Here is a 55,399-nt window from a genome sequence, read left to right on the forward strand (position 1 = left end):
GCGCGCCTGGCGCGAATCGCGCCGCGAATTCAGCCTGGAGGTTGCCGGCTACGCCGCGCTCTTCGGTTTTGCCTTTGCCCTGACCCGCTGGCTTTTTGGTTCGTGAGCGGGACTTAGCTCAACACCACGCTGCTGAGGCGGCGGCGGTAGGTCGCCACGACCGGGTCTTCCGGCGGAATCTGCCCGTCGGCGACCTTGGGTTTGGGCGCTTCCATGATGTCGAGGATGGCGATGTAGGTCTTGCGCGCGAGCTCCTCGTTCCAGGCCTTGTCGCGCATCAGGATTTCCAGCAACTCGTCAAGAGCGTCGGTCCAGCGTTGCTGCACCATCAGCCCGCGCGCCTTGTCAAAACGCGCCTCGAAATCGCGCTTGTTGGCCGCGATCCTGGCGTCCAGGCCGGCAGCGCCGCCCGCGCCCTGCGTGGCGGCAAAATCCATGGCGTCCATCCAGCGCTTGAGCGAGTCAAAACGCCGCACCACTGTGGTTTGAGCGATCACCGGCGCAAACGCCACCTTGGCGTCGTCCTCGCGGCCCATCTGCAGCAGCAGCTTCACGTAGTCAAAGCGCGCGTTGTCGTCGGCCGGGTTGGCGGCCACGGCGTGCTGCAGTTTTTCGAGCACGTCGGCCGGGTCGGTGCTTTCTTCCTCGAGCGCCAGTTCGGCTTCCTCGGGCTCGCCGGCCGGCGGCAGGTGCTTGTCCAGGAACTCCTTGACCTTGCCTTCGGGCAGGGCGCCGGCAAAGCCGTCCACCGGCTGGCCGTTCATCATCAGGATGCAGGTCGGGATGCTGCGTATGCCGAAGGCCGCGCCCAGCTGCTGCTCCTGGTCGGAGTCGATTTTCACGAGCTTGAAGCGCCCGGCGTACTCGGCCTCGACTTTTTCCAGGATAGGGCCCAGCGACTTGCAGGGGCCGCACCAGGGCGCCCAGAAATCGATCAGCACGGGAGTGGTCATGGAAGCGGCAACGACTTCCGCTTCGAAATTGGCAATGGTGACGTCTATCATGATTCAGTGAAAAGTGGGGCTGGAAAGAGAGGTTTCAACCGTCGCGGCGCGGGGTGGCGGCGGCCCGGCGGGGCCCGGGCGCAAGCCCAAACGATAGCATGCAGGCCCTAGCCCTTAAAATCAGGGGTTACGGGCGCGCAGCCTGCAAACCCCAAGACCCAGAAGGTCCCAATGACGACGACAAACAATCCGGCCGCCCCCCTGGTGGGCGTGGTGATGGGCTCCAGCAGCGACTGGGAGACCATGCAGCACGCGGTGCAGATCCTCACGCAGTTCGGCGTGGCGCATGAAGCGCGCGTGGTGTCGGCCCACCGCATGCCCGACGAGCTGTTCGCCTATGCCGAAGCCGCCGCGGGCCGCGGCCTGCAGGCCATCATCGCCGGCGCCGGCGGCGCGGCCCACCTGCCCGGCATGCTGGCCGCCAAGACCGTTGTGCCGGTGTTGGGCGTGCCGGTGGCCAGCAAGCACCTGCAAGGCGTCGACTCGCTGCACAGCATCGTGCAGATGCCCAAGGGCATTCCCGTCGCGACCTTCGCCATCGGCAATGCCGGCGCGGCCAATGCGGCCCTGTTCGCCGTCGCCATGCTGGCCCTGCACGACAAGGCGCTGGCCGCCCAACTGCAGGCCTTCCGCGCCGAGCAGACCGCCGCCGCCCACGCCATGACCCTGCCGCCCGCATGAGCCTTCCTTCCGGCCTCCCTGTTTTCCCCGGCACCGTTTCCGACTCCGGCCGGCCCGCCACGCTGGGCGTGATGGGCGGCGGCCAGCTGGGCCGCATGTTTGTGCATGCCGCGCAGCGCCTGGGTTATTTCACCGCCGTGCTGGATCCCGACGCGCAAAGCCCGGCCGGCCTGGTCAGCCACCACCACATCCAGACCGGTTACGCCGACGAGCAAGGCCTCAAGCAACTGGCCGCGCTGTGTGCCGCCATCACCACCGAATTTGAAAACGTGCCCGCGGGCGCGCTCCAGGCCCTGGCCGCCAGCCGGCCCGTGGCGCCGGGGGCGGCCGCCGTCGCCATCGCGCAAAACCGCATCGAGGAAAAATCCCACTTCACCGCCAGCGCCGCCGAGTCGGGCGCGCTGGCCGGCGTCAGCTGCGCGCCTTATGCGGTCATAGAAACCGAGGCGCAGCTCGCTGCCGTGCCGGCCGGCTTGCTGCCCGGGATTTTAAAAACCGCGCGCATGGGCTACGACGGCAAGGGCCAGGTCCGCGTCAAGAACGCGGCCGAACTCGCCGCCGCTTGGGCCGGCCTCAAGCAAGCGCCCTGCGTGCTCGAAAAAATGCTGCCACTCAAGGCCGAATGCTCGGTCATCGTGGCGCGCGGCTGGGACGGCCGCATCGTGAGCTTCGCGCCGCAGCGCAATGTGCATGTGGACGGTATCCTGGCCGTCACCCAGGCCTATGAGGGCAATATGCCGGCCACCCTGGCGCAACGCGCATTGGCCGCGACCCACGTCATCGCCAATCACGTCGGCTATGTGGGCGTGCTCTGCGTCGAATTTTTCCTGGTCGACGACGGCAGCGCCGACGGCGCGCTGGTGGTGAACGAGATGGCACCGCGACCGCACAACAGCGGCCACTACACGATGGATGCCTGCGATGTTTCGCAGTTCGACCTGCAGGTGCACGCCATGGCCGGCTTGCCGCTGCCGCAGCCGCGCCAGCATTCGCCGGCCGTCATGCTCAACCTGCTCGGCGACGTCTGGCTCGATGCCGATGGCCGTTCGCGCACGCCCGACTGGCAGGCCGCGCTGGCGCTGCCCGGCACGCATTTGCACCTTTACGGCAAGACCGAAGCGCGCGCCGGCCGCAAGATGGGCCACCTCAACATCACCGGCGCCGATATCGCCACGGTCAAGGCCACGGCGCGCCAGGCGGCCGCCATCCTGGGCTTGCCCGGGCTTGAAGACATCTGATCGACTTCCGATGATTTTGTCCGGCACCGATCCACAGGCCATTGCTGAGGCCGCCCACCGCATCCAGGCCGGCGAACTGGTCGGCTTCCCGACAGAAACGGTGTACGGCCTGGGTGCCGACGCGTCCAGCGACAGCGCCGTCGCCGGCATTTTTGCGGCCAAGGGCCGGCCGGCGGACCATCCGCTCATCGTGCATGTGGCCGACGCCGCGCATGTAGAGGCTTATGCGAGCGGCGTGCCGCCGTTTGCGGCGCGCCTGATGCAAGCCTTCTGGCCCGGGCCGCTCACGGTCATCCTGCCGCGCAAGCCCGGCGTCGCCGCGGCCGCCGCCGGCGGCCAGGATTCCATTGGCCTGCGCTGTCCCGCACACCCTGTCGCGCTGGCCTTCCTGAAGGCCTGCGACACCGGCGTGGCCGGCCCCAGCGCCAACCGCTTTGGCCGCGTCAGCCCCACCACCGCGCAGCATGTGCGCCAGGAGTTCGGCGACGGCCTGCTGGTGCTGGACGGCGGCCCCTGCGACGTCGGCATAGAGTCCAGCATCGTCGACTGCACGCGCGGCCGGCCCGTGCTGCTGCGCCCGGGCGTGCTCACGCGCGCGCAGCTCGAGGCAGCTTGCGGTGAGGCCGTACTTGGTAAGGATGAATTCGAGCAGCAGGCCCTGGGCGATGCGCCGCGCGCCTCCGGCACGCTGGAAGCGCATTACGCCCCCAATGCCAAGCTGCGCCTGATGGACGCCGGGGCCATACAAACCGCGCTGGACCTGCTGGGCGCCGACGCGGCCCACATCGCGGTGTATGCCCGCAGCATTGTGCGCATCAAGTCCGAAAAAGTGCTGTACCGCCGGATGCCCGACGACGCGCTGGCTACCGCGCAGCAGCTGTTCGCCGTGCTGCGCGACTTCGACGCCAAGGGCGTCAAGCTGATCTGGGTCGAGAACCCGCCCCGCGATGCCGAATGGGACGGCGTGCGCGACCGGCTGGGGCGCGCGGCCGCGAGTTGAAGCGAATCGGTCTTGCTCGAGCAACCATAGAAAGTCCGTGTCTTGAATCACCCAGTTTCGCAACCTTCTTTGAGCATCTTGACCGCGAGTGCCTCCCAAGCGGATCTGTGGCCAAAATTCTGGCGCATTACAGCCTTGCTGGCGATCTTCGCCGCGGTGGCCTTCATCAGCGTCGCGCCGCAGGTGTCCAATGACTTCTGGCTACAGGCAAAGGTGGGGGAGATCATTGCCCGGGATCACGTCATTCCGAAAACCATTTTGTTTCCCTTTACGGAAATACGCGATGCGCGTTTTAACGCGCATGAATGGTTGCCGTCGCTGATGTTCTACTGGCTGATCAATCTCATTGGCGAGGATGGGTTGCCCCTGGTCATGGGCGTTGCCGGGCTCGCGCTGTTTTTCCTCATGGCCTGGATTGCCTATCGACGCAGTGACAAAAACTTGCCGGTCGCCTTGCTATTGGGGTTTTTGGCTGTTGGAGTGGAAAACCAGCGCCATTTCCTGCGCCCTGAACTGGTTTCGCTATTCCTTCTTGGCTTTTATTGGCTCCTGCTGGAGGCGTGTCGCCGGAAGCCGCAGGTGCTGGCATGGATTGGCGCGTTGCTGGTGGTCGTTCTTTGGACCAATACCCATGGGTCCTTTATCTTTGCGCCGATTATCGCGGCGATCTATGCGGTGGGCCTGTGGGTGGACGGGCGCAGGGCGGTGGCCTTGGGGGATTTACGCCAGAAACAGCTTCCGAAAGCATTCGCAGTCTTCGCCATTGCCGCCCTGGTCGCGACCCTGGTCAACCCCGTCGGCCCGGAACTCCTGCGGTTTGTGGTGAATTTCGGCCACAGTGATACGAAGATGATGGTCAATGAATGGTTACCGACTTTTGCCGCAGGCTGGGAGGGGCTGCCCGGTGTATGGATTGGGGTTGGATGTGCTGTCGTTACCGGAGCGGTGATGTTGGTTCAATGGCGCAAGCTTAGTGCCGTGGATACGCTGATGTTCCTGATGTTCCTGATCCTGGCGCTCACGACCGTCCGGTTTCTCGTGTATGTGGGCATGGTCTCGGCATTTGTGCTTTCTGCACTGGTGCCCAGTGGGGATCAGGGCGCCAGGACACAGATTCGGGATTATGCGATTTGCACCGCCACGGCTGCCCTGGTGTTGGGCTTGGCCTCCCAATTCGGCAATGCCTTCGGCGCCTTTCCGCATAAGGCGTTGGGGATGATGAATCCCAGCTTCACCAGTTCCATGGTCAAGCAGTTGAATGCGCCCGACATGAGGGGCAACGTCATCAATTCCTATGACCTCGGGGCGGAACTGGTCTACCGGGCCTATCCGCGGCTTCGCCCCTCAATTGATTCACGCATCGACTCCTATGGAGCTGCCTATATGTTGCTGAACGCGCGCCTGTTTCGCGACGATGCGCTGCTCAGGGAATTCGTGAAAAATTACGATGTTCGCTATATGCTGCTCAACTGGCAGGATTTTCAGTCCCTTATAAAGCTGCCAAGCTGGGCCAGCGGGCGCTGGACCATCCGGGTCATGGATCAGCGAGCCATATTGCTGCAAAGAAGCGACCTGCCTGCGCCTTGACCCGGTATGCGCTCTGACAGACGGCCATTCCAGGACGACCATGCTCTCCATCCTCCTCACCATCTGGTTTCTCCACGTCGCGGCCATGATGAGTCCCGGCGCCAACGTGCTGCTGGTCTCGCAGCTCGCTGCCAGCGACCGTGCGCGCAGCGCGGTGTTCGCGGCCCTGGGTGTGACGGCGGGGGCGGCTATCTGGGCGCTCTGCGCGGTGCTGGGCGTCAATGCGGTCTTTCAGGTCTTTCCGGGGCTGCGCCTGGCGCTCCAGGTAGCCGGCGGCCTGTACCTGCTGTATGTGGCGAGCCGTCTCTGGCGCTCCGGCGGCGTGGCGCTGGGCAATAGCGGCCCCACGGTGTCTTCGCCGGCGGCTTTCCGGCTTGGCTTTTTGACCAACATCACCAACCCCAAGTCAGCGCTGTTTTTCGGCAGCGTTTTTGCCGCATCATTCCCGGCATCGCCCAGTCCGGCGCTGCAGGCAGCGGCGGTCGCCATGATCGTGGCCAATGCGCTGTGCTGGCATACCTTGCTGGCTTACCTGTTCTCGCGGGAGCGGGTGCGACTGGCCTATGCCCGCACGCGTGGGACGGCCGACCGTATCGCCTCGGTGGCTGTGGGCGCATTGGGCCTGGGGCTGTTGGCAGCCTCCTTGCGCGAGGCGCGGTCTTAAACGGTTTTTAAGGCAGCGCGAACTGCCTCTCGGGCTCAGGCTCGTCCGGCCCGCCCTGCGCTTCTTCATCGAGCCATTGCAAATAGGCCGCGGAACCCGCGGTGATCGGTATCTGCACAATCTCCGGTGTTTCGTAGCCGTGGTGCGCACTGATGAAGCGCTCCAGCGCCGCGTAGCGCGCCTGCGGCGTTTTGACCGACAGGCGAAACTCCGTTTCGTCGCAAAGCCTGCCCTGCCAGCGGTAAATGCTCTGGATGGGCTGGATCTGCACGCAGGCGGCCAATCGGGCTTCGACAATGGCTTGGGCCAGGCTTTGTGCTTCCTGCGCCGTGGCCGTTGTGGTCAGCACGAGGCAGTACGCCTTGTTACTGTTGGGGGAGGGGCTGGCTGCTTGCATGGTGAGGCTCCGGTTCAGCCTGCCGCGCCGGGCAGGCGGCTGCCCAAATTTCAGGCATTGTGGCGCAAGCCGCGCCGGATGGGGTTTTGGCCCTCAAGCCCCGGGGTCATCAACAGCTTTGTCCACACCCCCCAGGGATAACTTGCACGCTCCGGGGCCGAAAAATTCCCTAGCGGGCCGCTTCTTTCACGGTCCATTCCAGCAGCGCGTCCAGCGCCGGGCGCGCGGCGCCGGCGTTCGGGTGGTTGATGAGCCCCACCACGATATACCGCGTGCCGCTGTGGCCGTTGGCGTAACCCGCGATCGCGCTCACGTCGCGCAGCGAGCCGGTCTTCAGGAAGGCCAGCCCCGCCACGTTTTTGCCGCGCTCGCGCAGCGTGCCGTCCACACCCGCCACGGGCAGCGAATCGGCAAAGTCCGCGGCCAGCGGGCTTCTGGCGGCATGCAGCAGCAGGGCCGACAGGGCCGCCGCCGTCACGCGCTCCTGGCGGCTCAGGCCTGAGCCGTTGTCCATCAAGGGCGGCGCCGTGCCTGGCAGGTTTTTTTTCCACCAGGCGGCCAGCGCCGCATGCGCCGAATCGAGCGTGCCGCTTTTGGGCTGGCCCAGGCCGGCATGCAGGCCCAGCGTCAAAAAGACGTGTTGGGCCATCACGTTGTTCGAATATTTGTTGATGTCGCGCACCACTTCCAGCAGCGGCGGCGACTGGTGCTCAAACCGTATCGAGGCTTTTTCGCCCGAGAGCGTGCCGGTGCTGCGCAGCATGGCCAGTTCCTGCGGCGTGGCGTCGCGCGCGGTGCCGGTCAGCAGCCCGCCCAGCTGGCGCCATGAGCCCTCGATGGCGCGCGCGGCAAAGCTGGCCGGGTCGGCATAGGCGCTGGGCCAGACTTTTTCGCCGCAGGCCGATGAATAGGTGCCGAGGAATTCGATGTTGAGCGGGTTTTCGACGCTGGCGCGCAACTCGCTGCGCCAGTCGCCGCAGCGCGCCACGCGCACCAGGGGCACGCTGGCGCCCACCTGCACGCCCGCCAGCGGCGGCTCGTAGCGCACCAGCGCGCGGCCGCTGGGCAGGTCCGGCGTGAACGTCATCACGATGGACTTGAAGTTGATGAGCAGCGCGTCGGGCCGCGCGTTGTAGGGCCGCAGCGGCTCGCCGTCGAATTCGCCCGGGTCGGTGGCGGGCACGCTGAAGGCGCTGCGGTCCAGCACGATGTCGCCGCGAACCACCCGCGCGCCGCCGGCCTGCACCTGGGCCAGCAGGGCCTGCAGGCGCTCCACGACGAGTTTGGGGTCTCCTCCGCCCTGCACCACCAGGTTGCCGCTCAGCAGGCCGCCCGAGGTGCTGCCGTCCAATATCACCCGGGTCTTCCAGGTGAAATCGCGCCCCAGCGCGTCCAGCGCCGAGTAGGTGGTGACCAGCTTCATGACCGAAGCCGGGTTCATCGGCGTGTCTATGCGCCAGCTCAGGCGCGGCACCGGCTTGCCGCTGGCCGCTTCGACCACCAGCATGGACACCGCGTCGCGCGGCACCTTGGCGCGCGCCAGGGCTTTTTCGATCGGGGCGGGCAGGCGCGGGGCTTGCGCCAGGGCGGTACGGGGAATGCAGGGCAGGGCGGCGATCAGCGCGGCGGCCAGCAGGCCCCGCGCGAGGGCATGCGGCGCGCGCGGGCGCGGCGGGTCTTGGGTCATGCGGGGATTATCGCGGCAGCGCGCCGGCCATTGGCGGGGATAATCGAGGTGCACCTGCCCGCCAGCCCCTTTAATCAAGCGCTGCCGGCCCTCGATACACCCGACCGACCGCATGCCTCCATTCCTCAAATTCCTCGCCTTTGACACCAGCACCGACCGCATGTCGGTGGCCGTGACCGACGGCGCGCGGACCTGGCAGCACAGCGGACCGGGCGGCGCGCAGGCCTCGACCACGCTGATCCCGGCCGTCCTCGCGTTGCTGGCCGAAGCCGGGCTGGCGCTGGGCGAGCTGGACGCCATCGCCTTCGGGCGCGGCCCGGGCTCGTTTACCGGCCTGCGCACCGCCTGCGCCGTGGCCCAGGGCCTGGCCTTGGGCGCCAGGAACGGCGCCGGCATGCCGGTACTGCCCATAGACACGCTGATGGCGGTGGCCGAGGAAGCGCGCTCGCAGCAGGCCGGCGCCAAGCCGTCCACCATCACGGCGCTGCTCGACGCGCGCATGGACGAGATGTATGTGCAAAGCTTTGAATTCAGCGATGGCCAGTGCCGCGCGCTGGGCGAATGCGAGCTGCTGCGGCCCGAGGACTTTGTGCCCGATGCGGCGGCCGGGCTGCTGGCCGGCAATGTGTTTGCCGTCTACGCCGGGCGCCTGCCGGCCGCCATGCCCGCGCAGGCCGAGGCCCTGCCCACGGCCGCTGCCTTGCTGCGTCTGGCGCCCATGCTGGCCGCCGCCGGGCACTGCGTGAGCGCAGAGCTTGCCCTGCCGCTTTACGTTCGCGATAAAGTAGCGCTCACCACCGAGGAGCGCGAGCAGGTCAAGGCCGCCAAGCTCCTCGCTGAGGCCCCGCCCCTTTCACCATGAACGCCATCCTCAAACCCCTGGAAGCCCAGTTCGAAGCCATGACGCCCGCCTGGCTGGACGCGGTGCTGCGGGTGGAGCAAAGCGCCTACAGCCAGCCCTGGACCCAGGGCAACTTCCTCGATTCGCTCAATGCCGGCTACCAGGCGCAGCTGCTGACCGCCGGCAACGCCCCCGACGCCCGGCTGCTGGGCTACTTCGTGGCCATGAAGGGCGTGGACGAGGTGCACCTGCTCAACATCACTGTCGCACCTGAACACCAGCGCCAGGGCTGGGCCCGCATCATGCTCGACGGCTTGGCCATCTGGTCGCGCGCCCAGGGCGCGCAGTGGCTGTGGCTGGAAGTGCGTGTGAGCAATGCGCGCGCCAAGGCGGTGTACGAGAGCTACGGCTTTCGCCATGTCGGCACGCGCCGCAATTACTACCCGGCCGGCGCCTCCGCGCGCGAAGATGCCGTGGTCATGAGCCTGGCCCTATGAGCCTGGACCTCGACAAACGGCACCGCGCCATGCTGCGCGAGATGGGTGTGCGCGTGTGGCTGCCGCAGGCGGCGCCCGCGGCTGAAGCGGTGATGGACGCGGCTGTTGCCCGCGCCGGCGCAGTGGCAAGCCCCGCGGCAGCCCTGCCGCAAGCCACGCCGGCGGCGGCCCCCGTGGCGCGCGAAGCGCCGCCGCCGCTGCGCACCCCGCCCCCTCGCGCGCCGGTGGCCGCGCCGACCGCCGAAGCGCGTGAAGCCGCCGCACCCAATATCTCAGGCGCCTGGAGCATGGGCGCGGCCCAGGCTTTGTATGCCGAGGCCGCCCATGACCAGGGTGCGCGCTGGCTGGTGCTGGCCGAAACACCGGTGGCCGCGCTGCAACGCGAACCCTTCAACCCTTTCGAGGGCGATGCCGGCAAGCTGCTCGACAACATGCTGCGCGCCGCCCGCCTGCACAAGGCCGGCGTGGTGCTTCTCGCGCCGCTGGTGCGCGGCGCGGCGGCCGGTGTGGGTGCTGCCCTGCCCGAGGCGCTGCCGGCCCTGCTGGCCAGCGCGCAGCCCGACATCGTGCTGGTCATGGGCCGCTTGGCCGCGCAGGCCTTGCTGCAATCGAGTGAGCCCTTCGGCAGGTTGCGCGGCCAGGTGCACGCCCTGCACGGCGCACAGGCGGTGGTGACTTATGACGCCACCTATTTGCTGCGCAACCCCTCTGACAAGGCCAAGGCCTGGGATGACCTGTGCCTGGCCATGAGCTTGGTACTGTCCGGCTGATTTTTGTCAGGTTTTGGTGCTGCCGTCCCGGCTGGGCGCCAGCACCGAGGCGATCGCCGCCACCATCAGCAGCACCGCGGCCCAGTCCTGCCAGTGCAGCACCTCGCCCAGGCCCAGCGCGCCTGAAAACACCCCCAGGATGGGAATCATCATCACGCTCAGCGTCGAGGCCACGGGCGGCAGTGCGCGCGCCAGCGTGAACCAGGCCGCGTGGGCAAAACCGAAGATCAGCACCGCGTTGTAGACAATCGCCGCCCAGGCCGTGGGCGAAGGCGCTTTCCACTGCGGCAGCTCGAACGCCATGCCCAGCCCGCTCATCACCACGGCCGTCATGACCGTCATCCAGAACGAGATCGTCAAGGTTGCGGCCTCAATCGTGGTCTTGCGCAGCAGCTGCGTGCCCAGCGCCCACACGGCGGCCGCCACCAGCGCGCACAGCACGCCCAGCGGCCGGCCCGTCAGGTTGGTCAGCTCATACCAGAGCAGCAGGGCCACGCCCAGCGCCGCGGCGGCCACGCCCAGCCAGTTGCGCGGTTTGAGCTTGGCGCCGAAAAACCAGGCGCCCAGCAGCGCCGAAAAAATCGGCATGGTGTAACCCAGGATGGCGGCGCGCCCGCTGCTCAGGTTTTTCACCGCCAGGATGATGAGCGCATGCCAGACAAACATGTTCGCCGCCGCCAGCCAGAACAACTCGCGCCATTTGTCGCGCGGCACCAAAAACGGCACCTTGAGCAGCACCATGGCCAGGCCCAGCACCGGAATGCCCAGCCAGATCGAGATCGCGCGAAAGGTCAGCGGCGGGTAGTCCGCGACGCCCATCTTCATCACCGGCCAGTTCAGGCCCCAGACCAGGGTGAGCAGGACCAGGAGGACGAGTTGGCGTTGGGAGAGTTGCATGCAGGGTGGTCTGATGGTTTGCGCGATTGTCCCGTTTTGAGGCAAAACCTGCTGAAGAGCCACCTTCTTACAATATGGGGTATGACTTTCCTCGACATGCTGGGCGCCGCAGAACGCCAAAACAACTCCATGCTCTGCGTCGGCCTGGACCCGGAGCCGACCAAATTCCCCGGCAAGCTCAAGGGCGACGCCAACAAGATTTACGATTTCTGCGCCGCGATCGTCGACGCCACCGCCGACCTGGTAATTTCCTTCAAGCCGCAAATCGCCTACTTCGCGGCCCACCGCGCCGAAGGCCAGCTCGAACGCCTGATGGAGCACATGCGCCGCGTCGCACCCCAGGTGCCCATCATCCTGGATGCCAAACGCGGCGACATAGGCTCCACCGCCGAGCAGTACGCCAAGGAAGCGTTTGAGCGCTACGGCGCCGATGCGGTGACGCTTTCCCCCTTCATGGGTTTTGACTCGGTCGCGCCTTATCTGAAATACCAAGGCAAGGGCGCATTTTTGCTGTGCCGCACCTCCAACCCGGGTGGCGATGATTTGCAGAACCAGCGCTTTGCCTCCATTGAGGGCCAGCCGCTGCTGTATGAGCACGTGGCGCGCCTGGCGCAAGGGCCGTGGAACCTGAACGGCCAGCTCGGCCTGGTGGTGGGGGCGACTTACCCGGCGGAGATTGAGCGTGTGCGCGCTGTTGCGCCCACCTTGCCCTTGTTGATTCCCGGCGTAGGTGCGCAGGGGGGGGACGCCGTGGCCACGGTGCGTGCAGGCTGGAAACCCGGCGCTCCCATCATCGTCAACTCGTCACGCGCGATTATTTATGCGTCGTCCAATGACGATTTCGCTGAAGCCGCGCGGCGTGAGGCCTTGAAGACGCGCGACATGCTGCAGGCCGCACGCGGCTAGCGCGCTGATAGAGCATGGAAGATCCCCATCAGAACAAGCCTTTCTGGGATCCTTCCTACGCCAAACCTATCGCCTATACCTGTCTGCTGGCGCTGGCGGTGTTTGTTGGCCTCACCGTGGCCGTGAAATCCATTGCGCTTCCTGCGGAGACGAAGTTACAACGCGGTTGGCAGGTTTCAGGCAAATACATCGATGAGAGTTCCAAGCGCGCCCGGGTAAGCAGAATCGGGGAAGCGTATGTGATTTGCTCTGCCTCTGCTTATGGTTCAAGAGGGGGCTGCGACCCTGCCTACAAGGGGAAAGAGGTCGTCGCCGAAATTGTGAGCATACCTAGTTTCTATGGCGACGTGCTTGTCGTTGCCGAGATTCGCGAGGGTTACCGAACGATCTATTCAGTGTCGGATGCCGAGCTATTGAAGCGATGGGAGGAGCATTCTTCTTTCCTCACGAGAATCACGGCATTTTTTCTCATAGGCATCGCCGGAGCGTTCTTCTCGGTACTTGCCGAGCCCAAAGCACCTGGCAAAGCTCCAGGGTCCGGCAAGACCGGGGCAAGCACCCGTTAATCTGCCTATACGCCTGGTTGCTATTAAGCCAGGAGCAATGGTCTTCGCAGTCATTAGGCTAGAGCTATAAAACCCTGAAACTCACCGAAACCCGTACAGTCCCGCCGGGTTGTCGACAAGAACCTTCCGCCGGACAGCATCCGACGGCACCCAGGAAAACAGCAAGTCATAGAGGTCGACCTCGGAAGGCGGCGGATTGCGCCCCGGATGCGGCCAGTTGCTGGCCCACAGACAACGTTCTGGAAATTTTTCGGCCAGCGTGCGCGCGATCAGGCTCACATCGTCATAGCCGGGTGCGCCGATCTTCGAGGTCTCATACGGCGCCGACAGCTTGATCCACACATTGCCCGTGTCCAGTACACGCAGCAGCGACTGGAAGGCGGGATGCTCGGGCTTGACGGGTTCGAGGAACTTGCCGTTGTGGTCTATCACCAGCTTGCAGGGCAGGCGCTTGAGCATTTCTTCATGCTCAGGGAAATTGCGCCCGTCGAGTTGCAGGTTGACCATCCAGTCCATGGCGGCCAGGCGCGCCGCCATGGGCTCGAGCGAACTCCATTCCAGCACCGGGTTGATCATCATGTAGCGCACGCCGCAGATGCCGCCGTCGTGCAGGCGCCGCAGTTCGGCATCCGTCACCTCGGGTGCCACCAGCGCGATGCCGCGGCCGCCCTCGCCGAGCTGCGCCACGGCGTCCAGCGTGCAGCTGTTGTCAAAGCCGTAGGCCGAGGGCTGGACGATGACGGCGCGGCTCAGGCCCAGGGCCTTTTGCACTTCGCGGTAAGTGGCCACCGGCAAATGCGGCGGCACCCAGGCCACGTTGGGCACCATGGGGTATTTGTCTTCGTAGATATGTACGTGGCAGTCGCAGGCGCCGGTATAGGTTTTGTTCTGGGTGGCTTGCATGATGAAAGGAAGGGCTTTCGCAAAAAGAGGGGAAGTAAGGACGGTACTCAGGCCGGCTGCGGCGCCTGGGTTGCCTGCTGCCATCGGTGGGCCTGCGCCGCGTTCACCGCGCCCTGCGGCGCGCGCCCTTGCAGCAGTTCAGCCACCTGGGCCACGGTTTCCATGGCCTGGTGCTCCACCGCGGGCGGCGTGAGGCCGCCTATATGGGGCGAGGCGATCACGCGCGGGTGCGCGGCCACGCGCGGCGAGGGCATCTGGTCGGGCGCGCGGCCCACGTCGACGGCGCAGCCGGCAATCGTGCCGGCGTCCAGCGCGGCGATCAGCGCGTCATCATCGACCAGGTTGCCGCGCGAGGCGTTGATGAAAAACGCGCCGGGCTTCATGGCCGCGAAGGTGGCGGCGTTCATCAAATTCTCGGTGGCTTCCGTCGCGGCGGCCAGGCAGACCACGTAGTCGGAACGCTGCAGCAAGGGCAGCAGCTCGACCTGTTCAAGCTCCTTGCGGCCGGTCGGCGTATAGGGGTCGTGCACCACGATGCGCATGCCCAGCGCCAGCGCCACGTCGCAGAGGTAGCGGCTGATCTGCCCGTAACCGATCACGCCCAGCGTGGCGCCGCGCAGCTCGCGGCCCATGGCGGGCAGCACGGGCCGGCCCGCGTGGTAGTCGGCCGCGGCCCTGCTGATGTGGCGGCTCAAATCAATCATCACGCCGACAATCCATTCGCTGACCGAGGGGATAAAACCCGCGCTGGCCTGGGTGACCAGCACGCCGTGGCGGCTGGCGGCCGGCACGTCGATGTTGCGGATGTCGATGGCGCAGCGTACAAAGGCCAGCAGGCGCGGCAGGCCGGCGAACAGCGCCTCGTCGCCCACCGTCTGGCGGTAGGAAATGATGACCTCGCTGCCGGCGGCCAGCGCGGCCAGTTCGCTGGAGGAAAGGTCGGTGTCGCCCGGGTTGAAGCGCACCTCGGCGAAGGCCCGCAGCGCGGCGATCGCGCGGTCGCCGAAGTAGTGCCCGAGCTTGCTTTGGGGGTGGCTGACAAAAACCGTTGCCATTCAAAAACCTTGTGTTCAGTTCGTACCAAAAATCAGCGCCCGCGGGCCTGGTATCTCACGGCGGAATCGCGCGCCACCAGCGTGGGCTGGAAGATGTATTCCCGGGTCTCTATGGAAGGGTCGGCCAGCCGGCTCATCACGCGTTCGACCATGACCTGCGCCATCTCGGGCACCGGCAGGCGCACGCTGGTCATGGCCGGGTGCATCAGGGTGGAGAGGAACACGTTGTCGATGCCGATCACCGACACGTCTTCGGGCACGGCCAGGCCCGCGTCGCGAAAACCCGCCATCAGGCCGAAAGCCATCAGGTCGTTGACGCCTATCACGCCGGTGGGCCGCTCGGGCCCTTGGGCCAGCAGGCCGGCCTGGGCGCGGCCGACTTCGCTCATCATGGAGTCCCCGTACTCGTCGACCGGCGTGCCTTCGACGACGCGGGCGCTGCCTTCCAGCCCCGCGCTTTTGGCGGCTGCCATAAAGCCGGCGATTTTTTCGTTACGGCTCATGGTGCGGCCGGCCGGCGTGACAAACGCCAGGCGGTGGTGGCCCAGGTCTATCAGGTGCTGCGTGGCGATGCGCGCCGACTCGAAGCTGTCCACCGTGACGTGGTCGACGATGGAGCGCCTGTTCGGCGTGGCGCGCCTGTCGTAGCTCACCATCACCATGCCGCGTTCGGCCGCGGCCTCCACGTGCTGCTCGTCGATCAGCGAGGAGATGATGATCACGCCGCGCACGCCGTGGGCCAGCAGGTCGTCGAAGAAGCGCGTCTCCTTGTCCCTGTCGCGGTAGGTGTTGCCTATCATGATGCGAAAGCCGTAGCGCTCCTGCGCCAGGGTTTCGATCTCGCGCGCGATGAAGCCGTACATGGGGTTGGCCATGGACGGCACCAAGAGGCCTATCAGCGGCGTGTAGCCGGTCTTGAGCTGGCGCGCCGTGGAGTTGGGCCGGTACTTGAGCTCGGCGATCGCGGCTTCCACGCGTGCCAGCGTCTCGGCGGCCATGCGGTTGGCACGGCCGTTGAGCACGTTGGACACGGTACTGGTGGAAACCCCGGCCAGGCTGGCGACATCTCGGATCTTGCTCACGGCGTTTGTCTTTTCATCAAGGTTTGAAGGCGGTCACAGCCCCATGCGGGTCGGGAGCCACAGCGAAAATTGCGGCACCAGCACCAGCAGGATAAGCGTGACGAACAGCACCGCCAGGTATTTCATCATGGGCCGGGCCACGTCCTTGACGTGCGTGCCGGTGATGGCGCAGGTGGCGAACAAGCCCAACCCGACCGGCGGCGCGAACAAGCCCAATCCCATGGCAATCACCATGACGGTCCCAAAATGTAATGGATTGACGCCCAGCTGGGAGGCAATCGGCGTCAGCAGGGGGCCGAAAATGATCAGCGCGGGCGCGCCCTCCAGCACGGCGCCGAAGACGATCATGATGAGCACCGAAAGAATCACGAACATGGTGCTGCCGTAGGCATGCGCAAAACCGATCATGAAAGTCGACAGGTATTGCGGGATCTGCTGTATGGTCAGCGCAAACGACACGCTGGACGCTGCCGCCACGATAAAGAGGATGCCGCCGGCCATGGAGGCCGAGCGCACAAAGAGCTGCGCCACCGACCTCACCGTGAGCTCGCGAAACGCCATCCAGCCCACCACCAGCGCATAGACCACGGCAAAGGCCGAGACCTCGGTGGAGGTCGCCACGCCCGAGGTCACGCCCTTGCCGATCATGGCCACCATGATGAGCGCCACCATGGCGCCGCCCAGCAGGCGCAGCATCGGCGTGCGCACGTCAAAGGCCTCGTCGGGGTTGATGCGCGTGCCCACGTAAACCGTCACCGCCGCCAGCGACAGCGCCAGCACGGCCGCCGGCACCAGCCCGGCCATGAAGAGGCCGGCAATCGAGATGTTGGCGACAAAGCCCATGATGATCATGTTGATGCAGGGCGGGATGGTCTCAGCCATCACGGCGGTGCAAGCCAAGAGGCCCGCGGTCTCGTTCGGGTCCTGTTTGGTCTTGCGCACGGCCGGCATGATGATGCCGCCCACTGCCGCGATGTCGGCCAGCTTGGAGCCCGACACGCCCGAGAAGAAGGCGGTCGCCGTGATGGTGATCAGCCCCAGCCCGCCGCGCACCCGGCCGAACATGCGCAGCAGCAGTTCAATGAGGCGGGACGACATGCCGTTGGACTCCATCAGCAGCCCGGCCAGCACAAAAAAGGGAATCGCCAGCAGCACATAGTGGTCGGTGCCCGCCATCACCTGCTGCGAATACACCAGCATGGGCAGGGACGGGTCGGCCATGAAGAACACCAGGGAGGACAGGCCCAGCACAAAGGCAATCGGCACGCCCAGCAGCAGCCCGCCCAGGAAGCCGGCGGTCAGCAGCATCCAGGGTTTGACGGCCAGGCCGGGCAGCAGCATGTTCCAGCCCACCACCGCCGCCACCATGGCGATGCCGATTCCCAGCGTGGACCAGACCACGCGCGAAGGCCCGTTGACCGCGTTGGCGATGCCGAACAGGGTCATGAACAGGCTGCCGATCACGACGGGGAAGGTGTAGATCCATTGGGGCAGGCCTATGGGCGTGGTACTGGACCAGGAGTCCACCAGCAGGCCGACCGACGAGACGAAGAGGCTGGCCGAAACCCCCACGATGATCCAGCTCGCGAACTGGACCAGCGCCGGCTGCCAGCGCGCGGGCAACAGGCCGCGGAAGATGTCCACGCCCACATGCTGGCTGCGCGCCAGGACGGTTGCCGCGCCGAAAAACACCAGCACGATCATCAGCGCGCGCGCCACTTCCTCGGCCCAGTCAAAGGGCTCGTGCAGGAAGTAACGAAACACCACCGAGGCAAACACCACCAGCACGTCGACGGCCAGCACCGCGCCCGCGACGTACTCGGTCATGCGCATCAGCCAGGCCAGCCAGCGGCCCGGCGAATGGCCGACGCTGAAGCCGGGCGCCGAGGCCTGCGCCGGGTTGTGGGACGGGGCTGGGGGGCTGGCGGCCGCGGTACCGGGCAGGGCCGCCGACAGGCTGGCTTCCATGCTCAGCCCCGTGCCGCGCTGATGGCCGTGAACAGCGGCGCGGTTTCAGGGTATTGCTTGGCAAAGCCGGCCCAGAGTTTGGTTTCCATTTCCTTGCGCACCTGGTCGCGCTCGTTTTTGGCCATGGGCGTGAAAGTGATGCCGAGTTTCTTCAGGTCTTCTATGCCCTGCAGGCCTTTTTCGGTGCCGGTCTTGCGCAGCTGCACCGTCGAATCGGCGGCGGCCTTCATGAAGGCCGGGCGCAGCTCGGCCGGGATCCGCTCTATGCCGCGCTTGCCCATGATGCAGACCATGGGGCTGAACAGGTGCTCCGTCATCCAGCAATGCTTGACCACCTCGTTGAGCTTGCTGGCCAGCACCGTACCCGAATCGTGTTCAAAGCCGTCGACCACGCCGGTCTGCGCGGCCATGTAGAGCTCGCCGAAGGAAATCGGCGTGGGGATGGCGCCCATGATCTTGAAGGTCTCGATAAAGGCCGGCGTCGGCAGCACGCGCAGCTTGACGTTCTTGATGTCGGCCAGCGACTTGACCGGCTGCTTGGTGTAGACATTGCGGGCGCCGTAGTGCGCGCTCCAGGTGATGACCTGGCAGCCGGTGCTTTTTTGCAGCATCTCGTTGAGCTTGGCGCCCACGCCGCTGTCCAGCGCCTTGGCCACATGCTCGTAGCTGTCGAAGAGGTAGCCCAGGTCCAGCATGCCCAGCTGCGGCGTCACCGTGGCCCAGATGGACGAGCCGGTCAGCATCATGTCGATGGAGCCGACCTTGACCTGCTGCACCACGTCGCTTTCCTTGCCGAGCTGGTTGTTGGGAAAGTAGTCGATGCGTATCTTGTCGCCCACGGCCTTCTTGAGGTTGGCCTCCATGAGCTGCTGCCAGGCGAAGTGCGAGGAATTGAGGTCGGGCAGGTGCGCGGACGACAGGCGTAGCGCGACGGTGGACTGGGCCTTGGCCAGGCCGGAAAACCCCGTCGCCATGGCAACGGAGGCGGCAGAAGTGGCCTGGACAAAGCGGCGGCGTGAAAGTGAACCCATTTTTTGTCTCCTGATGTGTTTTACGGTGCGCTGGGGAATTTCGGCGTTCTTTGTAGAACGATTTACTGTATCGTTACACCAAATTAACCGTCAAGCCGGATGAGCGCGGTTTTGCTAGGTGTTTTCCTCCGTAAACCGGTGTTTGGGCGCAGCTTTGCCGCCGGCGGCAAAAGCGCCATGAAATCCCTGGAGACAGACCCGACGCCCCTTTTTGGTTCGTTCGGCAATCGCGGAAAACCCGGGTCTTGACGCGAGCGGGCAGCGGCGCAGAATGCATCAGCTGCCGAGCTTGTATGTACAAGTTACGAGCGGCAACCAGCGGGGCATATGGGCACGGTTCGTGCTCTCCTCTAAAGCCTCCCAGGGCCAGGGCGCAGCCGCCACAAGCGGCGCAGCGCATTCTTTTTGAACCGTCCAACAGAAGGAAACCATCTTGAACCACATGCTCCCCCTCATCAGCCGCCGCGTGCTCTGCGCCACGGCCGCGGCCGCCATGCTGGCCTGCGGCGCCGGTGCCGCGCTGGCCGCCACGCCCAAGGACACGCTGGTGCTGGCATTCGGCTTTGACGACATCATCACCATGGACCCGGCCGAAGCCTTCGAGCTGTCCGCCGGCGAAGTCATGGGCAACACCTACGACCGCCTGCTGCGCCTCGACGTGAACGACCCATCCAAGCTGGTGGGCGACGTGGCCAAGTCCTGGAATGTTTCGGCCGACGGCAAGACCTATACCTTCGAGATCAAGCCCGGCCTCAAATTCGCCTCGGGCAACCCGCTGACGGCCGAAGAGGTGGCCTACTCGCTGCAGCGCGCCGTGATGCTGGACAAATCGCCGGCCTTCATCCTCACGCAGTTCGGCTTTTCCAAGGCCAACGTCAAGGACAAGATCAAGGCCACCAGCCCGACCGTGCTGACCATGGAGACCGACAAAGCCTACGCGCCGACCTTCGTCTTCAACTGCCTGACGGCCAATGTGGCCGGCATTGTCGACATGAAGCTGGTGCAGTCCAAGGAGGTCAACGGCGACTGGGGTTATGCCTGGCTCAAGACCAACTACGCCGGCTCCGGCCCGCTCAAGCTGCGCGAGTGGCGCGCCAATGAAATCGTGGCGCTGGAGCGCAACGACAACTACTACGGCACCAAATCCAAACTCGCGCGCGTGATCTACCGCCACGTGAAGGAATCGGCCACGCAGCGCCTGCTGCTGGAAAAAGGCGATATCGACATCGCGCGCAACCTGAGCCCGCAGGACATCGCGGCGCTCTCGGCCAACAAGGACGTGAAGCTCACCTCCACACCCAAGGGCACGGTCTACTACATCAGCCTGAACCAGAAGAACCCCAACCTGGCCAAGCCCGAAGTGCGCGAGGCCATGAAATACCTGGTCGACTACGGCGCCATCGGCGACACGCTGATCAAAAACATCGGCGTTGTCAACCAGAACTTCCTGCCGCAGGGCCTGCTGGGCGCCAGCACCGAAAAGCCGTACAAACTCGACGTGGCCAAGGCGAAACAGCTGCTGGCCAAGGCCGGCCTGCCCAACGGCTTCAAGGTCACCATAGACATGCGCACCATACAGCCGGTGCAGGGCATCACCGAGGCCTTCCAGCAGACGGCCAAGCAGGCCGGCATAGACGTCGAGATCATTCCCGGCGACGGCAAGCAGACGCTGACCAAGTACCGCGCGCGCACCCACGACATGTACATAGGCCAGTGGGGCGCCGACTACTGGGACCCGCATTCGAACGCCGACACCTTCACGCGCAACCCCGACAACGCCGATGACGCCAAGGCCAAGCCCCTGGCATGGCGCAATGCCTGGGCGATTCCCGAGCTGACCAAGCAGTCGGACGCCGCCGTGCTGGAGCGCGACGCCGGCAAGCGCAAGAAGATGTACGAGGAGCTGCAGGCCGAGTTCCGCAAGACCAGCCCCTTCATCATGCTGTACCAGCAGACCGAGGTGGCGGCCTACCGCAGCAACGTCGACGGCCTGAAGCTGGGCCCGACCTTCGACAGCAACTACGTGTTCAACGTGTCCAAGCACTGACGGCTCCACCGACTTTGGCCATCCCCGATCCCACGGCCGCCGGCGTGGCGCCGCTCAGCGCGGTGAGCACGCGCACGGCCGGCCAACGCCTTGCACCCCACGCCAGGAGCTTTGGCAACTTCCTGGTGGTGATACTGCTCACCTACCTGGGCCTGCTCGCGGTGACCTTTTTCATAGGCCGGGTGATCCCGATAGACCCGGTGCTGGCCATCGTGGGCGACCGGGCGCCGGCCCATGTGATCGCGCGCGTGCGTGAAGAGCTGGGGCTGGACAGGCCGCTCTACCAGCAGTTCTACATCTACCTGGGCAAGGTGCTCAAGGGCGACTTCGGCACCTCGGTGCTGACCGCCAACCCGGTGATGACGGACATCAAGCGCGCTTTTCCGGCAACGCTGGAGCTGGCCAGCCTGGGCATCTTGATAGGCGCGGGCCTGGGCGTGCCGCTGGGCGTGTGGGCGGCGGTGCGGCGCGGCAAGCTGGTGGACCAAGTGGTGCGCGTGATAGGCCTGGTCGGTTATTCGGTGCCCATCTTCTGGCTGGGGCTGATGGCACTGGTGGTGTTTTATGCGCGCCTGGGCTGGGTCTCGGGGCCGGGCCGCATCGACGTCAGCTATGAATACACGCTCGCGCCCGTCACCGGCCTGTTGCTGCTGGACACCGCCATGGCCGGCGAGTGGGAGGCTTTTCGCAATGTGTTTTCGCACCTGATACTGCCGGCCTCGCTGCTCGGTTATTTCGCGCTGGCCTACATCAGCCGCATGACGCGTTCCTTCATGCTCAACGAACTCGCGCAGGAATACGTGATCGCCGCGCGCGCCAAGGGTTTGTCGGAGTCGCGCATCATCTGGCGCCACGCGCTGCGCAATGCCATGGTGCCGCTGGTGACGGTGATCGCGCTGTCCTATGCCGGCCTGCTCGAAGGCTCGGTGCTGACCGAGACCGTGTTCGCCTGGCCGGGCCTGGGCCTGTACATCACCAACTCGCTGCAGAACGCCGACATGAATGCGGTGCTGGGCGGCACCATCATCGTGGGCTCGATTTTTGTGGGGCTGAACCTGCTCTCCGACGTGCTCTACAAGCAGCTCGATCCAAGGACCCGCATTCGATGACTTCCAAAGTCGCATCCTTGCGCAGCTGGCTGGACACCGACAGGCCCGCCTCGCGCCGCCAGGCCTTTATGGGCCGGGTCTACCACGGCTGCCGTGATTTTTCGCGCAACCGGCTGGCCATGCTGGGCCTCTTTATCGTGCTGGGCCTGGTCGGGGTGGCGATCTTTGCCGAGCTGCTGGCGCCTTACTCGGCCTATACCGGCGACCTGCGGACCACACGCCTGCTGCCGCCCTCGTGGACGCACTGGTTCGGCACCGACGACCAGGGGCGCGACATCTTTTCGCGCATCATCATCGGCTCGCGCATCACGCTGATGGTGGTGATCCTGGTGGCGGTGCTGGCCGCGCCGCTGGGCCTGATCGTCGGCACCGTGGCCGGTTATGCCGGCGGCTGGGTCGATGCGGTGCTGATGCGCATCACCGACATATTTCTCGCGTTTCCGCGCCTCATCCTGGCACTGGCCTTTGTTGCGGCGCTGGGCCCCGGCATACAGAACGCGGTGATCGCGATTGCCATCACCTCCTGGCCGCCTTATGCGCGCATGGCGCGCGCCGAGACGCTGACGATTCGCCAGACCGACTACATCGCCGCCGTGCAGCTGCTGGGCGCCTCGCCCTGGCGCATCGTGCTGGGCCACATCATGCCGCTGTGCCTGTCCTCGGTGATCGTGCGCGTCACGCTGGACATGGCCGGCATCATCCTGACGGCCGCCGGCCTGGGCTTTCTGGGCCTGGGCGCGCAGCCGCCCATGCCGGAGTGGGGCGCGATGATCGCCAACGGCCGCCTGTATGTGCTGGACCAGTGGTGGGTGGCGGCTGCGCCCGGCGCCGCGATTTTTATCGTGAGCCTGGCTTTCAACCTGCTGGGCGACGGCTTGCGCGACGCGCTGGATCCCAAGGCGGCCAAATGACGGACGCCAACGTTCCTCTGCTGGTGGTTGACGATCTGTGCGTCAGCTTTCCGCGCCGCGGCGGCGGCATGACCGAGGCGGTGCGCGGCGTGTCTTTCAGCCTGGGCCGCGAGCGCCTGGGCATCGTCGGGGAATCAGGGTCGGGCAAGTCGCAGACCGGCCGCGCCATCATGGGGCTGACCGCACCGGAGGGCCGCATCAGCGCCAGGCGCCTGGAGTTTTCCGGCACGGACCTGCTTAACTGCGCGCCGGCGCAACGCCGCGCGCTGCGCGGCGGCCGCATCGCCATGGTGTTGCAGGACCCGAAGTTTTCGCTGAACCCGGTCATGACGATTGGCGCGCAGATCGTGGAGACGTTGCAGGCCCACACCCGCGTGTCGCCCGCGGAAGCCAAAAAACGCGCGCTCGCCGCGCTGGAGTCGGTGCGCATTGACGACCCGGCGCGCGTCTTCAGGCTCTACCCGCATGAGGTCTCGGGCGGCATGGGCCAGCGCGCGATGATCGCCATGATGCTGATCGCCGACCCCGACCTGCTGATCGCCGACGAGCCCACCTCGGCGCTGGACGTCACGGTGCAGCTGCAGGTGCTGTCCATACTCGACACCCTGGTGGCCGAGCGCGGCATGGGCCTGATATTGGTCTCGCACGACCTGCGGCTGGTGTCCACCTTCTGCGACCGCATCCTTGTGATGTATGCCGGCCGTGTGGTGGAGGAGCTCGCCGCCGGCGGCCTGGCCCAGGCCAAACATCCCTACACGCGCGGCCTGATGGCCTGCCTGCCCAGGCTGGGCGCGTCCACCCATCCGCTGGCCACGCTGGACCGGAAACCGGAGTGGGCGCTGTGAGCGCGGCGAGCAGAGCCAAAGCGCTGGGCTTGGAGGCCAGCGGCCTGCGCGTCGAATACGACGGTTTTGTCGCGGTGGTCGGCACCACCTTTACCGTGAACCCCGGCGAGAGCTTCGGCATCGTCGGTGAATCGGGTTCGGGCAAGTCCACGGTGCTGCGCGCCATCTGCGGGCTGGCGCCGCGCACGGCCGGCACGGTGCGGTTGCTGGGACAGGACAGCGCGCCCGGCAGCAAGGCCTTCAGGCGCCAGGTGCAGATGGTGTTCCAGGACCCTTATGGTTCGCTGCACCCGCGCCACACGGTGGACCGCATCCTGGCCGAGCCGCTGGCCATCCACGGCATCCTCGATGCGGAGGCGCGCATAGAGCGCGCGCTCGAGGAAGTCGGTTTGGGCACGGGCTTTCGTTTTCGCTATCCGCACCAGCTTTCGGGTGGGCAACGCCAGCGCATCGCGATCGCGCGGGCCTTGATCCTGGAGCCGCAAATCCTGCTGTTGGACGAGCCCACTTCGGCGCTGGACGCCTCGGTGCAGGCCGAGGTGCTCAACCTGCTCGAGGAGCTGCGGCGCCGGCGCGGCCTGACTTTCATCATGGTGAGCCATGACCTGGCCGTCGTCACCCATCTGTGTGAGCGGCTCATGGTGATGCAGCGCGGCCAGACGGTGGAGATGCTGCCTTCGGCCGACCTGGCGGCGCACAAGGTCACCAATGCCTACACACTGAGCCTGATGGAAGCTTCCACCGGTTTCAAGCGCCGCGCCGCGGCCGGGGTGGCCACCACGGCATAGTGGTGGCTATTCTTGACTGGCGCATCGGGCGTGCGCGTGTTTTAATTTCTTTTCACCCACGGAGGCCTCCGACATGATCAACTGGGAAGCCCATGCCTGCCTGCCGCTGCACCCGGCGGCCGACTTTTCGCCCATGGACGCCTTGCGCGCCGCCGGCGTCAACTATGTGTCCATCAACGTTGGCATGGACATGAACCCGGTGTCGCAAATCATGGCGGTGATCGCCGCCTTCCGCACCAGGATCGCGGCGAACCCGGATCGCTACCGACTGGTCTCCAGCGTGGAGGAGATCCGCGAAGCCGCCGCGGCGGGCGTACTCGCCATCGGCTTTGACCTCGAAGGCGCGATGCCCTTGCAGGAGCACACCGAGATGGTGGCGCTGTACCGCGAGCTCGGCGTGCGGCAAATCCACTTTGCCTACAACCGCAACAACAGCGTGGCCGACGGCTGCCATGACGAGGCGCGCGGCCTCACACCGCTGGGCCTGCGCATGGTGCGGGCCGTCAACAAGGCCGGCCTGCTCATGGACTGTTCGCACACCGGCCGGCGCTGCAGCCTGGACATCATGGCGGCTTCGTCAAAGCCGGTGATCTTCAGCCACGCCAACCCGCTGGCGCTGGTGGAGCACGGCCGCAATATCACTGACGAGCAGATACGCGCCTGCGCGGCCACCGGCGGCGTGGTTTGTATCTCGGGCGTGTCGGCCTTTCTCGGCACCCCCACGCCCGACGCAGGCGACATGGCGCGGCATGTGGCCTATGTGGCCGGCCTGGTGGGCGCGCAGCATGTGGGCATAGGCCTGGACATCAGCTTCCGCCAGGACGAGCTCAACGACAACCCGCCCGGCGACTACGACCCGGACTACTGGTGGCCCAAGGCTGCCGGTTATGACCGCAGCGTGCAGCGCATGACTTACACGCCGGTCGAAACCTGGCGGCTGTTGCCGGAGGCGCTGCGCCAGGTGGGCCTGGGCGCGGCCGAAATCGAGGGCGTGATGGGCGACAATATGATGCGTGTGGCCGGCATCGCCTGGCAGCACGCCTGAACATCCCGCAACCCACCGGCAGCTTCCCATGTCCTCCATCACGCTTCGTTTCCTGGCCGAACCCAGCACCGTCAACTTCGGCGGCAAAGTCCATGGCGGCACCGTCATGAAATGGATTGACGAGGCCGGTTATGCCTGCGCCACCAGCTGGGCCAAGCGCTACTGCGTGACCGTCTCGGTGGGCAGCATACGTTTTCAGCGCCCCATCATGATCGGCGACCTGGTCGAAGTCGAAGCCCGGCTGGCCTACACCGGCAAGACCAGCCTGAACATCTCGGTGGAAGTGCGCGCCGGCGACATGAAAGTCGGCCAGATGGCGGTGATCACCGAATGCCTGGTGGTATTTGTCGCGGTGGACCTGGACGGCAAGGCCCTGCCCGCCCAGGAATGGCGGCCCGAGACCCCCGGCGACGTCGCGCTGGCCCAGCGCGTCAAGGCGCACCTGGACGCCGCGCGCAGCATGCAGCTGTCCTGAGCCGCGCCTGTCTCGTTCCACTGATGCAAAGTAACTCCCTGACGAGCCGCGACCTGGCGGCCGCCCTGACCGTGGTCGTGCTGTGGGGCGTCAATTTTGTGGTCATGAAATTCGCGCTGCGCGACTTCACGCCGTTTCAGCTCGGCACGGCGCGGTATGTGTTTGCCGCGCTGCCCTTGGTGCTGCTGATACGCCCGCCCAAGATCGCGTGGAAGTGGATTGTGTTCTATGGCCTCTTCCAGGGTGTGGGGCAATTCGGCATCTTGTTTCTCGCACTCAAGGTCGGCATGACGGCGGCGCTGGCCTCGGTGCTGCAGCAGACCCAGGTGTTCTGGACGGCGCTGTTTGGTTTTGTGCTGTTGCATGAGCGCGCCAGCCGCCCGCTGCAGGCCGGCCTGGCGCTCGCGGCCCTGGGCCTGGCCTGCTTCGCGCTCAACTACGTGGGCACGGACGGCAGCAGCGCCACCACGCCGCTGGGTTTTGTGCTCACGCTTTGCGCGGCGGCCATGTGGGCCATGTCCAACATCGTGGCGCGCCGCGTGCAGCAGACTTACAAGGACTATTCGCCGCTGGCTTTTGTGGTGTGGAGCAGCCTGGTCGCGGTGCTGCCCTTTGCCGCGCTGTCCTGGGCTTTTGACCCCGAGCCCCTACGCTGGCATTGGCTGGAGGCACGCGCGTCGAGCTGGGCCGCCGTGGCTTACCTGGGCTGGGCCGCCACCATCCTGGGCTACGGCCTGTGGACCAACCTGCTCAAGCGCCACCCCGCGAACCGCGTTGCGCCTTTCAGCCTGGGTGTGCCCGTCGTCGGTCTGGCCACCGGCATGCTGGTGCTGGGCGAGGTCGTCACGGCCTGGCAATGGGCCGGTGTGGCTTTCGTGGTGGCCGCGCTGGCCTGTGTGATGCTGGGCGGGCTGGTGCTCAGGCCGCGCTCGCAGCAGGCTTGAGGTTGGCGGCCTGCGCCTCGCCAAACCAGGCTGCCAGCAGCTCCAGCGTGTAGCGCACCTTGGCCGGTTGCTCGCCGCGGCGCGGCGTGACGGCATACACCGGCACATCCGTCATGCGCCAGCCCGGAAGTATCGGCAGCAAACGGCCCTCGGCCAGCGCCGTGCGATCGTCCTCGCTCACCGCCATGCCTATGCCCCAGCCCGCGAGGTATAGCGCATGCAGCGCCGATACCTGCGATGCCTGCACGCGCGGCTCCAGCCGCAGGGTTTGCCGCTCCCCCTCCGGCCCCGTGAGTTCCAGCATGTCGACGCCGGCGGTTTGCGGCTTGCTCGCCAGCCAGTCGTGCTGCAGCAGGTCTCTTGGATGCGCGGGCCAGCCGCGTTCAGCCAGGTAGGCCGGGGAAGCGCAAAGCTGGCGCTTCATGACGCCGAGCTTGCGTGCCACCAGGGATGAGTCCGCCAACGAGCCGACGCGCAAAGCGATGTCTATGCGCTCTTCAACCAGGTCGATCAGCGTGTCGTCCAGCAGCAGGCACAGTGTGAGTTTGGGATGCCCGCGCAGCGGCGCCAGCGCTGCTGCCAGCAGGCTGCCAAAGCCGACAGGCGCTGTCAGGCGCAGTTCGCCCTCGGGTTCGTCGCGCAGGCGCACCAGGGCCTGCTCGGCCTCGCGCGCGGCGCCCACCATGGCCGCGCAACCGGCGTGGTAGCGCTCGCCGGCCTCGGTCAAGGTGATGCGCCGCGTCGAGCGATGCAGCAGCGCCAGGCCCAGCGCCTGCTCGAGCTGGCGCAAATGCTGGCTCACGGCCGAGGGCGTCATGCCCAGGCGGCGCGCCGCCGCAGTGAGTGAGCCCGCCGCCACCACCTCGGCAAAGACGGCCATGCGCTTGAGCTGGTCCAGGGATTTGTCACTCATTGATTAGTTGTACTTCACAGTGTTGTTGAATTTTGCCGTCTATTCAGCTGCTTGTGAAGCAACCAAACTAACAGCTTCTTTCAACCACAGGGCAATTTCCATCATGAACATCGCACTCATAGGCGCCACCGGTTTTGTAGGCGCACCGATTCTTTCCGAACTGCTGGGCCGCGGCCACAAGGTCACGGTGCTGGCCCGCAACCCCGGCAAAGTCGCGCCGCAAACCGGCCTCAAGGTCGTCGCCGCGGACGCGCTGGACGCCGGCCAGGTCGCCAGGGCCGTGGCCGGCCATGACGCTGTCATCAGCGCCTACAACCCCGGCTGGGGCGAACCGAAGATTTACGACCTGCACCTGCAGGCCAGCCAGGCCATCGTGACCGGCGTCAAGCAGGCCGGCGTGAAGCGCCTGCTGGTGGTGGGCGGCGCGGGCAGCCTGTATGTGGCGCCCGGCCTGCAACTGGTGGACACGCCGCAGTTCCCCGCCGAATACAAACAGGGCGCGCTGGCCGCGCGCGAAGCGCTCAACCAGCTCAAGCTCGAAACCTCGCTGGACTGGAGTTTTGTCTCGCCTCCCATTGGCTTGGCGCCCGGTGAGCGTACGGGCAAGTACCGTCTCGGCGCTGACGAACTGCTGTCCGGCCAGGGGGATAAGCCAGCCGGAATCTCGGTGGCCGACCTGGCCGTGGCGATTGTGGATGAGGTGGAGACGCCGCGGCACATACGGCGCCGGTTTACGGCGGCCAATTAACGCTGATTGGCCATGCAGCGGGGGGCTTGCCGGGTCTTGCTCCGGCTTGCGCGCCTGCTCCCTCTGCTGAGAGCTGCTGGCCGGGGGTTGCCCGGCGGCAACTCACTTTTCTTTTGCTTCGCCAAAAGAAAAGTAAGCAAAAGAAAAGGCGACCCTGGTGTCTGCGTCCCTTCGCTTCGCTACGGGCAACCTGCGGTGCTCGGTTCAGCCGGGGTCTCGCTAAACTCGCTACGTTTCACTTCGCTCAAACAACGCGATCCCTTATCCGCCTGAACCTGCGCTCCTCGGCGCATACACAAAGGGTGGGGAGAAAAAATACCAAGACAGAAAACCACAAGGACTCGCTATGGCGAGTCCTTGTTTGTATTTGTCTTCTTGGTATTTCGGTATTCGGTTCCCGATCCCGATTGCCCCGTCCTGGCTGGGCCGAGGAGCGCAGAGACAAGCGGATCAGGGCCGGCGTTGTCTGAGCCGAAGGCGAGTTTAGCCGGACCCCGCTTGGCTCGAGCACCGCAGGTTGCCCGTAGCGAAGCGTAGGGACCCAGACTGCGGGTCGCCTTTCTTTTGGGTACTTTTCTTTGGCGAAGCAAAGAAAAGTGCCTCGCCCGCCGGGGCGAGACCCGGCCAGCTGAACCAAGAAGAGGAAAGAGGAGGATGAAGAGGAAGAGCGCGCCCGCCGGAGCAAGACCCGGCTCAACCACCCTTCTCTTCTTTCGTCACCAACCAAATCCCATAACAAACCAGCACCAGGGCCAGGCCGTTTTTCCACTCGAGGAAACGCTCGTCGAGGAACACCGCCGACAGCATGGTCCCAAAAATCGGCACCATGAAATTAAAAACGGTGATCATGCTCACGCGGTTGTACTTCAGCAAAATCGTCCACAGGGAAAACGCGGCCGATGACAGCACTACCAGGTACACCATCAGCAAGGTGGACTTGAGGGTGAAGCCCGTCAGCGAACCACCGGTGGCAAAGCCGATCAGCAACAGGGCCAGGCCGCCTATGGCCAGTTGCCAGCCGGTCAGCACCACCGAGTCCACGCGCTGCGAGACTTTTTTGCCGTAGATGCTGGCGGCCGAGAGCACAAAGGCGGCGATCACGACAAAACCTTCACCGAGCAGCGTGAAGTCGAAGCTGAGCAGGCTTTCGCTGAAGTTCACCACCATCACGCCCGCAAAACCCACCAGGCAGCCCAGCACCTTGTTGAAGCTGAGCCTGTCGTTTTTGTAGATGTAGTGCGCCAGCAGCACGCTGAAAAAAGTGCCGGTCGCATTCATGATGGAGCTCTTCACGCCGGTGGCGTAGGCCAGGCCGATGTAGAAGAACACATACTGCAGGCTGGTCTGCGTGAGGCCGACGATGGCGACCTGGCCGAAGGTCCGGCGGTCCAGCTGGAGCACCGGCTTGCGGCCGATGAAGGCGAACACCAGCAGCACCAGGCCGGCAAAAAGAAAACGCCAGCCCGCGAACACCAGCTTGGAGGGAATGTCGTCGGCGGTGATATGGAACAGCACATAGCCGTTCTTGATCGCCGGGTAGGCGCTGCCCCAGAGCAGGCAGCACAGCGAGGCCAGCAGGAAAACGATTTTGCGCTGGGTGAAAAAGGTGGAGCTGTTCAAAACCGGAATCCGTTGAAAAAAAGAAAAGGCGCGGCCTGAGCGCTACAGGCGCCCAGGCATGGCAAACAAAAAAGCCTAGAGCAGGCGCGCGAGATAACGGCCGGTATGGCTGGCCGGGTTCGCCGCGATGTCTTCCGGCGTGCCCACGCCCACCACGGTGCCGCCGCCGGCTCCCCCCTCGGGGCCCATGTCGACCAGCCAGTCGGCCGTCTTGATGACGTCCAGGTTGTGCTCGATCACGACAATCGTGTTGCCCGCGTCGCGCAGCTGGTGCAGCACCTTGAGCAACAGGTCGATGTCGGCAAAATGCAGGCCCGTCGTCGGCTCGTCGAGGATGTACAGCGTGCGCCCGGTGTCGCGCTTGCTCAGTTCCAGCGCGAGCTTGACGCGCTGCGCCTCGCCGCCCGAGAGTGTGGTCGCGGCCTGGCCCAGCTTGATGTAGGACAGGCCCACGTCCAGCAAGGTCTGCAGCTTGCGCGCGATGGTGGGCACGGCCTTGAAGAACTCGGCCGCGACCTCGACCGTGAGGTCCAGGATCTGCGCGATGTTTTTGCCCTTGTACTGGACTTCCAGCGTCTCGCGGTTGTAGCGCATGCCTTTGCAGACGTCGCAGGGCACGTACACGTCGGGCAAAAAGTGCATCTCGACCTTGACCACGCCGTCGCCCTGGCAGGCTTCGCAGCGGCCACCGGCGACGTTGAAGGAAAAGCGCCCCGCGCCGTAGCCGCGTTCGCGGGCGGTGTTCATCTCGGCCATCAGCTCGCGTATCGGCGTGAAGAGGCCGGTATAGGTGGCCGGGTTGCTGCGCGGCGTGCGGCCTATCGGCGACTGGTCGACGTTGATGACCTTGTCGAAATGTTCTATGCCTTCGATGGACTCGTGCGCGGCGGGCTCTTCATGCGCGCGGTACAGCGTGCGGGCCACGGCGGCGTAAAGCGTGTCGTTGACCAGCGTGGACTTGCCCGAGCCGGAGACGCCGGTCACGCAGGTCAAGAGGCCCACCGGGAACTCGACGCTCACGCCCTTCAGGTTGTGGCCGGTCGCCTTGATGACGCGCAGCGCCTGCATGTCGCCCAGCGTGGCCTGGTGCACGGCTTCGCGCGCGGCGCGGCGTTCGGCGGCCGGGCTTTGCGGAAAGCGCGAGGCTTTTTTCTTCTCGGCGGCTTCCACCGCCTTCACCGTCGGCAGCCAGGGCGTGCGGCGTTTGGGCACGGCGATCTGCAGCGTCTGCGCCAGGTATTTGCCGGTCAGCGAGTCGGGGTTGTTCTTGACTTCGTCAAACGTGCCCTGGGCCATCACGCGACCGCCGTGGATGCCGGCGCCCGGCCCCATGTCGATGACGTGGTCGGCCGCGCGAATCATGTCCTCGTCGTGCTCGACCACCAGCACGCTGTTGCCGATGTCGCGCAAATGCTTGAGCGTGCCGATCAGCCTGTCGTTGTCGCGCTGGTGCAGGCCTATGCTGGGCTCGTCCAGCACATACATCACGCCGGTCAGGCCCGAGCCTATCTGCGAGGCCAGGCGTATGCGCTGCGATTCGCCGCCCGACAGCGTTTCGGCGCTGCGGTCCAGGCTCAGGTAGTTGAGGCCCACGTCGTTGAGGAATTTCAGGCGTAGGCCGATCTCGCGCACCACCTTGGCCGCGATCTCGGCCTTGGCGCCTTCCATCTTAAGGACGTTGAAGTACTCAAAACTCTCGCGCAGCGTCGCATGGCTGATCTCGTAGATGGCCTTGCGCCCGGGCTGGGCGCCGCCTTCGGGCGCGCTGACCAGGTAGACGTGGCGCGCCTCGGTGCGCAGCCGCGTGCCTTCGCATTCGGGGCAAGGCTGCACGCTGCGGTAGCGGGCCAGTTCCTCGCGCACGGCGGCGGAGTCGGTTTCGCGGTAGCGGCGCTCGAAGTTGGTGATCACGCCTTCGAAGGGGTGCTTCTTGCTGATCTTCTTGCCGGCGAAGTTGCCCGAGTCCATCACGTAGCTGAACTTGATTTCCTCGTCGCCCGAGCCGTGCAGCACGACCTGCTGCACGTTCTCGGGCAGCTCCTCAAAGGCCGTGTCGATGTTGAACTTGTAGTGCTTGGCCAGGCTCTCCAGCATGGCGAAGTAATAGCCGTTGCGCCTGTCCCAGCCCTTGACGGCGCCGCTGGCCAGGCTGAGCGAAGGGAAGGCCACCACGCGCGCCGGGTCGAAAAACTCCATGTGGCCCAGGCCGTCGCAGGTGGGGCAGGCGCCCACCGGCGAATTGAAGGAAAAGAGCCGCGGCTCCATCTCGCTGAGTGAGTAGTCGCAGACCGGGCAGGAGAACTTGGCGCTGAACAGGTGCTCCTTGCCGGTGTCCATCTCCAGCGCGAGGGCCTTGCCGTCGGCCAGGCGCAGCGCGGCCTCGAAGCTTTCGGCCAGGCGCTGCTGCAGGTCGGCCCGCACCTTGACGCGGTCTATCACCACGTCGATGTTGTGCTTCTCGGTTTTCTTGAGTTTGGGCAACTCGTCGAACTCGTAGGCCGTGCCGTCGACGCGAAAGCGCACATAACCCTGGGACTGCATTTCGGCGAACAGGTCCACGAACTCGCCCTTGCGGTCGCGCGCCACCGGCGCCAGGATCATCAGCTTGGTGTCTTCCGGCAGGGCCAGCACCGTGTCGACCATCTCGCTGACGCTTTGCGCCTGCAGCGGCAGGTCGTGGATGGGGCAGAACGGCGTGCCGGCGCGCGCGAACAAAAGGCGCAGGTAGTCGTGGATCTCGGTCACCGTGCCCACGGTGGAGCGCGGGTTGTGCGAGGTGGCCTTCTGCTCGATGGAGATCGCGGGCGACAGGCCCTCGATCATGTCCACGTCGGGCTTGTCCATCAACTGCAAAAACTGGCGCGCGTAGGTGGACAGGCTTTCAACGTAACGGCGCTGGCCTTCGGCGTACAGCGTGTCGAAGGCCAGGCTGGACTTGCCGGATCCGCTCAGCCCGGTGATGACCACCAGCTGGTTGCGCGGGATGTCCAGGTCGATGTTCTTGAGGTTGTGCGTGCGCGCGCCGCGGATGCTGATGCGCTGCGCCGCCAGGGCCTGGGCCAGGTAGCGGGCCGGGGGCTCAGCCACGTGACGGCCTTCTGCGGCCTGGGAGGCGAGGTATTTGCTGTCGTCGGGAGAGTTCAAGATGTGGCAGCCGCAAAACTCTCCATCATAGACCGAAGCACCGTTTCAAGCACAATAGCCGTTTGGGGACGGCCTGGCTTGCCGCGCCACGGCGGCCAAATTCCGGGTTTGTTCCCGATTTGGGCCGTCTTTTGTCCGGTTTTGAGCCTTTTTTGCCTGTTTATCCCTTGTCCGAGTCCTCCGCTCCCCCGTCTTACCCCATGACCGCCACCGAGCGCCGCGCCAGCGCCTCGCTGGCGTCGATTTTTGCGCTGCGCATGCTGGGCCTGTTCCTGGTGCTGCCGGTGTTCGCGCTGGAAGCGGCCAGATACCCGGGCGGCGACGACCCGGCGCGCGTTGGCCTGGCCATGGGCATTTACGGGCTGACCCAGGGCCTGCTGCAGATTCCCTTCGGCATCGCCTCGGACTGGTGGGGCCGCAAACCTGTGATTATTTCCGGCCTGGTGATATTTGCCCTGGGCAGCTTTATCGCGGCCTGGGCGCCCGACCTGGACTGGCTGGTCGCCGGCCGGGCGCTGCAGGGTGCGGGCGCGATTTCGGCGGCCGTCACCGCGCTGCTGGCCGACTCCACGCGCGACGAGGTGCGCACCAAGGCCATGGCGCTGGTGGGCAGCAGCATCGCACTGATGTTCGCGCTCTCGCTGCTCGTGGCGCCCCTGCTGGCGGCCTCCATCGGCCTGCACGGCCTGTTTTCCCTGACCGGCGCGCTGGCCTTGGGCGGCATCGCGGTGGTCCTGTGGTGGGTGCCGCCCGAGCCGTTGGAGCATGCGAACCGCCCGCGCGGCAGCGTGCTCGAAGTCCTCAGGGACCCAGCCCTGCTGCGGCTGGACTTCGGCGTTTTTGTGCTGCATGCGGTGCAGCTGGCCATGTGGGTGGCGATACCGGCGCTGCTGGTGGCAGCCGGCCTCGACAAGGCCCGCCACTGGCAGGTCTACCTGCCGGCGGTGCTGGCGTCCTTCCTGGTGATGGGCATGACGCTGTTCCCGCTGGAGCGGCGCGGCTACCTGCGCGCCGCCTTCCTGGGCGCTGTGGGCCTGGTTTTTGTGGTGCAGCTGGGCCTGCTGTGGGCGGTGTCCTCAAGCCCGGGGCCGCACGGCCTGGGCCTGCTGGCGGCCTTGCTGTTCCTGTTTTTCTGCGGTTTTAATGTGCTGGAAGCCACCCAGCCCAGCCTGGCCTCCCGCGTGGCGCCCGCCCATGCGCGCGGGGCGGCGCTGGGGGTGTACAACACCTTGCAGTCGCTGGGCTTTTTTGCCGGCGGCGCTATCGGCGGCTGGGTCACCAAAACCCATGGCGCGGCGGGGCTTTTTATGCTGTGCGGCGGCCTGATGCTGGCCTGGCTGCTGGTGGCCTGGCCCATGCGGGCGCCCGGGCGCCATGCGGCCGTTACGGCCACTGGCGAGGAAGCCTTGCCGGGCCGGCCAGTTAAACTGTGAGTTATTCATAAATAGCAGGGCCCCGCTCTGTAGATCAGCTCAGGAGAACCCCTCATGGCATCCGTCAATAAAGTCATCGTCGTCGGCAATTTGGGCCGCGACCCCGAAATGCGCAGCTTCCCGAGCGGCGACCAGGTCGCCAACGTCACCATCGCCACCACCGACCGGTGGAAAGACAAGCAGACCGGCGAAATGAAGGAAGCCACCGAATGGCACCGCGTGGTGTTCAACGGCCGCCTGGCCGAAATCGTCGGCCAGTACCTGCGCAAGGGCTCGCAGGTCTATGTGGAAGGTTCGCTGCGCACGCGCAAGTGGACCGACAAGGACGGCATCGAAAAATACACCACCGAAATCCGCGCCGACCAGATGCAGATGCTGGGCAGCCGCCAGGGCATGGGCGGCCCCGGTGGGGACGACGGCGGTGGCGGCGGCTACGAAGCCCCGCGCCAGTCGGCCCCAGCGCGCGCGCCGGCGGCAGCCGCGCCACGCCAGGCCCCGGCGGCCTCCAAGCAGGCCAGCGGTTTTGACGACATGGATGACGATATTCCGTTCTAACTACGGAAACCCGGTTTTTTGTGGGTAAAGGCCTGTGCTCCATAGGGAGCGCGGGCCTTTTTCTTTCCCAATACAAAGATTTGTGGCCTGCCGCGTACTTGATGACGGCACGATTTCAAGGGTATGCGTGAGTCCCTTTATTCGGATGCGCTGTCCAATACATAAACAGAAACGTCACCGTTGTCGTTCAACAAGAGCTTCTTCTCAAAAAGCCGGGCGTCCAGATGCTTGTATCTAATGCCCTCACTGTCTACGGCCTCTAGCGCCATCGTCAATACCGAGCCTTCAACGGAATAATTGAAAGCCCAGTCGCCCATGTCAGCCCTCCTTGAATGGAAATAAGTGCCAGTTCCATCCCCATTGAGTTTGATCACGACCTCCATGAACCCTTCGACACTTTTCTGATCAATCCACTTGCCATAGATTTCAGCCACCGAATTAACTTCGCTGGTGCTCGGCCAAAGCTCTCTCAATTCCTCCTGGCTCGGCGCCGTAATTAACTTGTTTGCGGCGGCTACGGTTTTTGACAAAATCGATGACATGGTTTTCTCTTGAGGTAATAAAACGGGTATCACTTCGGGTGCATCACTGCTGACGCTCAAAGCAAGCCGTATTGCTTGAAAAGAGCTTCCCAGGCCGCCGGATCAACGTCATCGCGATACTCCACGGCTAGCTCCACGAATGTCTTCGCCAATGGCTCGCCGTTTTCCTCGTCCGGTATAGGCGCGCCCAGTTCCAGCAGCGTCCTGGCATTGTCAACGCGACCTTCCGTCATCGCTCGCCACAACGGGAAAATCGAATCACCGTTGCAGAGCGTCGCTTGCCCCAAGGTGGCGCCCAATTGACGAAGCCTTTTCAAGGCTGGGGCTGTTTCGCTGTGGCCCGAAATATAGACTGCGACCAGGTCCAACGCTTCCACGCTGGACGCAATCCCGTTGATCAGGTGGTCAAGGAACACAAGATCGGTGTTCCCTGCGTCCACCCACAGAAACGCTTGCTCATACAGGGGCGCGAGGGGAGGGTCATTGCTGCGCCCATTGACGCTTTTGACCTCGGAAAACCAGTCTATTGCTTGCTGGTCGTTCATCCACAAAATCACATCCAGTGCAGCGTGCTCCACGGCAGTGCAGAGAACAGCTTCCCGATCCTGATCTTGGTACTGTGTCTTCAGGGTATCAACGTCGTTGTGCTTCGCGGACTCGACAACGACTTCATCACGCGACAGGCTTTCATAGAACCCTTCAGGCGCGATCAAAAGCGCACCCCGCTCCCTGAAAATCCGTGCGCCTAAGGAATTTTCACCTCTGTCGAACGAATGCCAAATCGGGCTACCACACTGGGTGACGGGATTCAGATTGCTCTTGCATCGCTCAACGACCCATCGGCAGGTTTCAATGGCCTCGAATTGTTCTGACGACAGGACAATATGCAATACAGTTTCGCCGTCGGTGTTGGTTTCATAGGGGTCGAATCCCAGAGCACAGAGCGCTTTCAACACCGGCAGGTTGCACCAATATGCCGCACGGATCGTGAGCGGCGCGGCATACTGCCCGATACGGCGATTTTCACGAATGACGCCCTGTTCGATCAAATGCAGTGCAATAGGCGATGCCTCCCGCAGCATCAAGCCTTCGAGAATCTCGTCGTCAAGCGTTACTCTGGTCACGTCAATCTGGGGGATCAGGGCTTCGGCACGCTTGAAGTTCCTGTTGGCGAGCGCCCGCTGGAAATCCGAAGTCGGGTCTGGCAGCGCAATGGACTGAAATTCTTTGAGGAAGGCTGCTTTCTTTTTGGTCTGTTTGCCAGCCGAATAGAGTTCGACCTCGTTGTAGTCGTCGGCCCCGACATGCAGTTTGACCATGTGCGCGCCGAGCTGGAAAAGGGCCGAAATAACGGGCCTGTATTCCGAGCGATCCCCGGCATAAAACTGCACACTCACCACATTCCGATAGCGCCGAAAGCGTTCCACGGAGAACTCATTGCACGCACCGGGCAGCGCCGCGCCCAGGCTTTGAAGCGCCTTGTCGAAATACGACTCCGTCGCGCCGAGTTGCGCAACGATTCTCTGGTCAAAGGATTCCGCATCCGTTTCTGCTTTAAACAGGATCTCTGCGCTGAAGTCTTGCATCCTTTAGTCTTTCATGGCTGGTTTCGACCGGGTGGCTGATGGAGCCACTCAGGCCCCGTCACTTCGAGTGCATCACTGCAGATGCCCGAGAATCCAGGGCAAATAGTCTTTGCAACGCCAAGACCCCAGGTCAGCCCCCATTTGTATATAGTGCCGGGCCTTCTCCAGATCTTTGGGCCATTGGTCTTTTTGACTTTTAAAGAGAATGGTTCTGACATTGATAAGCCGGATTGACTTTAATTATTTGGGCTGACTCACATTGAATGTGTATTTATTCGCGCAATACAAAATGATGTTTTTCGGATTGCTCAGGCAAAGATAAAAGTTCTTTGCATTACCTTGGGAGCTCTCACATGACTTCACGTCAATGGCGTCCCGGAGGGTGTTGAATTTTTTGCTGGCGTCAGCGAGTTCTTGCTTGGTGATGTATCCGTCGTTGAAGTTGACTTCGCCCTGAAGCATGGACTGGTCCAGGAAACGCCAAGTGTCTTTGACCGCTTTGTGGCAACTCAGTTCTTTGGCGTTCTCTTCGCCTTTTTCAAAAAGAGCCTTCGCCATTCCGGATGCCATGGCGGCGGTCTCTTCCGGGATTGTTTTTTCTTTTGCGCGCGGTTTGACATAAACCTCATCGCTAACTTTATGAAAAACGAAATCGATACCAATCACGGTGGCTTTCATGACCTGCTTATCGAGTTGGCTGATATTCACAACACCCAAATCAATTTCCAGCAGATGACCGTCGGTAATGTAGAAAACGGACGGACTCATGGAACGAATTTTCCCGTTCGCGGAATACGTTACCTGCGTCATGTGATTGCCGCTGAATTCCCATCGGTCGTCTTCGTCATCGGTGGGGTTGCCGTTGTACGAGACAATTTTCCAACTGCCCTTCAGAGAGCTTTCACTCACTTCGAGGGCGTATGCCTGGTTTGCCAATAGCACCAGTATTGCCAACGCAATTTTCAACATGATTTGTGTTCCTTAAAGCGATCACAAAAGCCCAGCAAGTCGCGCTTCAATCGTCTTCAGCATATTCACCGCATCCGCACCCTTGTTCTTGTGCTTGATGTGATATTCAAGCAGCATCTTGGCTTTCTCCAGACGGGTTTGATCGGGCAACCAATGCGCCATCAGAATTTTTGCTGCTTCGATATGACCTCCCTCCAGCGCCTTAAGCAGGGGATCAATACTTTCTTGATTTATCACAGATTCATAAAGTTGAATCGCATTGGGATTAGCGCCGCGACTGAGCAGCAAATTGACGAGGTCAACGCTCCCGCTATATGCAGCCTTGTGTAATAACGTTTCGTTGTAAGCGCCAATCGCGTTGACATTGCAACCAGCATTCAACAGCAGTTCAACCACGTCGGTATGCCCATCGCTTGCCGCGCGAAGTATTGGTGGTTCGGGCGTGGAGATATCAAGAGCCGCATACAGCGTATCCAGATCAACGCCCAACTTTGTCATAGCCCTGATCTTCGCCAGGTCATGCCCACGAATGGCCTTGTACAGATCACGCGGCAATTCACCCGTGTAGGCGTCGGCGGGTGGTGAAGAAACCATGCCCCGCGCCTTCAGGTAATCCACCGCACCCTTGATGTATCCAAGCTTCCAGTAGAGATTTCTCCCATCTTCCTGTTTGACGTTGAGGTCCAGCCCGATCGAATCGGCAAAGGCCAGGAACGCCGGAATTTCTTCCTGGCTGTGCGTTCGCAGGTCGAGCAATGCCGGTACGCCGTCGGCATTCAATGTGGACGGGTCCGCGCCATGCGCCATCAGCAGTTTGCAGGCGTCCTGGTGCCGGTAAACGATGGCGTAGTGCAGCGGCGTTTGCCCGGCAGCGTTTCGGCGCGTGAGGTCTGCTCCGCCCTTGACCAGCATCTCGATGACGTCAAGCGATTGGTTGTTGATGGCCAGATGCAGCGGCGTTCTCAGCCCTTCCTCTTTGAATCGCTTGGCAGGCGTCTGGACGTTCACGTCCGCGCCTGCAGCAATCAACAGCTTGACGATGGGCTTCTTGTCATTCAGCGCCGCCAGATGGATGGGGTACACACCGGGGCGTACTTCCTGGTTCGGGCTGATGCCTTTGGCCAGAAGCCTTTTGATCTCCGCCGATTTGCCTTTTTCCAGGGCCGTGAGGAACGCAAAGTCGTCATCGAACTCGGCCACGGCGGCCACAAACTCCGCCTCTTTGGCCTTGGTCTTGCCGATTCGAATGACTTTGGTGACATCGCCCGTGCGGCTGTCATCGATGCTGGCGCGCAGGTGCGTGGCGCCCAATTCAATCAGCTCGCTCAGCAGCGTCTGGCTGTCCAGGCCAAGCTCCATAAACCGCAATTCCAGTCGCCTGCCAAAGCGCTCCAGGCGCTCGACCTGAATCCGTTCACCTGCATGCGGCTGAACGCAGCGCAAACCCATGGCGATCAAGGCTTGGCTGGCGGCATCCCACGCATCACCGGATGCAAGCTGGAAGGCTTCCATCCAGCGCTGGCTGATATCGTCATTTTCAAAGCAGAGGGTGGCAATCGTTCTTACTTCTGACATGGGGTACTACTGACCTTCATCTTGCTGTGAAGCAGGGCATTTGAATTGCCTGCGGTTTATGGAGGCCGGTGGGATCGGGAACTGCGCGCCGGGTCTGGGGCAGTCGATCAAGTCCATCGAAGTTGCGCAGTGCTTGTCTACTTGATGCAAGCCGTGAAGTGGTTGTTGCCGTTGGACATGCACTGGTAGAAGGCGCGGTCCTTGCCCGTGGCGGACTGGCAGCTGGCCAGGTTGGTCTCTGCCTTGGCGCGACGCAGCCTGGCGGCATTGTTGTCGTAGTCCGCCTGGGTGATGTAGCCGGTTTTCAGGTTCTTGGCACTGACTTCCAGCGCCGTATCCGCCTGCTCCTGCGCATTCCTGACCGCGCTGCTGCAGTCCAGCGGCACCTCTTTGCTGTCTTTGGTTCCCAGGGCCTTTTCCATGCCCTTGGCAAAGTCCTGCACGTCTTTGGGAATCTTTTTGGTGCCGTCGGCGTTGTACTCGGTGGGGCGTACCTTGCCGTTGTTGTCACCGCCAAAGCTGCTGTTGCTGTGCAGTTTCAGCGCCTCACTGGGTTTATCGTTGGCGGGCGGCTGCTGGTCGTAGTGGGTTTTGCCCTGTGCGTCCACCCATTTGTAGACGCCCTGAGCGTGGCTCACAGAGGCAACGGACAGCACGGCCAGGCTGAGGCCGAGAAGTTTGGGACTGATCTGCAAGCGCATGGTGGGGCGAGCCGGGCAAACAAAAGACTTGGATGTTACGCAAGCGCGAGGAGGCGGTCTTGAATCAAAACGACATTTGCGGCGCGTATGGTGGAATTGGACGCAACAGGAATTGCGGCCCGTGGACAAGGTCCAGAGCCGTCAGCGCGCCTTCAGCGCCTGCCTCAAGCGGTAAGGCCAATAGGACTCCTGGGTTTCAATGGCGCGTTGCAGGTCCGTTGGATTCAAGCCCGAGTAGCGTTTGACTTCCCGACACAAGTGCGCCTGGTCGGAGAATCCCATGGCATGGGCGACGTCCACCAAAGACGGGCCTCCAAACGCGTTGGAGCCGTGTCCCCGCGTCAATGTTGACTCCATGCGCACCAGCCCACGGATCGCACGCATGGGAAGTCCCAATTGGCCCTTGATGAGCCGCTCCCGTTGGCGCGTGCTTTGCCCTGAAGCGGATGAACGCAGTGCTACCGCATCAACCCAGTCATTGAACAAGGACAGGCCATCCGGCGGCGTTGCCACCGGCCGCGGCGCACGCACAGGTGTCCAGCGAGGCGTTAAAAAGGCCTCAATGATTTGAATGCGTTCCAGATCATCGCCGGCCCGCAGGACGGAAATCGCCATCTGCTGCCAGTCTTTGCCGAGCACGGTTTGCAGGTTCCTGGCCTGGTCAAGCAAACCAGTCACATTCAAATGTGTCAGCGCGTGAAACGCATCCGGAAAAATAGTCAGTGAAAATCCAAGGGCCGGGCCGTGGCTTTGCCAAACCGTGGGTTGCGTGCGAGGGCCGCGCAAGACAACCCGTCTTGACGACGCGGGCCATTCACCATCGCCAAGAGGTATTGACGATCTTCCACCTTGAATCAACCAAACCATGCTGACCAGCGGAGACACCGGTAAATGACTGAAGCTTTGTTGGGGACTCAGTTGGGCGTCCAAGGTGTCGCGCACCACATAAGCGCACACGCAATCCGCGAGCAAGGGCGAAGGCAGGAATAGCGAGGTGCGCGTGCCGGGGTGTATTGCCCCGTCATCCACCTCAAGATGGTTTATTGCCATGTTTTGCCTTCAACAACGAGGCGATCAACCTCCCGGTGCCCTTTGCTTCCGGTGGGAATTTTAGCGGCTGTGCTCGATGCCGGCGCGCAAATGCGTGGCACCCGGTTCGATCGGCTTGTTCAGCACAAGCACATCGGTTGCCCTATCAACAGTCTTTTGACTAAGGCCCGCGCTCCGAGAGGAGGGCGGGCTTTTTCTTTTTTTTCTTAGTTGCTGCCCATGGCCTGGCGGACCAGCAGCGTGTCCGTGAACTGCTCGAAGGCCACGATCTTGCCGTTTTGCAGATGCCAGATGTGGGTGACGCGGGCCTGCAGGTCCTTTCCCGTGGCGCGATAAGTGCCGCGGTAGCTTCCCACCCCGACGATGTGCTCGCCGCCGTCGATCAGGCTTTGCAGCTCGAAGCGATAGCCGATCCAGTCCCTGCCCAGTACGGCAAAGACGTTCTCGGCCACCGCTTGCGGCCCGACCCAGGTGCCCGCGCAGGGAAACCCCGCCATCTCGGTCCAGCGCACCTGGGGCGACACATGGGCCATCATTGCGTCGATGTTTCCCTGCGCCGACGCGGCATAGTGCGCGCGGACGATGTCGATGTTCGACATCATGGCCTCAACCCCACTTCATCTCGCCCTTGGCGACTTTGGCGCCGATTTGCAGCGCCACGCCCATGCCGGCGTTCGGGTAGCGCCGGGTCATGGCCGCGATCAGGGCGGCGCTGTCGGCGGACTTGGCCAGCACTTCCTCGAAAGCCACGAGGTAGTCGCGTGTGTATTGGATCGCGCTTGCGTCCACCGCCGCCGTGACAGCCATGTGGCCGGGGACGACCACGGCGGGTTTGCGCGCGGCCATGGCGTCAAGTGCCTTCACCCATGCGGCGCGGGCCTCCGCGCCCTGCGTGTCGGCGGTCCACACGTGAACGCCGGAGAACAGCAGCACGCCGCCGAAGATGGCGTTCAGCGAAGGCACCCAGATATAGCGGCGATTCGCAAGACCGTCGACGTCGACGATCTCCAGGGCCTGGCCTTCCAGGGTCAGGGTCCGGCCGTCGAAGGCTTCGGGCATCACGATGTCGGCCAGGGCCTGCGGGCCGTTTTCCTTGAGCTGGGGGCCCCAGGTCGCCAGTTTCTTTTCCACATTGCCCTTGATGGCCGCTATCGTGGCCGGCGCGGCGATCACCTTGGCATCGGGAAATGCCGCCTTGATGGGCGCGAGGCTGAAGTAGTAGTCAGGGTCGCTCTGGCTGATGTAAATGGTCGTGAGCTTTTTGCCCGTGGCCTTGATGGCCTCGGCCAGCGCCTTGCCGTCGGGAAGCGTGAAGCCGCCATCGATCAAGACGGCCTCGCGATCGCCGGAGATGAGGACCGGGGCGCGGAAGAATCCATGCTCGCCGGCGGGAAAGTGTTTCCAGGTCAGATTGGTATTGGCAGCCATAGCGCTTTTCACTCCTAAGATGGCCGTCGCGACACCCGCGGCGGCTACGGTTTTGAGGGTTTCTCTTCGTGTTGTCATGGTTCGCTTTCTCACGGTTAACTAAAAAAAATTCGCTGGCACGAGCTTCAATTCAGGCCCGGCTCAGGCCGTTTCAAGCTCGCTGATCAGCGCACGGGGGTTGGAATAGAAGGCCGCGTGATTCACGATCCAGCGCTTCGCGCCCGATTCCGCAACCAGGGTCGGCACGCCGCGGGCGCCGAACTCCCGCATCAGGGCCTGTGCCCGGCCGGTGCGGGCTCGGTTCGCCGTGAGAAGTGCTTCATCGGGCTGCATGACCATGGTTGCCGCCTGCTCAAGGCCCAGCCCGCGCAGAACGTCCGCCAGTGTGGCCAAGGAGCTCACATCCTTGCCGTCCACATAACGCGCACTTTGTATGGCCTTGAGGGCTTCGAGCTCCCTGGCCGGCGCGGTCAATGACACGGCCGTCAGCGCCACCGTAGCGGGGCCGCTGTCGAAAAGCCGCTGGCGATCACCGAGAACCTGCTGCCGGTACTGCTCGCTGAAGCGCTGACCGGTCAGGCGCTCTATGCGCTGGTCGTTGGACCAGGCGTAGGCGGCGAACTCGCTGTCCATGGGTCTTGCGCCCGCGCCGGAGAACAAGCCGGTGGGCAGCAATTCGACGCTGACGTCGGGGATTTCCAGCAAGGCGGAGAGCACCGGCGTGGCGCCGTAGCACCAGCCGCACAGCGGGTCGAAGAGGTAATGCAGGGTCTTGGTCATGGTTTGTTGGCTCACTGGCTGTGATCGTAGGCACTATCAATTGACTGTTAAAGACATCTCTGATAAACACAATGTATGTTTAAAGCAAACAATCACGACGACAGCAGCCTTGGGGGGTTGGGAAACCTGAGGCGCCTGGCCTACTTCGCGGCGGTGGTGGAAACCGGCTCTTTCACCGCGGCGGCGGATCGGCTGGGCATCACCAAGGCCGTGGTCAGCCAGCAGGTAGCCCGGCTGGAGCGCGAGTTCCGCACCTCGCTGCTGGTGCGCACCACGCGCAAGGTGCAGCCCACCGCACTGGGCCAGGCCTTTTACCTGCGTTGCGCACTGATCCTGCGCGAGGCCGGGAATGCCTTCGACGACCTGGCTGAAACTTCGGCGGAGCCGTCGGGCATGCTGCGGCTCACCGCCCCCTTTGACTATGGCGTTGGTGTCGTGGTGCCGGCCATCGCCGCCTTTACCCGGCGCTACCCCGCGTGCAAGGTCGATGCGGTGCTGAGTGACCAGACCATGGACCTGATGTCCGGCAACTTCGAACTGGCGATCCGTGTCGGCTGGCTGGCTGAAACCAGCTTGCAGGCCCGAAAAATCGGCTCCTTCCGGCAACTGCTGGTGGCGCCGCCGGCCATGAAGGCACAGGTGGCGCGGCTCACGCGTCCGCAAGACATCGCCACGCTGCCTTTCGTCGCCAATACCGCCTTGCGTGAGCACCTCAGCTGGAATTTCTCGCTCAACGAGATAAAGCGCGAGGCCGTGACTGTGCAGGCCTCGATTTTTCTCGATGCCACACTGGCCGTGCGCGAAGCCGTATGCCAGGGTGCGGGGCTCTCGGTGCTGCCGGACTATGCGGTGGCCGGCGACCTTGCGGCCGGCCGTCTCATCGAGGTCCTGCCGCAATGGCAGCTGCCTTCAGGCGGCATCCACGCGGTGTTTCCGGCCGCGCGCTTTCGTCCCGCCAAGGTCCGCGCCTTTGTCGACCTGCTGGCGGACAGGGCGCAGCAAGGGCAGGCCGTCAGCGAGGTTCAGGAAGGCTGAGTTTCAACAGTGCCGGCCCGGCTTCCGCGTCTGGCCGCCTTCCAGCGCGATGAACAAGGCATGGACCTCGCTAATTTCGCCGTGGCCGCGCGCGCGCCTGGCAGCCGCTGCGGCCTGGCGCGCCAGCGCCGCGAAGCCGCGGGCCGCCACAAAGCCAGGAAGGCCGCGCCGCCCAAGGGCCGGGCCAGCAGGGCGCCGGCCAGGGCCGGGCGGCGGGGCTCCCAGTGCAGGCTCACGCCCCGCGTGCTTTCCGCGGGCTCGATCACCGCGTTCTCGTGGTCGCCAAGGCGCACGCGTTGGCCGGCAGCGATGAAGTGGTCGCCGGGGTCCTTGCCCCGCGTGAGCCAGAGCCGGCCGCGCAGCACCGTCAATTCACCGCCGCGCCGGGGCAGGCGCAGCGCCTGGCCTGGCAGCAGGCGCCGGGTTCCACCGCGAAACACGGCGTCTTTGGGTTTTGTCTTCATCATCAAGCTCTTGGGGTGTCGTCGCCGCCGTCAAAGCCCGGCGAGGGCGTGCAGCACGGGGTTGTCGATCTGGCCGGCGAGCAAGCCGGCCGCGGCCGTGCTCGCGCTGTCGCCCAGCGCGCCGCGGTGCAGGCAGGCGCGCACCGTGAGCTCGCGCATGCCACTGCGCGCGGCCAGGTCCTGCAGCTCGTTGATCCAGGCCGAGGCCTGGGGCATGGCATCGGCCACCGCGACGCCGCACAGCGCATCGAGCGCATAGCCCTTGCCCCACAGGTAGGCGTCGGGCAGGCGCACGCAGCGCGCCAGCGCGTCGACCAGGATTTCGGCCGCGCGCCGCGGTTCGCCACGCGCCATGGCCACCCGCCCCAATCCGCGGCCGGCAATGCCTTCCCAGCAAGGGTCGCCGATCTGGCAGCCGAGCGCAAAGGCATGCTCGAAACGGTTCGCGGCGGCCTCCACGTCGCCGCGCAGCAGGTCGACCTCGGCCCGCAGCGATTGCGGCCAGGGCACAAAAGCGGTCCAGCCCGGCTGGGCCAGGGCCACCGAGCGGTCCAGGGCGTCGGCGGCGGCGTCCAGCTCGCCGTGCAGCAGCAGCGCGCGCCCCAGCATGGACAGCGCATAGGCGAGCTGTTTGGGGTCGCCAGCCGCGGCGCCCAGCGCCTCGGCTTCGCGCAGCAAGCTGATGGCGGCCGCGTAGTGCGCGGTGTCGCTGAGCGCGCTGCCGTGCACGGTGGCGATGCGCGCCTGCTCCGCGCGGTCGCTGCCTGCCAGCGGCGCGGCGCGCTGCAGCCAGGCCAGCGTGCGCTCGTAGCGGCCGCGCAGGAATTCGACATAACCGAGCTCGCGGCAAGCCGCCGCGGCGAGCGCAGGTGAGGCATCCCGGCCCACCTCCAGGGCTTCGTGAAGCGCCGTGGCGCCTTCCTCGTCGCGGCCGCGGGCGGCATGCACCAGCGCGCCGCCCAGGGCCACGCGGGCACGCGCGCGCAGCGCCGTGTCGCCGGTGGCGTCGGCCTCGACGATGGCGCGGCGCAGGCATTGCAGGCCGGCGTCGAGCGCTCCGGCGCCTATGGCGGCCTCCCCGGCCTCCAGCTGCGCCAGTGCCGCGGCGCGCCTGGTGGCCGGCCGCGCGGTGGGCGTCGCGGTGGCAGTGCGCAGGGCGGCATCCAGTGTGGCGCCCGGCTGCACGCCGAGTTCGCGCTGGAACAATTCACGGCAGGCGGCGGCCTGGCGCGCCGCGCCCACACCGTCGCCGCAAGCGGCCAAGCTGCGCACCAGCAGCGCCTGGTAGTTTTCGTCCAGCGGGTTGTGGCGCACCAACCGGGCGGCCAGTGTGGCGGCTTCGGCCATGGCGCCTGCCGCCATGCGGGCCAGCGCGGCCTCACGCAGCACGGCCTCGGCGGCGGCCTGAAGGTGGCGGCGTTCCGTGGCGAGCCAGACCTCGAAGGCCGGGCTGCCTGAAAAATTCATGCCTTCGAGCAGCTCGCGGTCCAGGCCGGGCACGCACAAGGCTTGCGCCCAGCTTCCCGACAGCACGGCCCCGAGGTCGAGGTAGGTCGCGGGCGGCAGCGCAAGCGCCAGCAGGTCGCCGCGCAAATCCGCGCTGTCCAGCAGGCGCCGCAGTTCACTGAGGTTCCAGCGCAAGGCGGCCAGCGGGTCTTCGGCATCCTCGAACAGCAGCCCCGCCAGCTGCTTGCGGCTGACCGGCGACTCGCTGCGGACCAGGTAGGCCAGCAGGCCCCAGACCTTGTGGCCGCGCGGCGCCGGCAGGGGTTTGCCGTCCCGCTCCACCCGCGGCGGGCCGAGCAGGTGGATGGCAAGCCCCAAAGGCGGCATGTCGTTCGGGGCTTGCGGATCCACGGGCGGGCCTCAGGCTTCGGCGGTGGTGGGGTCTATGACGCCGGTGACCCGCGCGACGGAGTCCGCCGGGAAGCCGCCCCTGCGCGCATGTTCCCTCACGAGTTCCTCGCTGGCGGCGTTGTAGACGCAGTACATCTTGCCTCCCGTCAGGTAGCTTTGCACCCACTGCACCTCGGGGCCGAGTTCGCGCAGCACGCCGCACGATTTCTGGGAAATGGAGTGCAGCTCGGCTGGCTTGAGGGCGCCGAGTCCGGGGATGGCACGTTCGATCACGAATTTGGGCATAACAGTCTCCGTTGAGTGAATGGAGACCCGACGATAGGCAGTGTACGTGTGAGCCGGCGTGTGAGGGTAAAGCCCCGCATGAAGACATCGGCCTATCCGATCTGTGCCTGTTTTCTTACAAATCGGCCGGGGGAAATGCATTGTTCGTGGATAGCATCGAGGGTGTTTGCCACGCCTGCCCGGGCACGGCCGGCATCCAACACCTTTAAAAAAATGATGAACCGTCTCCCTTTGCTCTCTTTGCCGCGCGGCATCCTGCGCGGTTTCGCCCTTGCGCTGGGCGGGCTGTGCGCGGCCGCGACTGCCCTGGCCGGCGGCAACGTCGAGCCGATTACCGACATTCTCCCGGCCACGGGCAGCGCCGGGCTTGGCATGGTGATGCGCGTCGAGCGCTCGCCCTACAAGGACGCGGGCAGCCGCTACGACCTGCTGCCGCTCTACCTTTACGAAGGCGAGCGGCTGTTCCTGCATGCCAACCGCGGCGGCGTGAAGCTGCTCAACGGCGACGAGCGGCGGCTGGACCTTTTTGTGGAGCAGCGCCTGGAAGGCTTTCCCACCGAGCGCCTGCCGGCCAGCCTGGCCGGCATGTCGGCACGCGATTCCGCCATCGACCTGGGCCTGGCCTACCGCTGGCGCCAGCCCTGGGGCACGCTGCAAGCCGAGCTGGTGCACGACATCGGCAACACCTACAAGGGCAATGAATTTCGCCTGGGCTACACCTATGACTGGCGCTCCGGCCCCTGGATGCTGCGCCCCAGCCTGACGGTGGCGTTTCGCGATGCCAAGCTCAACAACTATTACTACGGGGTGCAGGCCGGCGAGGCCACGGCCAGCCGTCCCGCCTATGCACCGGGCGCGGGTGTGCAGACTTCCCTGGGGCTTTACGGTTCTTACGACCTGACGGAGCGCTGGCGCCTGCTGGCCGGCGTGTCGGCGACCTTCCTGGGCAACAAGGTCAAGGACAGCCCCATCGTGCAAAAAAGCGTGCTGCCCGCGGTGTATGTGGGCGCGGCCTACGACTTCGGCGGCCACAAGCGCGAATGGGCCGAGAACGACACGCCCACCTACTTCAAGGTGCTGTACGGCAAGTCCACCGAGGACGGCTGCCACCTGGCCAAAATCATCACGGCGCAGTGCCTGTCGACGGCCAAGACCAATGCCACCAGCATCACCGGCATCCAGGTCGGCAAGCCTTTCCTCAACAACATGAACGGCTGGCCGCTGGACTTCATCGGCTATGTGGGCCTGACGCAGCACAACGAGCGCGGCCTGCAGGCCAACGGCGTGCAGCTCGATCTGTTCATGAAGGCCGTGTACTCGGGCTTCCCCTGGAGCGGCCGCGTGAAGACCCGGCTGGGCCTGGGCGTGGGGGTGTCGATGGCGCAACGCGCCCCTTACATCGAGTCTTCCAGCCTGGCGGCCAACGGCAAGCCGGCCTCGCGCATGCTCAACTTCCTGGACCCGACCCTGGACGTGAGCCTGGGTGATTTGATCGGCTACCGGCCGCTCAAGGAAACCTATATCGGCTTCGGCGTGTCGCACCGCTCGGGCATTTTTGGCTCGTCGCGCCTGCTGGGCAACGTCAACGGCGGCTCCAACTACATCTACACCTACGTCGAAACGGCGCTGTGACGCGCCGCGCCAGCGTGGGGCGGCGTGGCCGCGGGCTGGTTCTGCACATTGCTGGCGGTGATCACGCCGCCGCCCAGGCAGACCTCGCCCTGGTAAAGCACGGCCGACTGCCCGGGCGTGACCGCCCACTGCGCATCGGCAAAGGCCAGCTCGCAGCTGTCGCTGGAGACCTGGCGCAGCTCGCAGGCCGCGTCGGCCTGCCGGTAGCGCGCCTTGGCGGCCATGGCGCCGGGCGCGGGCGCATGGCCGGCCACCCAGCTGCAGTCCTGCGCCGTCAGCACCGTCGATTGCAGCCAGGGATGATCATGGCCCTGCACCACCCACAGCGTGTTCGTCTCGAGGTCCTTGCGCGCCACAAACCAGGGTTCGTGCTCGCCCACGCCGCGCAGCCCGCGCGCCTGCGCGGCCTTGAGGTCGGCGCCCCTGGCTTTGACGCCGCCTATGCCCAGGCCCTGGCGCTGGCCCAGCGTGTAGAAGGACAGTCCCACATGTTCGCCGAGCACGCGGCCCTTGTCGTTTTTGATCTGGCCGGGCGCCTTGGCGATGTAGCGGTTCAGGAAATCGCGGAAGGGGCGCTCGCCGATAAAGCAGATGCCGGTCGAGTCTTTTTTCTTCGCATTGGGCAGGCCGATCTCGTCGGCGATGCGGCGAACCTCGGTCTTGTGCAGCTCGCCCACCGGGAACAGTGTCTTTGACAGCTGCGCCTGGTTCAGGCGGTGCAGGAAATAGCTCTGGTCCTTGGCCGGGTCCAGGCCCTTGAGCAGTTCGTGCAGGCCGGTGGCTTCATTCCTGCGGACTCTCGCATAGTGGCCGGTGGCGATTTTTTCGGCACCCAGGCGCATGGCGTGGTCCAGGAAGGCCTTGAACTTGATCTCGGCGTTGCACAGGATGTCGGGGTTGGGCGTGCGGCCGGCCTGGTATTCGCGCAGGAATTCGGCGAACACGCGGTCCTTGTAGTCGGCCGCGAAATTGACGTGTTCTATTTCTATGCCGATGACGTCGGCCACCGCGGCGGCGTCGACAAAATCGATGTTGGACGAGCAATACTCGCTGTCGTCGTCATCTTCCCAGTTCTTCATGAAGATGCCTATGACCTCGTGGCCCTGCTGTTTGAGCAGGTGCGCCGTCACCGCGGAGTCCACCCCGCCGCTCAGGCCGACGACGATGCGTTGCCGCTTGCCGCCGTGGCTGTGTGTGTTGATTTGCGGGTTGCCCATGGCCCCATTGTAAAAAGGCGAAGGCTTTTGCGCCGGCTTCGGGCCTTACGGCCCTGCCGGCCCTACGGCTGTAGGCCAAAGGCGGGCGCCCGCCAGGGGAAAATCACCGGGTTTGCTGAGCCATTCGGACTAATGTCGAGGGCCGCGGCGCGTCGCCGCGCATGTTTCCAGCACAATGGAAAGCCCTTTCTTGCAGGAGCTGCCACTTTGCAAAGACGTCAATTTCTTTCCCGCACCGGCCGGGCCGCCGCGGCTGCCGGCATGGCCGCCGGGCTGCCATGGCTTTTGTCGCTGGCCCAGGCCGCGGGCCTCAAACCCGTGGGCAAGGCCCAGGCCTTCGACTACGCGGCGCTCAAGGGCCAGGCGCGCGACCTGGCCGCCAAACCCTACCGGAGCCGGGCCGTGGCCTTGCCGTCCGGTATTGCGGACCTGAACTGGGACCAGCACCAGGCCATCCGCTTTCGGGACGACCATGCCTTGTGGGGCGATGACAAGCTGCGGTTTGTGGCCAAATTTTTCCACCTCGGCCTGTATTTCAAGACGCCGGTGCGCATGCACGAAGTGAGCAACGGCCAAGCCCAGGAACTGGCCTATGACCCGGCCATGTTCGACTACGGGAAAAGCGGCGTGCGGGGCGAGCAACTGCCCGCCGACCTCGGTTTTGCCGGCTTTCGCCTCAATTTCCACACCGACCCGGTGCGTGACGTGGCGGCCTTCCTGGGCGCCAGCTACTTTCGCGCGGTGGGCGGCGAATGGCAGTACGGCCAGTCGGCACGGGGCCTGGCCGTCGACACGGCGCAAACCTTCCCGGAGGAGTTTCCGGATTTCATCGGCTACTGGCTCGAAAAACCGGACCCAAACGCGGCCTCACTGACCGTCTACGCCCTGCTGGACTCGCCGAGCGTCAGCGGCGCCTACCGCTTTGTGATCACGCCGGGCGACACGCAGATCATGGACCTGGACGTGGCGCTGTACCCGCGCAAGACCATAGACCGCCTGGGCATCGCGCCGTGCACCAGCATGTTCCAGACCGGCGAAAACGACAGGCGCATGGGCTGGGACTGGCGCGGCGAAATCCACGACACCGACGGCCTGGCCATGCACAGCGGCACGGGCGAATGGCTGTGGCGCCCCTTGACCAACCCGGCGCAACTGCAGTTCAACGCCTTCCAGGACGACAACCCGCGCGGTTTCGGCCTGATGCAGCGCGACCGGAACTTTGACCACTACCAGGACGACGGCGTGTTCTACGAAAAGCGCCCCAGCCTGTGGGTCGAGCCCAAGGCGGGCTGGGGCGCGGGCGCGGTGCAGCTGGTGGAGATCCCGACCGTGGACGAAACCTTTGACAACATCGTGGCCTTCTGGAACCCCAAGGACAAGCCGCAGGCGGGGCAGGAACTGCTGTTTTCCTACAGGCTGCACTGGGGCGGCCAGCCGCCCGCCGCGCAAGGGCCGCTGGCGCGCTGCGTGGCCACACGCACCGGCCTGGGCGGCGTGGTCGGGCAAAAGCGCACCGCCTACTCACGGCGCTTTGCGGTTGATTTTGCGGGCGGCGACCTTGCCCTGCTGAAAGCCGGGGCCCCGGTCAAGGCCGTGATCACCGCCTCGCGCGGCACGCTTGAATTGACCTCGGCCCGGCCGCTGGACGCCATCAAGGGCTGGCGCGCCATGTTCGACCTGCGCCCCGAGGGCGAGAGCACGGCACCCATCAACCTGCGCATGCATTTGCAGGTCGACGGCCAGCCCTTGACGGAAACCTGGCTGTACCAGTGGGCGCCGCCGCCCGTGGCGCAGCGGATTTTTTACTGAGTCCCGCCCTGGCCCAGGGGTGCATGCACGCTGGCATCCGTGGTCACCAGCTCCAGCGGGTAGCGTTTGCCGGCCAGGTAGTCTTCCAGGCAGGTCAGCAGCAGGGGGCTGCGGTGCATGGGCACGCTGGCCCGGATCTCGTCGGCCGTCAGCCAGACGGTGCGCACAATGCCTTCGTCCAGCGCCTGGCCGGGCACGTGCTCGCCGAGCTCGCCGCAAAACGCGAAGCGCAAATAGGTGATGTCCAGCGGCTGGTCCTGGCCGGGCACGGCGCGCTCGAAGCGCGACAGGTAGACGCCGACGATGGCCGTCGGCTTGAAGTGCCAGGCGGCCTCCTCCAGCGTTTCGCGGGCGCAAGCCTGAACCGGGCTTTCGCCTGGGTCCAGGTGGCCGGCGGGGTTGTTGAGCTTGAGGCCGTCCCGGGTCTCCTCCTCCACCAGCAGGAACCTGGGGACGCCGTCGATTATTTTTTCTATGACCGCAGCGACCGTGACGCTGGGCTTCCATCGATTGTTCATGCTTTGATTATCCGTGGCGCGCGTGACAGTGCTTCCGGGTGTTTTTCCTCGCCAGCTTGTCGCTGTGCCGGCGCCGGCTGCACGGCGCCGAAGCCGCGGGCAAAACTCTCGCGCAGGTGCTCGACAAAGCACTGCACGGCCTTGGGCACCTGGGCCGACCAGGGCCTCAGGGCATAGATACGCTCGCCGAAGAAGCCCTGCACCTGCCAGTCGGGCAGCACATGGACCAGGGGCGCCTGCTGGCCGACACCCGGGGGCACGCTGAAGTCCGGCAGCAGCCCTATGCCCAGGCCGGCCACCAGCGCTTCGCGCAGCACCTCGCTGTTGTTGGCCTTGAGCGTGCCGCTGATGCTGACGCCGACCTGCTCGCGTGACTTGCGTTTGCCGTTGCGCATAAAGGTCCAGCTGGCCGTGTTGTGGTTGCCCAGGTAGAGCAGGCAGTCGTGGCCCGCGAGTTCCGCGGGCTGGGTGGGCACGCCGCGCCGCGCCAGGTAATCGGGGCTGGCCAGCAGGATGGAGCGCGTTTCGCACAGCACCCAGGCCACATGGGTGTCGGGCGGCGTGTTGGTGTGGCGTATCGCCAGGTCGAAGCCCTCGTTGGCCAGGTTCACGAAGCGGTCGGTCAGCTCGAGCTCAATGTGGATTTCGGGAAAGCGCTTGAGGAAGGCCGCCACGCAGGGCGCCAGGTGCTGGCGCCCCAGTGCCACCGGCGCCGTCACGCGTATCAGCCCGCGCGGCGTGCCCACCAGGTCTTTCACGGCCGAATAGCTTTCGCTGATGCGGGCAAAGGCCGGCTGCATGCCGTTGACCAGCTGCTGGCCGGCTTCGGTCAGGCCCACCGAGCGTGTGGTGCGCCGCACCAACATCACGCCGGCGGCGCGCTCCAACTCGCTGATGCGCATGCTGGCCGAAGCCTTGGAGACGCCCAGGCGGCGCGCCGTCTCGGTGAAGCTGCGGGTGGCCGCCAGCACCGTCAGCAGGTGCAGGTCGGCCACAAGAGGGGAGAGCTGGTCGGAAGACATGGTGCGGGCGCCGGGTCGCCCCAGTCCTTGATTGTTCAGGAATATGAACAATGTAATCACAAATGAGGGAGTTATCAATCCGGCCCTGCAGGCCTAGACTGCCAGCAGGCCGCCCCTTTCGGGCTCCCGCCGGCCGCCAGGCCACCTCCAGAGGATTTCCCCATGTCTTTATCACCCGCCGCCGCTCCCCAGGCCACCATTGGCCACTACCTCAACGGCCGCGTCGCCGCACCGACCTCGGGCCGCAGCCAGGAGGTCTTCAACCCCGCGACCGGCGCGGTGTCGGGCCACGTCGCGCTGGCCAGCACGGCCGAGGGCGACGCCGCCGTGGCGTCCGCGCAGGCGGCCTTCCCGGCCTGGGCCGACACGCCGCCGCTGCGCCGCGCGCGCGTGCTGTTCAAGTTCCTGGAGCTGCTCAACCAGAACAAGGACAAGCTGGCCCACATGATCACCGCCGAGCACGGCAAGGTCTTCACCGATGCGCAGGGCGAGGTTTCGCGCGGCATCGATATCGTGGAATTCGCCTGCGGCATCCCGCAACTGCTCAAGGGCGATTTCACCGACCAGGTCAGCACCGGCATCGACAACTGGACGCTGCGCCAGCCCCTGGGCGTGGTGGCCGGCATCACGCCTTTCAACTTCCCGGTGATGGTGCCAATGTGGATGTTCCCGGTGGCGATTGCCGCCGGCAACTGTTTTGTGCTCAAGCCCAGCCCCATAGACCCCAGCCCCAGCCTGTTCATGGCCGACCTGCTCAAGCAGGCGGGCCTGCCCGACGGCGTCTTCAACGTGGTACAGGGCGACAAGGAGGCGGTCGACGCGCTGCTGGTGCACCCGGACGTCAAGGCCGTGTCTTTTGTCGGCTCCACGCCGATTGCCAACTACATCTATGAAACCGGCGCCCGCCACGGCAAGCGCGTGCAGGCCCTGGGCGGCGCGAAGAACCACATGGTGGTCATGCCCGACGCCGACCTCGAGCAGGCAGTGGACGCGCTGGTAGGCGCGGGCTACGGCTCGGCCGGCGAGCGCTGCATGGCGATCTCGGTGGCGGTGCTGGTCGGCAATGTGGCCGACAAGCTGGTGCCCATGCTGGAGGCGCGCGCCAAAACGCTGGTGGTCAAGAACGGCGTGGAGCTCGACGCTGAGATGGGCCCCATCGTCACCGCGGCCGCGCACCAGCGCATCACCGGCTATATAGACACCGGCGTGAAGGAAGGCGCAAAGCTGCTGGTCGACGGCCGCGGCTTCAAGGGCGCGCAGGCCGGCGCCGGCTGCGACAAGGGCTTCTGGATGGGCGGCACGCTGTTCGACCACGTCACGCCCGGCATGCGCATCTACAAGGAAGAGATCTTCGGCCCGGTGCTGGGCTGCGTGCGCGTGAAGGATTTCGCCGAGGCGGTGGAGCTTATCAACGCCCATGAGTTCGGCAATGGTGTGAGCTGCTTTACCCGCGACGGCCATGTGGCGCGCGAATTCAGCCGCCGCATCCAGGTCGGCATGGTCGGCATCAATGTGCCCATTCCCGTGCCCATGGCCTGGCACGGCTTCGGCGGCTGGAAAAAGAGCCTCTTTGGCGAT

General features: G+C 64.8%; 53 protein-coding genes (2 of these 53 running past the window's edge). 26 read left to right on the forward strand and 27 right to left on the reverse strand.

What is annotated here, in order from left to right; all coding sequences use genetic code 11:
- On the forward strand, positions 1-106 hold the 3' end of the coding sequence (locus ACEN9P_RS12500; protein ID WP_495619422.1) for a hypothetical protein. 284 nt of this gene lie to the left of the window's left edge; 106 of the gene's 390 nt are visible here — the last part of the coding sequence; its start codon lies beyond the left edge, outside the window; the stop codon is at positions 104-106.
- 7 nt (positions 107-113) lie between these two features.
- Here the strand turns inward: ACEN9P_RS12500 and trxA are convergent, their stop codons facing one another.
- Positions 114-1,004 carry a thioredoxin gene (gene trxA, locus ACEN9P_RS12505; RefSeq protein WP_477662076.1) on the reverse strand — a complete coding sequence of 297 codons (891 nt, stop codon included), beginning with the start codon at positions 1,002-1,004 and terminating at the stop codon, positions 114-116.
- Positions 1,005-1,175: 171 nt separating this feature from the next.
- Between trxA and purE the strand changes: the two genes are divergently transcribed.
- The 5 genes from purE (at position 1,176) to ACEN9P_RS12530 (ending at position 6,174) form a co-directional block, all read left to right on the forward strand.
- Positions 1,176-1,685, forward strand: a complete 510-nt coding sequence (gene purE, locus ACEN9P_RS12510) for a 5-(carboxyamino)imidazole ribonucleotide mutase (protein ID WP_477662075.1) — start codon at positions 1,176-1,178, stop codon at positions 1,683-1,685.
- Positions 1,682-2,923 carry a 5-(carboxyamino)imidazole ribonucleotide synthase gene (locus ACEN9P_RS12515; RefSeq protein ID WP_495619423.1) on the forward strand — a complete coding sequence of 414 codons (1,242 nt, stop codon included), beginning with the start codon at positions 1,682-1,684 and terminating at the stop codon, positions 2,921-2,923. Before purE ends, ACEN9P_RS12515 begins: the two co-directional genes overlap by 4 nt.
- Positions 2,924-2,933: 10 nt before the next feature.
- Positions 2,934-3,923 (forward strand): L-threonylcarbamoyladenylate synthase, encoded by a 990-nt coding sequence (locus tag ACEN9P_RS12520; RefSeq protein ID WP_495619424.1) that lies wholly within the window; start codon positions 2,934-2,936, stop codon positions 3,921-3,923.
- Positions 3,924-4,001: 78 nt separating this feature from the next.
- Positions 4,002-5,510 (forward strand): hypothetical protein, encoded by a 1,509-nt coding sequence (locus ACEN9P_RS12525; protein ID WP_495619425.1) that lies wholly within the window; start codon positions 4,002-4,004, stop codon positions 5,508-5,510.
- A gap of 40 nt (positions 5,511-5,550) precedes the next feature.
- Entirely contained in the window at positions 5,551-6,174 is a 624-nt protein-coding gene (locus ACEN9P_RS12530; protein WP_477662071.1) for a LysE family translocator, read from the forward strand.
- A 7-nt stretch (positions 6,175-6,181) separates the two neighbouring features.
- Here the strand turns inward: ACEN9P_RS12530 and cutA are convergent, their stop codons facing one another.
- A complete protein-coding gene (gene cutA, locus ACEN9P_RS12535) occupies positions 6,182-6,571 on the reverse strand; it encodes a divalent-cation tolerance protein CutA (protein ID WP_495619426.1) in 390 nt (129 codons plus the stop codon).
- 169 nt (positions 6,572-6,740) lie between these two features.
- A complete protein-coding gene (dacB, locus tag ACEN9P_RS12540) occupies positions 6,741-8,258 on the reverse strand; it encodes a D-alanyl-D-alanine carboxypeptidase/D-alanyl-D-alanine endopeptidase (protein ID WP_477662069.1) in 1,518 nt (505 codons plus the stop codon).
- Between the two features lie 112 nt (positions 8,259-8,370).
- On the opposite strand from dacB, the gene tsaB reads away from it, so the two are divergent.
- The 3 genes from tsaB to ACEN9P_RS12555 are packed head-to-tail and all read left to right on the forward strand — an operon-like array spanning position 8,371 to position 10,366.
- A complete protein-coding gene (tsaB, locus tag ACEN9P_RS12545; RefSeq protein ID WP_477662068.1) occupies positions 8,371-9,120 on the forward strand; it encodes a tRNA (adenosine(37)-N6)-threonylcarbamoyltransferase complex dimerization subunit type 1 TsaB in 750 nt (249 codons plus the stop codon).
- Positions 9,117-9,596: a ribosomal protein S18-alanine N-acetyltransferase gene (rimI, locus tag ACEN9P_RS12550; protein ID WP_495619427.1), complete on the forward strand. Its 480-nt coding sequence runs from the start codon at positions 9,117-9,119 to the stop codon at positions 9,594-9,596. Before tsaB ends, rimI begins: the two co-directional genes overlap by 4 nt.
- Positions 9,593-10,366, forward strand: a complete 774-nt coding sequence (locus ACEN9P_RS12555; protein ID WP_495619428.1) for a uracil-DNA glycosylase family protein — start codon at positions 9,593-9,595, stop codon at positions 10,364-10,366. Before rimI ends, ACEN9P_RS12555 begins: the two co-directional genes overlap by 4 nt.
- A 6-nt stretch (positions 10,367-10,372) precedes the next feature.
- Here ACEN9P_RS12555 and ACEN9P_RS12560 read toward each other — a convergent pair whose 3' ends face one another.
- Positions 10,373-11,263 carry a DMT family transporter gene (locus ACEN9P_RS12560; RefSeq protein WP_477662935.1) on the reverse strand — a complete coding sequence of 297 codons (891 nt, stop codon included), beginning with the start codon at positions 11,261-11,263 and terminating at the stop codon, positions 10,373-10,375.
- A gap of 81 nt (positions 11,264-11,344) precedes the next feature.
- Between ACEN9P_RS12560 and pyrF the strand changes: the two genes are divergently transcribed.
- Entirely contained in the window at positions 11,345-12,169 is an 825-nt protein-coding gene (gene pyrF / locus ACEN9P_RS12565) for an orotidine-5'-phosphate decarboxylase (protein WP_477662934.1), read from the forward strand.
- Positions 12,170-12,183: 14 nt separating this feature from the next.
- A complete protein-coding gene (locus ACEN9P_RS12570) occupies positions 12,184-12,735 on the forward strand; it encodes a hypothetical protein (protein WP_495619429.1) in 552 nt (183 codons plus the stop codon).
- Between the two features lie 81 nt (positions 12,736-12,816).
- Here the strand turns inward: ACEN9P_RS12570 and ACEN9P_RS12575 are convergent, their stop codons facing one another.
- The 5 genes from ACEN9P_RS12575 to ACEN9P_RS12595 are packed head-to-tail and all read right to left on the reverse strand — an operon-like array spanning position 12,817 to position 18,774.
- On the reverse strand, positions 12,817-13,638 hold the full coding sequence (locus ACEN9P_RS12575) for an amidohydrolase family protein (RefSeq protein WP_495619430.1): 822 nt from the start codon (positions 13,636-13,638) through the stop codon (positions 12,817-12,819).
- 47 nt (positions 13,639-13,685) lie between these two features.
- The gene (locus ACEN9P_RS12580) at positions 13,686-14,693 is read right to left on the reverse strand and encodes an NAD(P)-dependent oxidoreductase (RefSeq protein ID WP_477662931.1); all 1,008 of its coding nucleotides are present in this window, start codon (positions 14,691-14,693) and stop codon (positions 13,686-13,688) included.
- A gap of 32 nt (positions 14,694-14,725) precedes the next feature.
- On the reverse strand, positions 14,726-15,775 hold the full coding sequence (locus ACEN9P_RS12585) for a LacI family DNA-binding transcriptional regulator (protein ID WP_495619431.1): 1,050 nt from the start codon (positions 15,773-15,775) through the stop codon (positions 14,726-14,728).
- Between the two features lie 33 nt (positions 15,776-15,808).
- Positions 15,809-17,743 carry a TRAP transporter large permease gene (locus tag ACEN9P_RS12590; RefSeq protein WP_495619432.1) on the reverse strand — a complete coding sequence of 645 codons (1,935 nt, stop codon included), beginning with the start codon at positions 17,741-17,743 and terminating at the stop codon, positions 15,809-15,811.
- 2 nt (positions 17,744-17,745) lie between these two features.
- Positions 17,746-18,774, reverse strand: coding sequence for a TRAP transporter substrate-binding protein (locus ACEN9P_RS12595; protein ID WP_495619433.1), 1,029 nt, complete (start codon positions 18,772-18,774; stop codon positions 17,746-17,748).
- 442 nt (positions 18,775-19,216) lie between these two features.
- Between ACEN9P_RS12595 and ACEN9P_RS12600 the strand changes: the two genes are divergently transcribed.
- The 8 genes from ACEN9P_RS12600 (at position 19,217) to ACEN9P_RS12635 (ending at position 26,938) form a co-directional block, all read left to right on the forward strand.
- Positions 19,217-20,821: an ABC transporter substrate-binding protein gene (locus ACEN9P_RS12600; RefSeq protein WP_495622173.1), complete on the forward strand. Its 1,605-nt coding sequence runs from the start codon at positions 19,217-19,219 to the stop codon at positions 20,819-20,821.
- 14 nt (positions 20,822-20,835) lie between these two features.
- Complete coding sequence (locus ACEN9P_RS12605; RefSeq protein WP_495619434.1) at positions 20,836-21,930, forward strand: ABC transporter permease; 1,095 nt, start codon at positions 20,836-20,838, stop codon at positions 21,928-21,930.
- The gene (gene nikC / locus ACEN9P_RS12610; protein ID WP_495619435.1) at positions 21,927-22,841 is read left to right on the forward strand and encodes a nickel transporter permease; all 915 of its coding nucleotides are present in this window, start codon (positions 21,927-21,929) and stop codon (positions 22,839-22,841) included. Before ACEN9P_RS12605 ends, nikC begins: the two co-directional genes overlap by 4 nt.
- Entirely contained in the window at positions 22,838-23,686 is an 849-nt protein-coding gene (locus ACEN9P_RS12615) for an ABC transporter ATP-binding protein (protein ID WP_477662925.1), read from the forward strand. The genes nikC and ACEN9P_RS12615 overlap by 4 nt, the downstream gene beginning before the upstream one ends.
- Before the next feature lie 29 nt (positions 23,687-23,715).
- On the forward strand, positions 23,716-24,474 hold the full coding sequence (locus ACEN9P_RS12620; RefSeq protein WP_477662941.1) for an ABC transporter ATP-binding protein: 759 nt from the start codon (positions 23,716-23,718) through the stop codon (positions 24,472-24,474).
- 73 nt (positions 24,475-24,547) lie between these two features.
- Complete coding sequence (locus ACEN9P_RS12625) at positions 24,548-25,519, forward strand: dipeptidase (protein WP_477662924.1); 972 nt, start codon at positions 24,548-24,550, stop codon at positions 25,517-25,519.
- 28 nt (positions 25,520-25,547) lie between these two features.
- Entirely contained in the window at positions 25,548-25,994 is a 447-nt protein-coding gene (locus ACEN9P_RS12630) for an acyl-CoA thioesterase (RefSeq protein ID WP_477662923.1), read from the forward strand.
- Positions 25,995-26,017: 23 nt separating this feature from the next.
- Positions 26,018-26,938 (forward strand): EamA family transporter, encoded by a 921-nt coding sequence (locus tag ACEN9P_RS12635; RefSeq protein WP_477662922.1) that lies wholly within the window; start codon positions 26,018-26,020, stop codon positions 26,936-26,938.
- On the opposite strand, the gene ACEN9P_RS12640 is transcribed toward ACEN9P_RS12635, so the two are convergent.
- Positions 26,913-27,851: a LysR family transcriptional regulator gene (locus ACEN9P_RS12640; RefSeq protein WP_477662921.1), complete on the reverse strand. Its 939-nt coding sequence runs from the start codon at positions 27,849-27,851 to the stop codon at positions 26,913-26,915. The genes ACEN9P_RS12635 and ACEN9P_RS12640 overlap by 26 nt on opposite strands.
- Before the next feature lie 103 nt (positions 27,852-27,954).
- On the opposite strand from ACEN9P_RS12640, the gene ACEN9P_RS12645 reads away from it, so the two are divergent.
- Positions 27,955-28,599, forward strand: a complete 645-nt coding sequence (locus ACEN9P_RS12645; protein WP_495619436.1) for an NAD(P)-dependent oxidoreductase — start codon at positions 27,955-27,957, stop codon at positions 28,597-28,599.
- Between the two features lie 693 nt (positions 28,600-29,292).
- Here the strand turns inward: ACEN9P_RS12645 and ACEN9P_RS12650 are convergent.
- Positions 29,293-30,219, reverse strand: coding sequence for a DMT family transporter (locus ACEN9P_RS12650; RefSeq protein WP_477662919.1), 927 nt, complete (start codon positions 30,217-30,219; stop codon positions 29,293-29,295).
- A 75-nt stretch (positions 30,220-30,294) separates the two neighbouring features.
- Entirely contained in the window at positions 30,295-33,363 is a 3,069-nt protein-coding gene (uvrA, locus tag ACEN9P_RS12655) for an excinuclease ABC subunit UvrA (protein ID WP_495619437.1), read from the reverse strand.
- A gap of 200 nt (positions 33,364-33,563) precedes the next feature.
- Between uvrA and ACEN9P_RS12660 the strand changes: the two genes are divergently transcribed.
- Positions 33,564-34,796 (forward strand): MFS transporter, encoded by a 1,233-nt coding sequence (locus ACEN9P_RS12660; RefSeq protein WP_495622174.1) that lies wholly within the window; start codon positions 33,564-33,566, stop codon positions 34,794-34,796.
- A gap of 54 nt (positions 34,797-34,850) precedes the next feature.
- A complete protein-coding gene (gene ssb / locus ACEN9P_RS12665; RefSeq protein WP_074580455.1) occupies positions 34,851-35,351 on the forward strand; it encodes a single-stranded DNA-binding protein in 501 nt (166 codons plus the stop codon).
- Between the two features lie 137 nt (positions 35,352-35,488).
- On the opposite strand, the gene ACEN9P_RS12670 is transcribed toward ssb, so the two are convergent.
- The 9 genes from ACEN9P_RS12670 to ACEN9P_RS12710 all read right to left on the reverse strand — a co-directional run bounded on the left by ACEN9P_RS12670 (position 35,489) and on the right by ACEN9P_RS12710 (position 43,982).
- The gene (locus tag ACEN9P_RS12670; protein WP_495619438.1) at positions 35,489-35,893 is read right to left on the reverse strand and encodes a hypothetical protein; all 405 of its coding nucleotides are present in this window, start codon (positions 35,891-35,893) and stop codon (positions 35,489-35,491) included.
- Positions 35,894-35,949: 56 nt separating this feature from the next.
- Positions 35,950-37,479 carry an ankyrin repeat domain-containing protein gene (locus ACEN9P_RS12675; protein ID WP_495619439.1) on the reverse strand — a complete coding sequence of 510 codons (1,530 nt, stop codon included), beginning with the start codon at positions 37,477-37,479 and terminating at the stop codon, positions 35,950-35,952.
- Between the two features lie 240 nt (positions 37,480-37,719).
- Entirely contained in the window at positions 37,720-38,448 is a 729-nt protein-coding gene (locus tag ACEN9P_RS12680; RefSeq protein WP_495619440.1) for a hypothetical protein, read from the reverse strand.
- 21 nt (positions 38,449-38,469) lie between these two features.
- The gene (locus tag ACEN9P_RS12685; RefSeq protein WP_495619441.1) at positions 38,470-40,023 is read right to left on the reverse strand and encodes an ankyrin repeat domain-containing protein; all 1,554 of its coding nucleotides are present in this window, start codon (positions 40,021-40,023) and stop codon (positions 38,470-38,472) included.
- A 137-nt stretch (positions 40,024-40,160) separates the two neighbouring features.
- Entirely contained in the window at positions 40,161-40,724 is a 564-nt protein-coding gene (locus tag ACEN9P_RS12690) for a DUF4124 domain-containing protein (protein ID WP_495619442.1), read from the reverse strand.
- A 141-nt stretch (positions 40,725-40,865) separates the two neighbouring features.
- Positions 40,866-41,774, reverse strand: coding sequence for a helix-turn-helix domain-containing protein (locus tag ACEN9P_RS12695; protein ID WP_495619443.1), 909 nt, complete (start codon positions 41,772-41,774; stop codon positions 40,866-40,868).
- Between the two features lie 206 nt (positions 41,775-41,980).
- Entirely contained in the window at positions 41,981-42,376 is a 396-nt protein-coding gene (locus ACEN9P_RS12700) for a nuclear transport factor 2 family protein (RefSeq protein ID WP_477662914.1), read from the reverse strand.
- A gap of 4 nt (positions 42,377-42,380) precedes the next feature.
- Positions 42,381-43,280, reverse strand: a complete 900-nt coding sequence (locus tag ACEN9P_RS12705) for an MBL fold metallo-hydrolase (protein ID WP_495619444.1) — start codon at positions 43,278-43,280, stop codon at positions 42,381-42,383.
- Positions 43,281-43,343: 63 nt separating this feature from the next.
- Positions 43,344-43,982 (reverse strand): DsbA family protein, encoded by a 639-nt coding sequence (locus ACEN9P_RS12710; RefSeq protein ID WP_495619445.1) that lies wholly within the window; start codon positions 43,980-43,982, stop codon positions 43,344-43,346.
- A 75-nt stretch (positions 43,983-44,057) separates the two neighbouring features.
- On the opposite strand from ACEN9P_RS12710, the gene ACEN9P_RS12715 reads away from it, so the two are divergent.
- Positions 44,058-45,017: a LysR family transcriptional regulator gene (locus ACEN9P_RS12715; RefSeq protein ID WP_477662911.1), complete on the forward strand. Its 960-nt coding sequence runs from the start codon at positions 44,058-44,060 to the stop codon at positions 45,015-45,017.
- Here the strand turns inward: ACEN9P_RS12715 and ACEN9P_RS12720 are convergent.
- The 3 genes from ACEN9P_RS12720 to ACEN9P_RS12730 are packed head-to-tail and all read right to left on the reverse strand — an operon-like array spanning position 45,005 to position 47,623.
- Positions 45,005-45,484, reverse strand: coding sequence for a DUF2917 domain-containing protein (locus ACEN9P_RS12720; protein ID WP_495619446.1), 480 nt, complete (start codon positions 45,482-45,484; stop codon positions 45,005-45,007). The genes ACEN9P_RS12715 and ACEN9P_RS12720 overlap by 13 nt on opposite strands.
- A gap of 27 nt (positions 45,485-45,511) precedes the next feature.
- On the reverse strand, positions 45,512-47,338 hold the full coding sequence (locus ACEN9P_RS12725; RefSeq protein ID WP_495619447.1) for an AfsR/SARP family transcriptional regulator: 1,827 nt from the start codon (positions 47,336-47,338) through the stop codon (positions 45,512-45,514).
- 9 nt (positions 47,339-47,347) lie between these two features.
- On the reverse strand, positions 47,348-47,623 hold the full coding sequence (locus ACEN9P_RS12730) for a DUF4242 domain-containing protein (RefSeq protein WP_477662908.1): 276 nt from the start codon (positions 47,621-47,623) through the stop codon (positions 47,348-47,350).
- A gap of 213 nt (positions 47,624-47,836) precedes the next feature.
- Between ACEN9P_RS12730 and ACEN9P_RS12735 the strand changes: the two genes are divergently transcribed.
- The gene (locus ACEN9P_RS12735; protein ID WP_495619448.1) at positions 47,837-49,255 is read left to right on the forward strand and encodes a MipA/OmpV family protein; all 1,419 of its coding nucleotides are present in this window, start codon (positions 47,837-47,839) and stop codon (positions 49,253-49,255) included.
- Here ACEN9P_RS12735 and mnmA read toward each other — a convergent pair.
- On the reverse strand, positions 49,234-50,472 hold the full coding sequence (mnmA, locus tag ACEN9P_RS12740; protein ID WP_495619449.1) for a tRNA 2-thiouridine(34) synthase MnmA: 1,239 nt from the start codon (positions 50,470-50,472) through the stop codon (positions 49,234-49,236). The genes ACEN9P_RS12735 and mnmA overlap by 22 nt on opposite strands.
- A gap of 207 nt (positions 50,473-50,679) precedes the next feature.
- Here mnmA and ACEN9P_RS12745 point away from each other — a divergent pair, with 207 nt between their 5' ends.
- Positions 50,680-52,281 carry an OpgD/OpgG family glucan biosynthesis protein gene (locus tag ACEN9P_RS12745; RefSeq protein ID WP_495619450.1) on the forward strand — a complete coding sequence of 534 codons (1,602 nt, stop codon included), beginning with the start codon at positions 50,680-50,682 and terminating at the stop codon, positions 52,279-52,281.
- On the opposite strand, the gene ACEN9P_RS12750 is transcribed toward ACEN9P_RS12745, so the two are convergent.
- Complete coding sequence (locus ACEN9P_RS12750) at positions 52,275-52,799, reverse strand: NUDIX hydrolase (protein ID WP_495619451.1); 525 nt, start codon at positions 52,797-52,799, stop codon at positions 52,275-52,277. The two genes, ACEN9P_RS12745 and ACEN9P_RS12750, sit on opposite strands and share 7 nt — an antisense overlap.
- Positions 52,796-53,821 (reverse strand): LysR family transcriptional regulator, encoded by a 1,026-nt coding sequence (locus ACEN9P_RS12755; protein ID WP_495619452.1) that lies wholly within the window; start codon positions 53,819-53,821, stop codon positions 52,796-52,798. Before ACEN9P_RS12755 ends, ACEN9P_RS12750 begins: the two co-directional genes overlap by 4 nt.
- 162 nt (positions 53,822-53,983) lie before the next feature.
- Between ACEN9P_RS12755 and ACEN9P_RS12760 the strand changes: the two genes are divergently transcribed.
- A protein-coding gene (locus ACEN9P_RS12760) for a CoA-acylating methylmalonate-semialdehyde dehydrogenase (protein ID WP_495619453.1) crosses the window boundary here: on the forward strand, positions 53,984-55,399 show its 5' portion. Its footprint extends 117 nt past the window's final position; 1,416 of the gene's 1,533 nt are visible here — the first part of the coding sequence; the start codon lies at positions 53,984-53,986; the stop codon falls past the right edge of the window.

The organism is Polaromonas sp. Polasp52 (assembly GCF_059491565.1).

Excerpts from the sequence above, each read along its gene's own strand:
- ACEN9P_RS12600 (WP_495622173.1), top strand. The coding sequence starts at position 19,217 with ATGCTCCCCCTCATCAGCCGCCGCGTGCTCTGCGCCACGGCCGCGGCC.
- ACEN9P_RS12690 (WP_495619442.1), bottom strand. The coding sequence starts at position 40,724 with ATGCGCTTGCAGATCAGTCCCAAACTTCTCGGCCTCAGCCTGGCCGTG.
- ACEN9P_RS12680 (WP_495619440.1), bottom strand. The coding sequence starts at position 38,448 with ATGTTGAAAATTGCGTTGGCAATACTGGTGCTATTGGCAAACCAGGCA.
- ACEN9P_RS12515 (WP_495619423.1), top strand. The coding sequence starts at position 1,682 with ATGAGCCTTCCTTCCGGCCTCCCTGTTTTCCCCGGCACCGTTTCCGAC.
- rimI (WP_495619427.1), top strand. The coding sequence starts at position 9,117 with ATGAACGCCATCCTCAAACCCCTGGAAGCCCAGTTCGAAGCCATGACG.
- ACEN9P_RS12575 (WP_495619430.1), bottom strand. The coding sequence starts at position 13,638 with ATGCAAGCCACCCAGAACAAAACCTATACCGGCGCCTGCGACTGCCAC.
- ACEN9P_RS12670 (WP_495619438.1), bottom strand. The coding sequence starts at position 35,893 with ATGTCATCGATTTTGTCAAAAACCGTAGCCGCCGCAAACAAGTTAATT.
- ACEN9P_RS12730 (WP_477662908.1), bottom strand. The coding sequence starts at position 47,623 with ATGCCCAAATTCGTGATCGAACGTGCCATCCCCGGACTCGGCGCCCTC.
- ACEN9P_RS12580 (WP_477662931.1), bottom strand. The coding sequence starts at position 14,693 with ATGGCAACGGTTTTTGTCAGCCACCCCCAAAGCAAGCTCGGGCACTAC.
- ACEN9P_RS12750 (WP_495619451.1), bottom strand. The coding sequence starts at position 52,799 with ATGAACAATCGATGGAAGCCCAGCGTCACGGTCGCTGCGGTCATAGAA.
- ACEN9P_RS12530 (WP_477662071.1), top strand. The coding sequence starts at position 5,551 with ATGCTCTCCATCCTCCTCACCATCTGGTTTCTCCACGTCGCGGCCATG.
- cutA (WP_495619426.1), bottom strand. The coding sequence starts at position 6,571 with ATGCAAGCAGCCAGCCCCTCCCCCAACAGTAACAAGGCGTACTGCCTC.
- ACEN9P_RS12720 (WP_495619446.1), bottom strand. The coding sequence starts at position 45,484 with ATGATGAAGACAAAACCCAAAGACGCCGTGTTTCGCGGTGGAACCCGG.
- ACEN9P_RS12590 (WP_495619432.1), bottom strand. The coding sequence starts at position 17,743 with ATGGAAGCCAGCCTGTCGGCGGCCCTGCCCGGTACCGCGGCCGCCAGC.
- dacB (WP_477662069.1), bottom strand. The coding sequence starts at position 8,258 with ATGACCCAAGACCCGCCGCGCCCGCGCGCGCCGCATGCCCTCGCGCGG.
- ACEN9P_RS12675 (WP_495619439.1), bottom strand. The coding sequence starts at position 37,479 with ATGCAAGACTTCAGCGCAGAGATCCTGTTTAAAGCAGAAACGGATGCG.
- ACEN9P_RS12705 (WP_495619444.1), bottom strand. The coding sequence starts at position 43,280 with ATGACAACACGAAGAGAAACCCTCAAAACCGTAGCCGCCGCGGGTGTC.
- ACEN9P_RS12645 (WP_495619436.1), top strand. The coding sequence starts at position 27,955 with ATGAACATCGCACTCATAGGCGCCACCGGTTTTGTAGGCGCACCGATT.
- mnmA (WP_495619449.1), bottom strand. The coding sequence starts at position 50,472 with ATGGGCAACCCGCAAATCAACACACACAGCCACGGCGGCAAGCGGCAA.
- ssb (WP_074580455.1), top strand. The coding sequence starts at position 34,851 with ATGGCATCCGTCAATAAAGTCATCGTCGTCGGCAATTTGGGCCGCGAC.
- ACEN9P_RS12710 (WP_495619445.1), bottom strand. The coding sequence starts at position 43,982 with ATGACCAAGACCCTGCATTACCTCTTCGACCCGCTGTGCGGCTGGTGC.
- ACEN9P_RS12635 (WP_477662922.1), top strand. The coding sequence starts at position 26,018 with ATGCAAAGTAACTCCCTGACGAGCCGCGACCTGGCGGCCGCCCTGACC.
- ACEN9P_RS12715 (WP_477662911.1), top strand. The coding sequence starts at position 44,058 with ATGTTTAAAGCAAACAATCACGACGACAGCAGCCTTGGGGGGTTGGGA.
- ACEN9P_RS12640 (WP_477662921.1), bottom strand. The coding sequence starts at position 27,851 with ATGAGTGACAAATCCCTGGACCAGCTCAAGCGCATGGCCGTCTTTGCC.
- ACEN9P_RS12615 (WP_477662925.1), top strand. The coding sequence starts at position 22,838 with ATGACGGACGCCAACGTTCCTCTGCTGGTGGTTGACGATCTGTGCGTC.
- trxA (WP_477662076.1), bottom strand. The coding sequence starts at position 1,004 with ATGATAGACGTCACCATTGCCAATTTCGAAGCGGAAGTCGTTGCCGCT.
- ACEN9P_RS12755 (WP_495619452.1), bottom strand. The coding sequence starts at position 53,821 with ATGTCTTCCGACCAGCTCTCCCCTCTTGTGGCCGACCTGCACCTGCTG.
- ACEN9P_RS12595 (WP_495619433.1), bottom strand. The coding sequence starts at position 18,774 with ATGGGTTCACTTTCACGCCGCCGCTTTGTCCAGGCCACTTCTGCCGCC.
- ACEN9P_RS12695 (WP_495619443.1), bottom strand. The coding sequence starts at position 41,774 with ATGGCAATAAACCATCTTGAGGTGGATGACGGGGCAATACACCCCGGC.
- purE (WP_477662075.1), top strand. The coding sequence starts at position 1,176 with ATGACGACGACAAACAATCCGGCCGCCCCCCTGGTGGGCGTGGTGATG.
- ACEN9P_RS12630 (WP_477662923.1), top strand. The coding sequence starts at position 25,548 with ATGTCCTCCATCACGCTTCGTTTCCTGGCCGAACCCAGCACCGTCAAC.
- ACEN9P_RS12520 (WP_495619424.1), top strand. The coding sequence starts at position 2,934 with ATGATTTTGTCCGGCACCGATCCACAGGCCATTGCTGAGGCCGCCCAC.
- ACEN9P_RS12570 (WP_495619429.1), top strand. The coding sequence starts at position 12,184 with ATGGAAGATCCCCATCAGAACAAGCCTTTCTGGGATCCTTCCTACGCC.
- ACEN9P_RS12560 (WP_477662935.1), bottom strand. The coding sequence starts at position 11,263 with ATGCAACTCTCCCAACGCCAACTCGTCCTCCTGGTCCTGCTCACCCTG.
- ACEN9P_RS12685 (WP_495619441.1), bottom strand. The coding sequence starts at position 40,023 with ATGTCAGAAGTAAGAACGATTGCCACCCTCTGCTTTGAAAATGACGAT.
- ACEN9P_RS12660 (WP_495622174.1), top strand. The coding sequence starts at position 33,564 with ATGACCGCCACCGAGCGCCGCGCCAGCGCCTCGCTGGCGTCGATTTTT.
- ACEN9P_RS12555 (WP_495619428.1), top strand. The coding sequence starts at position 9,593 with ATGAGCCTGGACCTCGACAAACGGCACCGCGCCATGCTGCGCGAGATG.
- ACEN9P_RS12625 (WP_477662924.1), top strand. The coding sequence starts at position 24,548 with ATGATCAACTGGGAAGCCCATGCCTGCCTGCCGCTGCACCCGGCGGCC.
- pyrF (WP_477662934.1), top strand. The coding sequence starts at position 11,345 with ATGACTTTCCTCGACATGCTGGGCGCCGCAGAACGCCAAAACAACTCC.
- ACEN9P_RS12700 (WP_477662914.1), bottom strand. The coding sequence starts at position 42,376 with ATGATGTCGAACATCGACATCGTCCGCGCGCACTATGCCGCGTCGGCG.
- nikC (WP_495619435.1), top strand. The coding sequence starts at position 21,927 with ATGACTTCCAAAGTCGCATCCTTGCGCAGCTGGCTGGACACCGACAGG.
- tsaB (WP_477662068.1), top strand. The coding sequence starts at position 8,371 with ATGCCTCCATTCCTCAAATTCCTCGCCTTTGACACCAGCACCGACCGC.
- ACEN9P_RS12735 (WP_495619448.1), top strand. The coding sequence starts at position 47,837 with ATGATGAACCGTCTCCCTTTGCTCTCTTTGCCGCGCGGCATCCTGCGC.